Source organism: Streptomyces sp. NPDC002536, assembly GCF_053594995.1.
Genome location: NZ_JBSFWU010000032.1, coordinates 1 through 53859 on the forward strand (window position 1 = coordinate 1; position 53859 = coordinate 53859).

Annotated in this window: 56 protein-coding genes, 2 tRNA genes and 1 riboswitch (1 of these 59 only partly in view); of the genes, 39 read left to right on the plus strand and 19 right to left on the minus strand. The window is 71.2% G+C overall.

Features of this window, described 5'->3' with window-relative positions; all coding sequences use genetic code 11:
• Positions 1 to 134: 134 nt before the first annotated feature.
• The gene (locus tag ACWD4B_RS14540) at positions 135 to 515 is read right to left on the minus strand and encodes a VOC family protein (protein WP_336413224.1); all 381 of its coding nucleotides are present in this window, start codon (positions 513 to 515) and stop codon (positions 135 to 137) included.
• A gap of 84 nt (positions 516 to 599) precedes the next feature.
• Here ACWD4B_RS14540 and ACWD4B_RS14545 point away from each other — a divergent pair, with 84 nt between their 5' ends.
• The gene (locus ACWD4B_RS14545; protein WP_451421045.1) at positions 600 to 1457 is read left to right on the plus strand and encodes a maleylpyruvate isomerase N-terminal domain-containing protein; all 858 of its coding nucleotides are present in this window, start codon (positions 600 to 602) and stop codon (positions 1455 to 1457) included.
• Between the two features lie 25 nt (positions 1458 to 1482).
• Here the strand turns inward: ACWD4B_RS14545 and ACWD4B_RS14550 are convergent.
• Positions 1483 to 1557 (minus strand) — tRNA-Cys (locus tag ACWD4B_RS14550).
• 185 nt (positions 1558 to 1742) lie between these two features.
• Here ACWD4B_RS14550 and ACWD4B_RS14555 point away from each other — a divergent pair.
• From ACWD4B_RS14555 to ACWD4B_RS14585, 7 genes are all read left to right on the plus strand, one after another.
• Positions 1743 to 2648, plus strand: coding sequence for a LysR family transcriptional regulator (locus ACWD4B_RS14555; protein ID WP_336413226.1), 906 nt, complete (start codon positions 1743 to 1745; stop codon positions 2646 to 2648).
• Between the two features lie 109 nt (positions 2649 to 2757).
• Positions 2758 to 3312, plus strand: a complete 555-nt coding sequence (locus ACWD4B_RS14560; protein WP_336413227.1) for a cysteine dioxygenase family protein — start codon at positions 2758 to 2760, stop codon at positions 3310 to 3312.
• Positions 3313 to 3320: 8 nt separating this feature from the next.
• The gene (locus ACWD4B_RS14565; RefSeq protein ID WP_451421046.1) at positions 3321 to 4376 is read left to right on the plus strand and encodes a YeiH family protein; all 1056 of its coding nucleotides are present in this window, start codon (positions 3321 to 3323) and stop codon (positions 4374 to 4376) included.
• 152 nt (positions 4377 to 4528) lie between these two features.
• A complete protein-coding gene (locus ACWD4B_RS14570) occupies positions 4529 to 5953 on the plus strand; it encodes an MFS transporter (protein WP_451421047.1) in 1425 nt (474 codons plus the stop codon).
• 115 nt (positions 5954 to 6068) lie between these two features.
• The gene (locus ACWD4B_RS14575; RefSeq protein ID WP_336413232.1) at positions 6069 to 7856 is read left to right on the plus strand and encodes a DEAD/DEAH box helicase; all 1788 of its coding nucleotides are present in this window, start codon (positions 6069 to 6071) and stop codon (positions 7854 to 7856) included.
• 300 nt (positions 7857 to 8156) lie between these two features.
• On the plus strand, positions 8157 to 8798 hold the full coding sequence (locus ACWD4B_RS14580; RefSeq protein ID WP_336413233.1) for a helix-turn-helix domain-containing protein: 642 nt from the start codon (positions 8157 to 8159) through the stop codon (positions 8796 to 8798).
• 22 nt (positions 8799 to 8820) lie between these two features.
• Complete coding sequence (locus tag ACWD4B_RS14585) at positions 8821 to 9609, plus strand: YlbL family protein (protein ID WP_451421048.1); 789 nt, start codon at positions 8821 to 8823, stop codon at positions 9607 to 9609.
• Positions 9610 to 9666: 57 nt separating this feature from the next.
• On the opposite strand, the gene ACWD4B_RS14590 is transcribed toward ACWD4B_RS14585, so the two are convergent.
• The 5 genes from ACWD4B_RS14590 to ACWD4B_RS14610 form a co-directional block, all read right to left on the minus strand.
• Positions 9667 to 10638 (minus strand): glycine betaine ABC transporter substrate-binding protein, encoded by a 972-nt coding sequence (locus ACWD4B_RS14590; RefSeq protein WP_451421097.1) that lies wholly within the window; start codon positions 10636 to 10638, stop codon positions 9667 to 9669.
• A gap of 62 nt (positions 10639 to 10700) precedes the next feature.
• On the minus strand, positions 10701 to 11582 hold the full coding sequence (locus ACWD4B_RS14595; RefSeq protein WP_451421049.1) for an ABC transporter permease: 882 nt from the start codon (positions 11580 to 11582) through the stop codon (positions 10701 to 10703).
• On the minus strand, positions 11579 to 12823 hold the full coding sequence (locus ACWD4B_RS14600; RefSeq protein WP_451421050.1) for an ABC transporter ATP-binding protein: 1245 nt from the start codon (positions 12821 to 12823) through the stop codon (positions 11579 to 11581). Before ACWD4B_RS14600 ends, ACWD4B_RS14595 begins: the two co-directional genes overlap by 4 nt.
• Positions 12816 to 13463 carry an ABC transporter permease gene (locus ACWD4B_RS14605; protein ID WP_451421051.1) on the minus strand — a complete coding sequence of 216 codons (648 nt, stop codon included), beginning with the start codon at positions 13461 to 13463 and terminating at the stop codon, positions 12816 to 12818. Before ACWD4B_RS14605 ends, ACWD4B_RS14600 begins: the two co-directional genes overlap by 8 nt.
• 30 nt (positions 13464 to 13493) lie before the next feature.
• Positions 13494 to 13958, minus strand: coding sequence for an Lrp/AsnC family transcriptional regulator (locus ACWD4B_RS14610; RefSeq protein ID WP_336413238.1), 465 nt, complete (start codon positions 13956 to 13958; stop codon positions 13494 to 13496).
• 124 nt (positions 13959 to 14082) lie between these two features.
• Here ACWD4B_RS14610 and hppD point away from each other — a divergent pair, with 124 nt between their 5' ends.
• Both hppD and ACWD4B_RS14620 read left to right on the plus strand, forming a co-directional pair.
• Positions 14083 to 15225, plus strand: a complete 1143-nt coding sequence (gene hppD / locus ACWD4B_RS14615; protein WP_451421052.1) for a 4-hydroxyphenylpyruvate dioxygenase — start codon at positions 14083 to 14085, stop codon at positions 15223 to 15225.
• A gap of 84 nt (positions 15226 to 15309) precedes the next feature.
• Positions 15310 to 16683 carry an FAD-binding oxidoreductase gene (locus ACWD4B_RS14620; RefSeq protein WP_451421053.1) on the plus strand — a complete coding sequence of 458 codons (1374 nt, stop codon included), beginning with the start codon at positions 15310 to 15312 and terminating at the stop codon, positions 16681 to 16683.
• Between the two features lie 114 nt (positions 16684 to 16797).
• On the opposite strand, the gene ACWD4B_RS14625 is transcribed toward ACWD4B_RS14620, so the two are convergent.
• Positions 16798 to 17217 (minus strand): SsgA family sporulation/cell division regulator, encoded by a 420-nt coding sequence (locus ACWD4B_RS14625; RefSeq protein WP_451421054.1) that lies wholly within the window; start codon positions 17215 to 17217, stop codon positions 16798 to 16800.
• Between the two features lie 288 nt (positions 17218 to 17505).
• Between ACWD4B_RS14625 and ACWD4B_RS14630 the strand changes: the two genes are divergently transcribed.
• Positions 17506 to 18834: an RDD family protein gene (locus tag ACWD4B_RS14630; protein WP_451421055.1), complete on the plus strand. Its 1329-nt coding sequence runs from the start codon at positions 17506 to 17508 to the stop codon at positions 18832 to 18834.
• Positions 18835 to 19036: 202 nt separating this feature from the next.
• Positions 19037 to 19624 carry an RDD family protein gene (locus ACWD4B_RS14635; protein ID WP_451421056.1) on the plus strand — a complete coding sequence of 196 codons (588 nt, stop codon included), beginning with the start codon at positions 19037 to 19039 and terminating at the stop codon, positions 19622 to 19624.
• On the opposite strand, the gene ACWD4B_RS14640 is transcribed toward ACWD4B_RS14635, so the two are convergent.
• Positions 19610 to 19879: a hypothetical protein gene (locus ACWD4B_RS14640; RefSeq protein ID WP_451421057.1), complete on the minus strand. Its 270-nt coding sequence runs from the start codon at positions 19877 to 19879 to the stop codon at positions 19610 to 19612. The two genes, ACWD4B_RS14635 and ACWD4B_RS14640, sit on opposite strands and share 15 nt — an antisense overlap.
• Positions 19880 to 20226: 347 nt before the next feature.
• Between ACWD4B_RS14640 and ACWD4B_RS14645 the strand changes: the two genes are divergently transcribed.
• Both ACWD4B_RS14645 and ACWD4B_RS14650 read left to right on the plus strand, forming a co-directional pair.
• Entirely contained in the window at positions 20227 to 22638 is a 2412-nt protein-coding gene (locus ACWD4B_RS14645) for an immune inhibitor A domain-containing protein (protein ID WP_451421058.1), read from the plus strand.
• 113 nt (positions 22639 to 22751) lie between these two features.
• Positions 22752 to 23072 carry a hypothetical protein gene (locus ACWD4B_RS14650; RefSeq protein WP_336413246.1) on the plus strand — a complete coding sequence of 107 codons (321 nt, stop codon included), beginning with the start codon at positions 22752 to 22754 and terminating at the stop codon, positions 23070 to 23072.
• 87 nt (positions 23073 to 23159) lie between these two features.
• Here ACWD4B_RS14650 and ACWD4B_RS14655 read toward each other — a convergent pair whose 3' ends face one another.
• Both ACWD4B_RS14655 and ACWD4B_RS14660 read right to left on the minus strand, forming a co-directional pair.
• Positions 23160 to 23747: an isochorismatase family protein gene (locus tag ACWD4B_RS14655; RefSeq protein WP_451421059.1), complete on the minus strand. Its 588-nt coding sequence runs from the start codon at positions 23745 to 23747 to the stop codon at positions 23160 to 23162.
• 323 nt (positions 23748 to 24070) lie between these two features.
• Positions 24071 to 25402, minus strand: coding sequence for a nicotinate phosphoribosyltransferase (locus ACWD4B_RS14660; protein ID WP_451421060.1), 1332 nt, complete (start codon positions 25400 to 25402; stop codon positions 24071 to 24073).
• Positions 25403 to 25509: 107 nt separating this feature from the next.
• On the opposite strand from ACWD4B_RS14660, the gene clpS reads away from it, so the two are divergent.
• The 8 genes from clpS to ACWD4B_RS14700 all read left to right on the plus strand — a co-directional run bounded on the left by clpS (position 25510) and on the right by ACWD4B_RS14700 (position 31378).
• Positions 25510 to 25821: an ATP-dependent Clp protease adapter ClpS gene (clpS, locus tag ACWD4B_RS14665; RefSeq protein ID WP_336413249.1), complete on the plus strand. Its 312-nt coding sequence runs from the start codon at positions 25510 to 25512 to the stop codon at positions 25819 to 25821.
• On the plus strand, positions 25821 to 26414 hold the full coding sequence (locus ACWD4B_RS14670) for a DUF2017 domain-containing protein (protein ID WP_451421061.1): 594 nt from the start codon (positions 25821 to 25823) through the stop codon (positions 26412 to 26414). The genes clpS and ACWD4B_RS14670 overlap by 1 nt, the downstream gene beginning before the upstream one ends.
• A gap of 311 nt (positions 26415 to 26725) precedes the next feature.
• Positions 26726 to 28195 carry an amino acid permease gene (locus ACWD4B_RS14675; protein ID WP_451421062.1) on the plus strand — a complete coding sequence of 490 codons (1470 nt, stop codon included), beginning with the start codon at positions 26726 to 26728 and terminating at the stop codon, positions 28193 to 28195.
• Between the two features lie 66 nt (positions 28196 to 28261).
• Positions 28262 to 28702: a Mov34/MPN/PAD-1 family protein gene (locus ACWD4B_RS14680; RefSeq protein ID WP_451421063.1), complete on the plus strand. Its 441-nt coding sequence runs from the start codon at positions 28262 to 28264 to the stop codon at positions 28700 to 28702.
• 111 nt (positions 28703 to 28813) lie between these two features.
• A complete protein-coding gene (locus tag ACWD4B_RS14685; RefSeq protein ID WP_451421064.1) occupies positions 28814 to 29095 on the plus strand; it encodes a MoaD/ThiS family protein in 282 nt (93 codons plus the stop codon).
• Positions 29096 to 29105: 10 nt separating this feature from the next.
• Entirely contained in the window at positions 29106 to 30056 is a 951-nt protein-coding gene (locus tag ACWD4B_RS14690) for a PLP-dependent cysteine synthase family protein (RefSeq protein ID WP_451421065.1), read from the plus strand.
• A 107-nt stretch (positions 30057 to 30163) separates the two neighbouring features.
• Positions 30164 to 30283, plus strand: coding sequence for an eL43 family ribosomal protein (locus tag ACWD4B_RS14695; protein WP_171086123.1), 120 nt, complete (start codon positions 30164 to 30166; stop codon positions 30281 to 30283).
• Between the two features lie 342 nt (positions 30284 to 30625).
• Positions 30626 to 31378 carry an MBL fold metallo-hydrolase gene (locus ACWD4B_RS14700; RefSeq protein WP_451421066.1) on the plus strand — a complete coding sequence of 251 codons (753 nt, stop codon included), beginning with the start codon at positions 30626 to 30628 and terminating at the stop codon, positions 31376 to 31378.
• Positions 31379 to 31607: 229 nt separating this feature from the next.
• Here the strand turns inward: ACWD4B_RS14700 and ACWD4B_RS14705 are convergent, their stop codons facing one another.
• Both ACWD4B_RS14705 and ACWD4B_RS14710 read right to left on the minus strand, forming a co-directional pair.
• Positions 31608 to 33026: a PTS transporter subunit EIIC gene (locus ACWD4B_RS14705; RefSeq protein ID WP_451421067.1), complete on the minus strand. Its 1419-nt coding sequence runs from the start codon at positions 33024 to 33026 to the stop codon at positions 31608 to 31610.
• Positions 33027 to 33234: 208 nt separating this feature from the next.
• Positions 33235 to 34557: a PTS transporter subunit EIIC gene (locus ACWD4B_RS14710; RefSeq protein ID WP_451421068.1), complete on the minus strand. Its 1323-nt coding sequence runs from the start codon at positions 34555 to 34557 to the stop codon at positions 33235 to 33237.
• 201 nt (positions 34558 to 34758) lie between these two features.
• On the opposite strand from ACWD4B_RS14710, the gene ACWD4B_RS14715 reads away from it, so the two are divergent.
• From ACWD4B_RS14715 to rdgB, 3 genes are all read left to right on the plus strand, one after another.
• A complete protein-coding gene (locus tag ACWD4B_RS14715; protein WP_029381653.1) occupies positions 34759 to 34992 on the plus strand; it encodes a glucose PTS transporter subunit EIIB in 234 nt (77 codons plus the stop codon).
• Between the two features lie 81 nt (positions 34993 to 35073).
• Entirely contained in the window at positions 35074 to 35805 is a 732-nt protein-coding gene (gene rph, locus ACWD4B_RS14720; protein ID WP_336413260.1) for a ribonuclease PH, read from the plus strand.
• 21 nt (positions 35806 to 35826) lie between these two features.
• Complete coding sequence (gene rdgB, locus ACWD4B_RS14725; protein WP_451421069.1) at positions 35827 to 36429, plus strand: RdgB/HAM1 family non-canonical purine NTP pyrophosphatase; 603 nt, start codon at positions 35827 to 35829, stop codon at positions 36427 to 36429.
• A 44-nt stretch (positions 36430 to 36473) separates the two neighbouring features.
• Here the strand turns inward: rdgB and ACWD4B_RS14730 are convergent.
• The 3 genes from ACWD4B_RS14730 to ACWD4B_RS14740 form a co-directional block, all read right to left on the minus strand.
• A tRNA-Leu gene (locus ACWD4B_RS14730) sits at positions 36474 to 36548 on the minus strand.
• 22 nt (positions 36549 to 36570) lie between these two features.
• Positions 36571 to 37428, minus strand: a complete 858-nt coding sequence (locus tag ACWD4B_RS14735; protein WP_451421070.1) for an HNH endonuclease signature motif containing protein — start codon at positions 37426 to 37428, stop codon at positions 36571 to 36573.
• Complete coding sequence (locus ACWD4B_RS14740; RefSeq protein ID WP_451421071.1) at positions 37425 to 38054, minus strand: HNH endonuclease signature motif containing protein; 630 nt, start codon at positions 38052 to 38054, stop codon at positions 37425 to 37427. The genes ACWD4B_RS14735 and ACWD4B_RS14740 overlap by 4 nt, the downstream gene beginning before the upstream one ends.
• Before the next feature lie 187 nt (positions 38055 to 38241).
• Between ACWD4B_RS14740 and ACWD4B_RS14745 the strand changes: the two genes are divergently transcribed.
• Together ACWD4B_RS14745 and ACWD4B_RS14750 are read left to right on the plus strand one after the other, a co-directional pair.
• Positions 38242 to 38769, plus strand: coding sequence for a hypothetical protein (locus ACWD4B_RS14745; RefSeq protein WP_451421072.1), 528 nt, complete (start codon positions 38242 to 38244; stop codon positions 38767 to 38769).
• Positions 38769 to 40049, plus strand: coding sequence for a sensor histidine kinase (locus ACWD4B_RS14750; protein WP_451421073.1), 1281 nt, complete (start codon positions 38769 to 38771; stop codon positions 40047 to 40049). The genes ACWD4B_RS14745 and ACWD4B_RS14750 overlap by 1 nt, the downstream gene beginning before the upstream one ends.
• Positions 40050 to 40053: 4 nt before the next feature.
• Here the strand turns inward: ACWD4B_RS14750 and bcp are convergent, their stop codons facing one another.
• On the minus strand, positions 40054 to 40521 hold the full coding sequence (gene bcp, locus ACWD4B_RS14755; protein WP_451421074.1) for a thioredoxin-dependent thiol peroxidase: 468 nt from the start codon (positions 40519 to 40521) through the stop codon (positions 40054 to 40056).
• Positions 40522 to 40670: 149 nt separating this feature from the next.
• On the opposite strand from bcp, the gene ACWD4B_RS14760 reads away from it, so the two are divergent.
• The 3 genes from ACWD4B_RS14760 to ACWD4B_RS14770 all read left to right on the plus strand — a co-directional run bounded on the left by ACWD4B_RS14760 (position 40671) and on the right by ACWD4B_RS14770 (position 41835).
• Positions 40671 to 40991: a DUF3618 domain-containing protein gene (locus ACWD4B_RS14760; protein ID WP_336413265.1), complete on the plus strand. Its 321-nt coding sequence runs from the start codon at positions 40671 to 40673 to the stop codon at positions 40989 to 40991.
• Between the two features lie 120 nt (positions 40992 to 41111).
• Positions 41112 to 41414 (plus strand): GroES family chaperonin, encoded by a 303-nt coding sequence (locus tag ACWD4B_RS14765; RefSeq protein ID WP_171086153.1) that lies wholly within the window; start codon positions 41112 to 41114, stop codon positions 41412 to 41414.
• Positions 41412 to 41480, plus strand: a riboswitch (guanidine-III (ykkC-III) riboswitch). Its footprint overlaps the gene before it by 3 nt.
• Positions 41481 to 41514: 34 nt before the next feature.
• Entirely contained in the window at positions 41515 to 41835 is a 321-nt protein-coding gene (locus ACWD4B_RS14770) for a DMT family transporter (protein WP_451421075.1), read from the plus strand.
• Positions 41836 to 41904: 69 nt separating this feature from the next.
• Here the strand turns inward: ACWD4B_RS14770 and ACWD4B_RS14775 are convergent, their stop codons facing one another.
• The gene (locus ACWD4B_RS14775; RefSeq protein WP_451421076.1) at positions 41905 to 44205 is read right to left on the minus strand and encodes a transglycosylase domain-containing protein; all 2301 of its coding nucleotides are present in this window, start codon (positions 44203 to 44205) and stop codon (positions 41905 to 41907) included.
• 228 nt (positions 44206 to 44433) lie between these two features.
• Between ACWD4B_RS14775 and ACWD4B_RS14780 the strand changes: the two genes are divergently transcribed.
• Genes ACWD4B_RS14780 through ACWD4B_RS14790 form a run of 3 tightly spaced genes read left to right on the plus strand, consistent with a single transcriptional unit; the run spans position 44434 to position 47051 of the window.
• Positions 44434 to 45234 (plus strand): ABC transporter permease, encoded by an 801-nt coding sequence (locus ACWD4B_RS14780; RefSeq protein WP_451421077.1) that lies wholly within the window; start codon positions 44434 to 44436, stop codon positions 45232 to 45234.
• 52 nt (positions 45235 to 45286) lie between these two features.
• Positions 45287 to 46051, plus strand: coding sequence for an ABC transporter permease (locus tag ACWD4B_RS14785; RefSeq protein ID WP_451421098.1), 765 nt, complete (start codon positions 45287 to 45289; stop codon positions 46049 to 46051).
• Positions 46052 to 46085: 34 nt separating this feature from the next.
• On the plus strand, positions 46086 to 47051 hold the full coding sequence (locus ACWD4B_RS14790; RefSeq protein WP_451421099.1) for an ABC transporter ATP-binding protein: 966 nt from the start codon (positions 46086 to 46088) through the stop codon (positions 47049 to 47051).
• Positions 47052 to 47189: 138 nt separating this feature from the next.
• Here the strand turns inward: ACWD4B_RS14790 and ACWD4B_RS14795 are convergent, their stop codons facing one another.
• The gene (locus ACWD4B_RS14795; RefSeq protein ID WP_451421078.1) at positions 47190 to 48542 is read right to left on the minus strand and encodes an SGNH/GDSL hydrolase family protein; all 1353 of its coding nucleotides are present in this window, start codon (positions 48540 to 48542) and stop codon (positions 47190 to 47192) included.
• Between the two features lie 185 nt (positions 48543 to 48727).
• On the opposite strand from ACWD4B_RS14795, the gene ACWD4B_RS14800 reads away from it, so the two are divergent.
• The 6 genes from ACWD4B_RS14800 to ACWD4B_RS14825 all read left to right on the plus strand — a co-directional run.
• Complete coding sequence (locus tag ACWD4B_RS14800; RefSeq protein ID WP_451421100.1) at positions 48728 to 50008, plus strand: DUF445 domain-containing protein; 1281 nt, start codon at positions 48728 to 48730, stop codon at positions 50006 to 50008.
• 121 nt (positions 50009 to 50129) lie between these two features.
• Positions 50130 to 50327, plus strand: a complete 198-nt coding sequence (locus ACWD4B_RS14805) for a DUF3311 domain-containing protein (RefSeq protein ID WP_451421079.1) — start codon at positions 50130 to 50132, stop codon at positions 50325 to 50327.
• Entirely contained in the window at positions 50324 to 51823 is a 1500-nt protein-coding gene (locus ACWD4B_RS14810; RefSeq protein ID WP_451421080.1) for a sodium:solute symporter family protein, read from the plus strand. The genes ACWD4B_RS14805 and ACWD4B_RS14810 overlap by 4 nt, the downstream gene beginning before the upstream one ends.
• 34 nt (positions 51824 to 51857) lie before the next feature.
• Positions 51858 to 52160: a DUF6412 domain-containing protein gene (locus ACWD4B_RS14815; protein WP_451421081.1), complete on the plus strand. Its 303-nt coding sequence runs from the start codon at positions 51858 to 51860 to the stop codon at positions 52158 to 52160.
• 87 nt (positions 52161 to 52247) lie between these two features.
• Complete coding sequence (locus tag ACWD4B_RS14820; protein WP_451421082.1) at positions 52248 to 52997, plus strand: YidC/Oxa1 family membrane protein insertase; 750 nt, start codon at positions 52248 to 52250, stop codon at positions 52995 to 52997.
• A gap of 100 nt (positions 52998 to 53097) precedes the next feature.
• Positions 53098 to 53859, plus strand: partial view of a fumarylacetoacetate hydrolase family protein gene (locus ACWD4B_RS14825; protein WP_451421083.1) — the 5' portion only. Its footprint extends 105 nt past the window's final position; the window shows 762 of its 867 coding nt (coding positions 1-762); the start codon lies at positions 53098 to 53100; its stop codon lies beyond the right edge, outside the window.

The window sequence follows — 53859 nt, forward strand, 5'->3', positions numbered from 1 at the left end:
GCGGTGGGTGGAACAGGACGCACGACCCCAGGGTCCGGGGCGAAGCCCCGGGAGCTTCGACTGCGGGCGCGTCGTGGCTGATCGCGCAGTTCCCCGCGCCCCTTACGGGGCGCTGCAAGACCCGTCGGACAGACCTAGCGCCAGCGCTCCCGTTCGGCCGCGCTCCGTTCCACGCAGAACTCGTTGCCCTCGATGTCGGCCATGGTCGCCCACCCCGTCCCGTCCGGGCGGCGGAGGTCGTCCACCATCGTCGCCCCCAGGGCGAGCAGGCGCTCCACCTCCTCGTCACGCGTGCGGCCCTGCGGCTGCAGGTCCAGGTGCACGCGGTTCTTCACGATCTTGCGCTCGGGCACCGTGATGAACAGCAGTGACGCGCTTGCGGAGGTGACGGTCGCCTCCGGGTCGCCCGGGTGGTCGTCGGCGGCGAGCGAGCCGTCGAGGACCTCGGCCCAGAAGGAGGCCAGGCGGTGGGCGTCGGCACAGTCGATGGTGATGTGACGCACGAGGGAAGACATGCGCATCACCCTACGGCCGGGGGCGGCCGCCGAGAACGGTCGGGACCATGGCCGGTTGCGGTCGTCGGCAGTACCCTGCCGGCCGTGGATGCCCTCGCCTTCGACCCCGTCGCCGAGCACGACAAGACCCGCGCCGCGCTGCACGAGACGTGCCGACGGCTCGGCCAACTGCTCGATGGCGTCGGTGATATGACCGTGCCGTCCAGCCTCCCCGACTGGACAGTGGGCGACGTCGGCGCCCACCTCCGGGCCGTCTACCTCGCCTACTGCTCCGCCTTCACCGGCGAGTTCGCCGACTGGGACAGTGTTCTTCCGCCCGAGGACGGCTCGTTGACCGAGCGGATCACAGCCGTGAACGCCAAGGCCGTCTCGCTCTTCGGCGCGGACGAACGCGCACACCTCGGCGACTTCGTCCGCGACCACGGTGAAACGTTCCTCCGTGTCACCGAGGGGCTCGCGCCGGAGAGGCCCGTACCCACGCCCTGGTACGGACAGCAGGTGACCCTGACGCTTGCCACCGCGACCGGGCTGCTGCTCAGCGAAAGCCTGCTCCACGGGCGCGACATCGCCCGCGGCGCCCGGCTCCCCTGGACGATCGCGCCGGACGCGGCACGGCTGGTCATCGGGCAGTCGATGCCGACGATGATGCCGCTCACCCTGGACCGGGCGAAGGCGCAAGGCGTGCGCATCTCCTTCGACCTCGCCGTCCGCGGCGGGCCGCGGCTGGCGGTCGCCGTCGAGGACGGGACGATGACGGTGACCCGCGAGGGGACGCCCTCGCGCCGCTCCGACTGCCGGATCTCGGCGGATCCGGTCGCCTTCCTGCTGACCGCCTTCCGCCGCTCACCGCTCTGGAAGGAGATGACCCGGGGCCGGATGCTGGCCGGCGGCCCCCGGCCGTGGCTCGCCCTGCGCCTGCGCGGGCTCATCGCCGGTCCGTGAACAACGGACGGGCATGGGACGGGAATGGAGGCCGTGGCGGGAATCGAACCCACGTAACTCGCTTTGCAGGCGAGCCCCTCAACCACTCGGGCACACGGCCGTTTCGTGCATCTGTCCACGACCATAGGGCGCCGGGGGCGCCCGCTCAACGGGGCCTCGGGGCCTGCCACGCAGCCGACATGCCCCGTTCACGGAACGGCGGGAGGGCGGGGCGCCGTGGCGATCATCCAGAAGCAACCCGGCGGTCCTCGCCCCCGTCCCCCAAATTCCGCTTATGATTCCTGCGTGTTCGACTCGCGGCACATCAAGACGTTCCATGCGGTGGTCACGACGGGGTCGTACTCCGCAGCCGCTCGCGCGCTCGGATACACGCAGCCCGCGATCACCCAGCAGATGAAGGCGCTCGAACGGGCCGTCGGCACGCCCCTCTTCACCCGGGCCGGGCGGCGGATGCGGCTGACCGAGGCCGGGGAGGCGATGGCGCGGCACGCCGAGACGATTCTGGACAGCCTCACCGCCGCGCAGCAGCAGATGAGTTCGCTGACGCGGCTGCGGGCCGGGCGGGTGCGGGTTTGTGCGTTTCCCAGCGCCGGCGCCACCATCGTGCCCGAGGCGCTCGCCCGGCTGGCCGCCGATCATCCGGGGGTGCGGGTCGAGCTGCTGGAGGGCGAGCCGCCCGAGTCGCTGCGCCGGCTGGTGCGCGGCGAGTGCGACATCACGCTCGCCTTCACCTATCCCGGCCTGCGTGAACAGGTTCCCGAGGAGCTGGTGGAGATACCGCTCATGGAGGACCAGCTGACCGTGCTGCTGCCCGCGGGGCATCCGTTCGCCCGGCGCCGCGCGGTCAAGCTCGCCGAGCTGGCGGACGAGCGCTGGATAGCCGGGTGCCTGCGCTGCCGCGCCAACTTCCTCCACGAGTGCGCCGAAGAGGGCTTCGCGCCCGACATCGCCTTCACCACGGACGACATCCTCGTCGTGCAGTCGCTCGTCGCCGAGGGGCTCGGCGTGGCCATGATGCCGGGGCTCGTGCTGTCCTTCCTGCGCCACGACAAGATCACCGGGCGGGCCCTCGACCCCGCGTCCCGCCGGCAGGTCTCCGCCTATGTACTGCGCGAGCATCTCCGGATTCCGGCCACCATGCTCGTCCTGGACGAGCTCAAGGCCGTCGCCGCGCGGCGGGTGGGCTGCTAGCGGACCCTGTGCCCGCTCGAACAACGCACCCCGATCCATAAGCGGGCGTTGGGATACTCTCTACGAACTGTCGTTGGACTGATGGATCAAGCCGCCCGACTCTGCACGTATGACCACACCTACCGCACCCCCGACGACAGCCCGCCTGGACGAGCTCATCGGCGACGTCCGGGAGGCCGTAGGCCGCGGACTGCCGCCCGACACGACGGCGTACCTCGTCGGTGAGCGGCTCGCGGCCCACCTCGGCGCCGGCGATCTGCTGACCGAGGAGCAGTGCGAGGGCGACCCCGAGCACTACCGCCAGCACATCCTGCACGCCGAACCCGACGGCAGCTTCTCCGTCGTCGCGCTCGTCTGGATGCCCGGACAGCAGACCTGTATCCACGACCACGTCTCCTGGTGCGTCACCGGAGTCCACCAGGGCACCGAGAGCGAGCGCCGCTACCGCCTCGTCCCGGAGGGCCTGACCGCCCGGCTGGTCGCGACCGAGGACGTGGTCAACGCCCAGGGCGACGTGTGCGGCTTCGCGCCGCCCGGTGACATCCACCGGGTGCGCAACGCCGGTTCGTCCACCGCCATCTCCGTCCACATCTACGGGGCCGACGTCTCGCGGCTCGGATCGAGCGTCCGCCGCGTGTACGACCTTCCGGCCCACGAGCTCTGACCGCACACATGACACTGATCTCTTCGCGGGAGCGGGCACGCTCCTCCGCCGGCACCGGGCGCAAACCCGGCAAGCTGCCCGGCCTCGCCATGGCCGCCGCCGGCGTCGCCCTCTCCTGGGGCGTCCACCGGCTCGTGCCCGCCGTCCCGATGCTCACCGTCGCCGTCGTGCTCGGCATCGCCGCCGCGCACCTGCCCGGGGTACGGGCCCTGGTGCGCGGCGCCGGGCGGCCCGGGCTGACGCTGGCCGGCAAGCGGCTCATGCGCGTCGGCGTCGTCCTGCTCGGCCTCAAGCTCAGCCTGGACGACGTGCTCGGGCTCGGCTGGGCCACCGTGGTCATGGTGCTGGTCACCGTCGTGGCGACGTTCTTCGGGACGCTGTGGCTCGGCCGCCGGCTCGGGCTGCGCGGCGACCAGCCGCTGCTGATCGCCACCGGGTACTCGATCTGCGGGGCCTCCGCGATCGGCGCCGTCAGCGAGGTGTCCGGCAGCGACGAGGAGGACGTGGCGACGTCCGTCGCCCTGGTCACGCTGTGCGGCACGCTCGCCATCGCCGTCCTGCCGCTGCTGCACCATCCGCTCGGGCTGGACGACGCGCAGTTCGGGCGGTGGGTCGGTGCGGGCGTGCACGACGTCGGACAGGTGGTCGCCACCGCGCAGACCGCCGGGCCGGCGGCGCTCGGCGAGGCCGTGCTCGTCAAGCTGATGCGGGTGGCGCTGCTGGCGCCGCTCGTCGCGGCGGTGGCCGTCGCGGTGCGCCGGAGGCGGGCGTACGACGTCGACGCCGGCGCGGCGGAGGGCAAGCGGCCCGCGCTCGTACCGCTCTTCGTGCTCGGCTTCCTCGCCATGGTCGTCGTCCGGACGACCGGCTGGGTGCCCGCAGCCGCCCTGGACGGTGCGCAGCACGTGCAGGAACTGCTGCTCGCCGCCGCCCTGTTCGGGCTCGGCAGCGCGGTGCACCTGCCCTCGCTGGTACGGACCGGAGGGCGGGTCGCGGCGCTGGGGCTGTGCTCGTGGGTGGTGATCGCCGGGGTGTCGTACGGCGGTGTCCTGCTGACGACGTGAGGCTGCGGGACGGGATGGGATGAGGCGAGACGAGAGGGGCCCGGCCGGTGCCGGGCCCCTCTCCGCGGTCGGCCTCCCTAGGACCGAAGGCGGAGGGGAATTGGTTCCCGTGACAGGGGCGAAATCGCCTTGCGCTCCTTACTCTGAAGGGCATGACCGCTCCCGATTCCACCGACTCCCCGGCCCTGTCCGGCATACCCTCACCCGACGCGCCGGAAGGCATACTCGGGCGCCGTCACCGGGCGCTCACCCTCGGCATCATCTCCGTCGTCTCCCTGATCGCCTTCGAGGCGAGCGCGGTCAACACCGCGATGCCGGTCGCCGCGCGGGCGCTCGACGGCATCGGGATGTACGCGTTCGCCTTCACCGCCTTCTTCACGGCGAGTCTCTTCGCCATGGCGCTGTCGGGGGAGTGGTGCGACCGCGCCGGACCGCCGGCCCCCCTCTTCACCGGCATCGGGGCCTTCGGCGCCGGCCTGCTCGGGGCCGGCGCGGCGCAGCAGATGTGGATGTTCGTGGCGGCGCGCGCCGTGCAGGGCGCCGGTTCCGGGCTGGTGATCGTCGCGCTGTACGTGGTCGTGGGGCGGGCCTACCCGGAACGGCTGCGCCCGTCGGTGATGGCCTCGTTCTCGGCGGCGTGGGTGGTCCCGGTCATCGTGGGCCCGGCGGTGGCCGGCACGGTCACCGAGCAGCTCGGGTGGCGCTGGGTGTTCCTCGCCATCCCCCTGCTGGTGCTGCCCCCGCTGGTGGTGATGCTGCCGGCCCTGCGGCGCGTCCCGGCCGGGGTGCGGACGGAGCGGATGGACCGGCGGCGGATCCTGCTGGCCCTCGCCGTGGCGGCCGGCGCCGGGCTGCTGCAGTACGCGGGCCAGGAGCTGCGGCCCTGGTCCCTGCTGCCCGCGGCCGCCGGGCTGTTGCTGCTGGTGCCGTGCGTGCTGCGGCTGCTGCCGGCCGGGACGTTCCGGGCCGCGCGGGGGCTGCCGGCGGTGGTTCTGCTGCGGGGCATCGCGCAGGGCTCGTTCCTTGCCGCGGAAGGGTTCGTGCCGCTGATGCTCGTGACGGAGCGGGGCATGTCGGCCACGCTGGCCGGGATGTCGCTGACGGGCGGCGGGCTGACGTGGGCACTGGGCTCGTACACCCAGAGCCGTCCCGCGGCGGAGCCGTACCGGGCACGGCTGATGAGCCTGGGCATGGCCCTGCTGGCGGTGGCCGTCGGCGTGGTGCCCGCCGTGCTGGCCGGCGCCGTGCCGGTGTGGGGCGTGGCCGTCGCGTGGATCCTCGCCGGGTACGGGATGGGCCTGACGATGTCCAGCCTCGGCGTACTGCTGCTGCGGCTCTCGCGGGAGGGGGAGGAGGGCACCAACTCGGCCTCGATGCAGGTGTCCGATGCGCTGGGCAGCATCGTGCTGGTGGGGGTGGCGGGTGTGCTGTTCGTCTCCTTCGGGGGCGGGTCGGTGTCCGCCGGGGCGGGGGGCGCTGCCGCGCCGGGCGGGGCGTTCGTGGCCGTTTTCGCCTTGGCGGCGGCGTGTGCCCTGGCGGGTGCGTGGGTCGGTACGAGGCTGCGGCCCCGGGGGTAGGAGGCCCTGGGGGTGCCGCCCGGGGACGGTGCCGCACCGGGCGGCACCTCCGGGCCCCCCGAACGGCCCGGTAGGCTGTCGCGGTTGCCTGTCGCCGACCCAGCCGACGGAGACCGTGACTACCACCACACATCACCATCTCTCGCCCGCCTTCCCCGGCCGGGCCCCCTGGGGTACCGCCAACAAGCTGCGTGCCTGGCAGCAGGGCGCCATGGACAAGTACATCCAGACGCAGCCCCGGGACTTCCTCGCCGTCGCGACCCCGGGCGCCGGGAAGACCACCTTCGCCCTGACCCTCGCCTCGTGGCTGCTGCACCACCACGTCGTCCAGCAGGTGACGGTGGTCGCACCCACCGAGCACCTGAAGAAGCAGTGGGCGGAAGCCGCCGCCCGCGTCGGGATCAAGCTCGACCCGGAGTACAGCGCGGGCCCGCTGGGCCGCGAGTACCACGGCGTCGCCGTCACCTACGCCGGCATCGGCGTACGGCCGATGCTGCACCGCAACCGGTGCGAGCAGCGCAAGACCCTCGTCATCCTCGACGAGATCCACCACGCCGGCGACTCCCGCTCCTGGGGCGAAGCCTGCCTGGAGGCCTTCGACCCGGCCACCCGCCGGCTGTGCCTGACCGGTACGCCCTTCCGGTCCGACACCAACCCCATCCCCTTCGTCACATACGAGGAGGGCAACGACGGCATCCGCCGCTCCTCCGCCGACTACACGTACGGATACGGCAACGCCCTCTCCGACGGCGTCGTCCGGCCCGTCATCTTCCTCTCGTACAGCGGCAACATGCGCTGGCGCACCAAGGCGGGCGACGAGCTCTCCGCCCGGCTCGGCGAGCCGATGACCAAGGACGCGGTCTCGCAGGCGTGGCGCACCGCCCTGGACCCGCGCGGCGACTGGATGCCGAACGTGCTGCGCGCCGCCGACCAGCGGCTGACCGAAGTGCGGAAGTCCATCCCGGACGCGGGCGCCCTCGTCATCGCCTCCGACCAGGACTCGGCGCGCGCCTACGCCAAGCTGCTGCGCGAGATCACCGGCGAGGGTCCGACGGTCGTCCTCTCCGACGACTCCGGCGCCTCGCAGCGCATCGACGACTACGCGGGCGGCGACTCGCGCTGGATGGTCGCCGTCCGCATGGTGTCCGAGGGCGTCGACGTGCCGCGCCTCGCGGTCGGCGTCTACGCCACGACGATCTCCACGCCGCTGTTCTTCGCCCAGGCCGTCGGCCGCTTCGTGCGTTCGCGGCGCCGCGGCGAGACCGCGTCCGTCTTCCTGCCGACCATCCCCATGCTGCTCTCCTTCGCCAACGAGATGGAGGTCGAGCGCGACCACGTCCTCGACAAGCCCAAGAAGGACGGCGAGGAGGAGGACCCGTACGCCGAGTCCGAGAAGGAGATGGACGAGGCGAACAAGCAGGAGGACGAGGACACCGGCGAGCAGGACATGCTGCCCTTCGAGGCACTGGAGTCCGACGCCGTCTTCGACCGCGTCCTGTTCAACAGCGCCGAGTTCGGCATGCAGGCGCACCCGGGCAGCGAGGAGGAGATGGACTACCTCGGCATCCCCGGCCTCCTGGAGCCCGACCAGGTGCAGCTGCTGCTGCAGAAGCGGCAGGCGCGGCAGATCGCGCACAGCCGCAGGAAGCCGGACGAGCAGGCCGACCTCCTGGAGATCCCCGCCGAGCGGCGGCCGGTGGTCACGCACAAGGAACTGCTGGAGCTGCGCAAGCAGTTGAACACGCTCGTCGGCGCGTACGTCCACCAGAGCGGCAAGCCGCACGGCGTCATCCACACCGAGCTGCGCCGCGTGTGCGGCGGCCCGCCGAGCGCGGAGGCGACGGCCGGCCAGCTGACCGAGCGGATCGACAAGGTCCGGGAGTGGGCCACGCGCATGAAGTAGCCCATGCGCGGGGCGCGTCCGACGTGCGCGCCCCGCGCACGGTGTCCGCATGCTGAAACTCCGGCTCCGATACTCGTGATTCGCCTGCGGGATGACCGGATTGTGGGCAGACTCTTCCGCAGAGCGGACCGGCGGCGCTACGGTCCGGTCACGCACGCCCCGTGGCAGCGCCGCCGCGGAGCGCAGCCGGTACTCAGTGCGTCTCAGCAACCGGCGGCCTCTCCTTGCGCGCTGCCGGACGGGACCGGTGGCGCAACCCCACCGCATCGACGGCCGCCACTCATCGGAGGAGGGGGCGTCGTGACCGCGGAGACCTCGCAGACGCTCGACAGGGGACTGCGCGTCCTCAAACTGCTCGCCGACACCGACCACGGCCTGACCGTCACCGAGCTCTCCACCCGGCTCGGGGTCAACCGCACGGTCGTCTACCGCCTGCTCGCCACGCTGGAGCAGCACGCCCTCGTCCGCCGGGACCTCGGCGGCCGGGCCCGGGTCGGGCTCGGGGTGCTGCGGCTCGGACGGCAGGTGCACCCGCTGGTGCGGGAAGCGGCCCTGCCCGCCCTGCGGGCCCTCGCCGAGGATCTCGGGGCCACCGCCCACCTGACCCTCGTCGACGGGGCCGAGGCCCTGGCGGTTGCCGTCGTCGAACCGACCTGGACCGACTACCACGTGGCCTACCGGGCCGGCTTCCGCCACCCGCTCGACCGCGGCGCGGCCGGCCGGGCCATCCTCGCCGCCCGCCGCGGCGAGGCCGACTCCCCCGGCTACGCGCTCACCCACGGCGAGCTGGAGGCGGGCGCGAGCGGCGCGGCCGCGCCGCTGCTCGGGGTGACCGGGATCGAGGGCAGCGTCGGCGTGGTGATGCTCGCGGACTCGGTGCCCGAGCGGGTCGGGGCGCGGGTGATGGAGGCGGCGAAGGAGGTGGCCGACGCGCTGCGGTGAGCGGGATTGCTAGATTCGCAGTATGTCTGCTCCGTCCCGCCGCTCCCGTACCCTCGCCGTCTGCGCCGCGCCCGTGGTCGCGCTGCTGGCGGTGGCCGCGTTCGTGCCCCTGCCGTTCGCGATCGCGCAGCCCGGGACGACGGTGAACGTGCTGGGCTCCGACAAGAACAAGCCGGTGATCAGCATCAGCGGGGCGGAGAGCCGGCCGACGAGCGGGCAGCTGCGGATGACCACGATCATGGCCACCGGTCCGCAGGCCGACGTCATGCTCGGCGACGTGGTCGACGGCTGGTTCCGCACCGACCGCGCCGTCATGCCGCACGACGCCGTCTACCCGTCCGGTCAGTCGGACCGGCAGATCGAGCAGCACAACCTCGCGGAGATGGCGAAGTCGCAGGACGCGGCCGTGTCCGCGGCGCTGGGCTATCTGCAGCGGTCGCCGAAGGACGTCAAGGTCGAACTGCGCCTGGCGGACGTCGGCGGCCCGAGCGCGGGCCTGCTCTTCGCGCTGGGCGTCGTCGACAAGCTGAACGGGAACGGCAACGGGGGAGACCTCACCGGCGGCCGGACGATCGCGGGCACCGGGACGATCGATCCGGACGGCAGCGTGGGCGCGGTCGGCGGCGTCTCGCTGAAGACGCAGGCTGCCAAGCGGGACGGGGCGACCGTCTTCCTCGTCCCCAAGGCGGAGTGCACCGACGCGCAGGCGGAACTGCCCAAGGGCATGCAGCTGATTCCGGTGACGGAGCTGAAGGATGCGGTGGCGTCGCTCAAGGCCCTTGCCTCCGGCGGGACGGTGCCGAGCTGCTGAGGCCGTGCCCCGTAAGGGGCGCGGGGAACTGCGCGACCAGCCACGGACGGCCCGCACTCACCCCCTCCGCACAAACCCCTCCCGCACCAGCCACCCCAGCGCCACCTCCCGTGGGTCGTGCCCCTGCACATCCACCTCCGCGTTCAGTTCCCGCGCCACCTCGTTCGTCAGCCGTGCCGTGATCGGATCCAGCACGTCCCGGATCGCCGGATGCTCCCGCAGGGCCTTGGCGTTGAGTTCCGGCGCCGCGTTGTAGTTCGGGAAGAAGTGACGGTCGTCCTCCATGACGGCCAGGTCCATCGCCTTGATCCGGCCGTCCGTCGTGAACACCTCCCCGTACGTGCACGAACGGCCCCCGGACACCTGGGTGTAGATGATGCCGCCGTCCATCTTCTGCACCCGCGACGCCGGGACCGTCATCCCGTACGCCTTCGCCATCCCCGGCAACCCGTCGTTACGCGCGGCGAATTCGCTCTCCACGCACAGTGTCACCGCTCCCGGGTTCGTCGCCGCGAGCGCCGCGACGTCCGACAACGTCCGGGTCCCGTACCGCCGTTCGTTCTCCCGGTTCAGTGCCAGCGCATACGTGTTGTCGAGCGCCGCGGGCGGCAGCCACGCCAGGCCGTTCTTCGCGTCCGCCTCGGCGACCGCGCGCCACTGCTCGTGCGGGTCCTTGATCGGCTTGTCGTGGCCGAGGTAGGTGATCCACGCGGTGCCCGTGTACTCGTACATCGCGTCCGCACCCCCCGAGCGCACCGCCTCCCGGGCGCCGATCGAGCCCTGGATGTTGGTGCGGTCCAGTACGCTCGCGCCCGCCGCGCGGAAGGCGAGGCCCATGATCTGGCCGAGGACGATGTTCTCGCTGAAGTTCTTCGACGTCACCGTCAGGTGCGCGCCCCTCAGCGGCAGGCCCTGCCCCACCGACCCCGGCCGGACCTCCTCGACCAGCGGCGAGCCGCTGGTCAGCCCGCAGCCGCCGAGCAGTGCCGCCGGCAGGAACAGCACCCCGGCGATCAGGGTCGCCACCACCGCGCGCCGCTTGGCGCGGGCCACCTCCGCGTTGTGCGCCGCCTCCAGCACCCCGGCCACGGTCAGTCACCCCCCTCCAGGCCGCGCGGCCGCAGCAGCATCTCCGCCAGCGACGCCAGCCAGTCGACGAGCAGGGCCAGCGCCACCGTCAGCACCGAGCCCAGCACCAGCACCGGCATCCGCTGGTTGGTGATGCCGGAGGCGATCAGGTCGCCCAGGCCGCCGCCCCCGCCGAAGTAGGCGAGCGTCGCGGTGCCCACGTTGAGGACGAGCGCGGTGCGCACCCCGGCGAGGATCAGCGGTACGGCCAGCGGGAGTTCGACCCTGCCCAGCACGCCCACCGGGGACATCCCGATGCCGCGCGCGGCCTCCGTCAGCAGCGGGTCGATGGCCTGCAGCCCCGCGACGGTGTTGGCGAGGACGGGCAGCACCGCGTAGACGACGATGCCGATGAGCGCGGCCTTCGTCCCGATGCCCAGCCAGATCACCAGCAGCGCCAGCAGGCCGATCGCGGGCGTCGCCTGCCCGATGTTGGCGACGGCCATGGCCATGGGCGCGGCGCCGCGCAGCGGCCGGCGGGTGAGCAGGACGCCCAGCGGGATCGCGATGACCAGGACGAAGAAGGTGGAGACGACGGTGAGGTAGACGTGCTGCTCCAGCCGCAGCCACACGTTGCCGCCCCCGATGGCGTTGCGGGCGATGGAGTCCAGCCGGGCCCCGCGGAACCACAGCCAGGTGCCCAGCAGGATCAGCGCGACCACGGCCGGCAGGACGACGAGCTTCTGCCAGGTGATCCGGCGCGCGGGGACGGGGCGTTCGGACACGGCCCCCGCGGCCCCCGCGGCCCCCGCGACCTCCGTCTCGTCGCGGAAGACGATCCCGCGCACCTCCAGTTCGCCCGGCGGCCGTTCGTCCTTCGGCGGCGGGGAATCCGCCGGGCTCACGCGTCGCCCTCCTGCTCCCGCCGGGTCTGCTCCGCGCGCTGCTCCTCCAGCGCGTGCTGGTGCTCGACGGCCTCCAGCCGGTCCGCCTCCAGCAGTTCGTGGACGGAGTTCATGAGGGTCTGCATGTCGACGACGCCCTCGTACCGTCCGCGCTTGCCCGTCACCGCCACCCGCCCGGCGTTGTCGATGAGCACCGCCTCCAGCGCGTCGCGCAGCGTCGCGTCGCGCGTGACCGTGTCGTGCACGAGCGTGCCCGCGCGGGCCAGCGAGCCCTTGGCGCGCATCAGGTCGCCGCGGCGCAGCCACTTGTAGGGGCGGTGGTGCCGGTCCAGCAGGAGCAGTTCGTTGGCGGTGCCCGAGCGGAGGGTGTCGAAGAGGGACTGCAGGGGGTCGTCGACACCGGCCGTGGGGAAGTCCACGACGCCCACGTCCCGGACCCGGGTGAGATTGAGGCGCTTGAGGGCGGCGCCCGCGCCGACGAACCCGGAGACGAAGTCGTCGGCGGGGTTGGTGAGGATGGCCTCGGGGGTGTCGAACTGGGCGATCTGCGACCGCTCGCGGAGCACCGCGATGCGGTCGCCGAGCTTGATGGCCTCGTCGAAGTCGTGCGTGACGAAGACGATCGTCTTGTGCAACTCGTGCTGCAGCCGGATCAGTTCGTCCTGCAGGTGGTCGCGGGTGATCGGGTCGACGGCGCCGAAGGGCTCGTCCATCAGCAGCACGGGCGGGTCGGCGGCCAGCGCCCGTGCCACGCCCACCCGCTGCTGCTGGCCACCGGAGAGCTGCCGGGGGTAGCGGCCGTGGAACTCGCCGGGGTCCAGGCCCACCAGGTCGAGCATCTCCTCCACCCGGTTGCGGATACGGGACTTGGGCCAGCCGACCATGCGCGGCACGAGGGCGATGTTCTGCGCGACGGTCATGTGCGGGAACAGCCCGGAGGACTGGATGGCGTAGCCGACCTTGCGCCGCAGCTTCACCGGGTCGATGCCGGTGACGTCCTCGTCGTCGATGCGGATCCGGCCGGAGGTGGGCTCGATCAGCCGGTTGATCATCTTCAGGGTGGTGGACTTGCCGCAGCCCGACGGACCCACGAAGACGACGGTCTCCCCGGCCCCGATCTCCAGGCTGACGTTCTCGACGGCGGGGACGGGGGTGCCCGAGTAGCGCTTGGTGAGGTTCTCCAGCCGGATCGTGGCCCCTGTGGTGGCACGGGCGGGCGGCGCATCGCGCGTTTCAGGCACGGATCCCCCTCGGCACGGTCAGCCGTCCTATGAGGATGTAGGCGGCGTCGAAGAGCAGGGCCAGCACGATGATCCCCAGCGTTCCGGCGAGCACCTGGTTGAGCGCGTTGGCGCTGCCCAGCGAGGAGATGCCGCGGAAGATCTCGTTCCCCAGGCCCGGGCCCGAGGCGTAGGCGGCGATCGCGGCGATGCCCATCAGCATCTGCGTGGAGACCCGGATCCCGGTGAGGATCGGCGGCCAGGCGAGCGGCAGTTCCACCCGGAACAGCCGGGCCGTGCGCGACATCCCGATCCCCTTCGCCGCGTCCACCAGCGCCGGGTCCACCCCGCGCAGGCCCACGATCGCGTTGCGGACGATCGGCAGCAGCCCGTAGAGCACCAGCGCCGTGACCGTGGGCGCCACCCCCAGGCCCGTGACGGGGATCAGCAGGCCGAGCAGGGCGAGGGAGGGGACGGTGAGGAGCGTCGCGCAGACGGTGATGGCGAGGTTGCCGGCCCACTCGCTGCGGTACGTCGCCACGCCGATCGCGACCCCGGCGAGCGTGGCGACGACCATGCACTGGAACACCGCGCTGGCGTGCTGAAAAGTGTCCGCCAAGAGCTGGGCGTGGCGGCTGCCGACGTACTCCCAGAAGCTCACCCGCCACTCCTACCCGTGGGGGGACCGTGATCAGTCCTCGGACGCCTGCTTGACCAGCGGGATGATCCTCAGCGGAACCGGATTCTCCATGACGATCGCCGTGGAGGCCCGCACGATCCCATCAAAGCCCACAACCCGGTCGATCACCCGCTGGAGGTCGGCATTCGAGCGGGCCACCAGACGGCACAGCATGTCCCCGTGCCCGGTCGTGGTGTGCAGCTCCAGCACCTCGGGGACGGTCGCCAGGTGCTCGCGGACGTCCGCGCCCTGGCCCTGCTTGATCTCCAGGGTGGCGAACGCGGTCACCGGGTAGCCCAGCGCCGCCGGGTCCACGTCCGGCCCGAAACCCCGGATCACCCCCTGCGACTGCAGCCGGTCCAGCCGCGCCTGCACCGTGCCGCGCGCCACGCCCAGCCGCCGGGAGGCCTCCAGCACCCCTATCCGCGGCTCCTCGGCGAGCAGCTCGATCAGCCTGCCGTCCAAACGATCGATCACGGTTCTCCGCCTCTCCTGTGCAGCCTGTACAGAACGTCCGGAGCCTCTCGGACACCGGTGGGCAACATGCCCAGAGAATCCGCAAACTATTGCGCACCTTGCGGTTCGGAGGGACCCTGCGGCCATGACTCAGACCACGGATCACACCCCGCACACCGCACGGCAGGCCGACCCCTTCCCGGTCAAGGGGATGGACGCGGTGGTCTTCGCCGTCGGCAACGCCAAGCAGGCCGCGCACTACTACTCCGTCGCGTTCGGCATGAAGCTGGTCGCTTACTCCGGACCGGAGAACGGCAGCCGGGAGACGGCGAGTTACGTCCTGGAGTCGGGCAGCGCGCGGTTCGTCCTCACCACCGTCATCAAGCCCGTCAGCGAGCGCGGCCGCTTCCTCGCCGCCCACGTCGCCGAGCACGGCGACGGCGTCGTGGACCTCGCCATAGAGGTGCCGGACGCGCGGGCCGCGTACGCCTACGCCGTCGAGCACGGGGCGACGGGCCTGCAGGAGCCGCAGGAGATCAAGGACGAGCACGGCACGGTCGTCCTCGCCTCCATCGCCACCTACGGCAAGACCCGCCACACCCTGGTCGAGCGCTCCGACTACACCGGCCCGTACCTGCCCGGCTTCGTCGCCGCCGCGCCGATCGTCGAGCCCGGCCCGCGCCGGTTCCAGGCGATCGACCACTGTGTCGGCAACGTCGAGCTCGGCAAGATGGACGAGTGGGTCGGCTTCTACAACAACGTCATGGGCTTCACCAACATGAAGGAGTTCGTGGGCGACGACATCGCCACCGAGTACTCCGCACTCATGTCGAAGGTCGTCGCGGACGGCACCCGCAAGGTGAAGTTCCCGCTCAACGAGCCGGCGATCGCCAAGAAGAAGTCCCAGATCGACGAGTACCTGGAGTTCTACAACGGCCCCGGCGTGCAGCACATCGCCCTGGCCACGAACGACATCGTCGCCACCGTGCGCGCCATGCGCGCGGCCGGGGTGCAGTTCCTCGACACCCCCGACACGTACTACGACACGCTCGGCGAGTGGGCCGGCGAGACCCGCGTGCCCGTCGAGACGCTGCGCGAGCTGAAGATCCTCGTCGACCGCGACGAGGACGGCTACCTGCTGCAGATCTTCACCAAGCCGGTGCAGGACCGTCCGACGGTCTTCTTCGAGATGATCGAGCGGCACGGCTCGATGGGCTTCGGCAAGGGCAACTTCAAGGCGCTCTTCGAGGCCATTGAGAGGGAGCAGGAGAAGCGGGGCAATCTCTGACCTTCGGCTGCGGGCCGTCTGTGGCTGATCGCGCAGTTCCCCGCGCCCCTTACGGGGCGCGGTGCGTAGTGGCAGGGTGGTCCCATGGCTGATCTGATCGACCGGCTGCTGGACGGGCTCCCCGCCGACGCGCTGCTCACCGACCCCGACGTCATGCGCTCCTACGCCGCCGACATGGCGAGCTTCTGTGTCGCCGGGGTGCCCGGTGCCGTGGTGCTGCCGCGGACCGTGGAGCAGGTGCAGCACGTGATGCGCACCGCGACGGCACTGCGCGTGCCGGTCGTGCCGCAGGGCGCCCGGACAGGTCTGTCCGGCGCGGCCAATGCGCTGGACGGGTGCATCGTGCTGTCGCTGGTGAAGATGGACCGGATCGTCGAGATCGATCCGGTCGACCGGGTCGCCGTCGTGGAGCCGGGCGTGGTCAACGCCGTCCTGTCGCGCGCGGTCGCCGAACAGGGCCTCTACTACCCGCCGGACCCGTCGAGTTGGGAGCAGTGCACCATCGGCGGCAACATCGGCACGGCGTCCGGCGGGCTGTGCTGCGTCAAGTACGGCGTCACCGCCGAGTACGTACTGGGCCTGGACGTCGTCCTCGCGGACGGCCGGCTGCTGAAGACCGGCCGCAGGACGGCCAAGGGCGTTGCGGGCTACGACCTGACGCGCCTGTTCGTCGGTTCCGAGGGCAGCCTCGGCGTGGTCGTACGGGCCGTCCTGGCGCTCAAGCCCGAGCCGCCGCAGCAGTTGGCGCTGGCGGCGGAGTTCCCGTCGGTCGCGGCGGCGTGCGAGGCGGTGTGCCGCATCATGCGGCGCGGGCACGCGCCGTCGCTGCTGGAGCTGATGGACGGCACCACGGTGCGGGCGGTCAACTCCATGGCCCGGATGGGCCTTCCGGAGAGCACGGAGGCACTGCTGCTCGCCGCCTTCGACACCCCCGACCCCGGCCCGGACCTGGCCGCGGTGGCGGAACTGTGCCGCGATGCGGGGGCGACGGAGGTCGTCCCCGCCGAGGACGCGGCCGAGTCGGACCTGCTGCTGCAGGCGCGCCGCATGTCGCTGCCGGCCCTGGAGACGCTCCGCCCGGCCACGATGATCGACGACGTGTGCGTCCCGCGGTCCCGCCTGGCGGAGATGCTGGAGGGCACGGCGGCCGTCGCGGAGCGGCACGGCCTGACCATCGGCGTGTGCGCCCACGCGGGCGACGGCAACACCCACCCGGTGGTCTGCTTCGACCCGGCCGACGCGGACGAGGCACGGCGCGCACGGGAGTCTTTCGACGAAATCATGGCCCTGGGCCTGGAGTTGGGCGGCACGATCACGGGCGAGCACGGGGTGGGCCTGCTGAAGAAGGAATGGCTGGCGAAGGAACTGGGCCCGGTGGGCCTGGAGATGCAGCGCGGCATCAAGGCGGTCTTCGACCCGCTGGGGCTGCTGAACCCGGGCAAGGTGCTGGACACCTGACCCACCCGGGCTTGCCCACCGGCCCGATTGCCCCGAACGCCATGACGTTCGGGGCAATCGGGTGGGAGGGCGGGCGGAAACGGGGTCCGGGGCGGAGCCCCGGCAACGGACCCGTCACCCGGACTCGGCGGTCAGCAAAACCCGCAGCCCCTCGTCCAGCCCCAGCAACTCGGCCTCCGCCCCAGGCGGAACAACCCGCATCGTGCGCTCCAGCCACCCCGTGACAACGTTCGCCTGCGCGAGCACCACCGCCTCGCCCTCCGGCGACGTCAGCCCCAGGCACACCACCGTGCGTCCCCCGGCCCGCGCGGGCCACACCCGCACGTCCCCTTCCCCGGTCGGACGGAAGACCCCGTCCACCAGCAGGTCGCGCGCGAACGTCCATGTCACCGGCGCGAGTGAGGTGATGTGGAAGGTGATGCGCACGGCGTACGGATCGTCCGCGCAGTACGTCAGCCGGGCCGGCACGGGAATGCTGTGCTCCGGTGACAGCATCAGGTCGATGTCCAGCTCGCGTTCCACCACGGTGTGCATGAGTGCGCCCTCTCTGCTCGGCTTCCCTCGACGCGTGGCCCTTCGGCGTGGGCCCGCACCGGGGAGAGCGCATCGGCCCCACGTCATGACGCGACTTTTCACCCTGACTTCTCACCATGACGTCGCAGCATGGATCCGGGCGTCCTCCAGTCGCACGTGTGAGTGGTCCCGCTCCCGGGACGGCCACAGGAGTGGGGACTTCTGGTAGACCTGTTGGCTGCGCTGCGGGTTGCCTTTTGCGCATTGAGTTCACAGTACGGACCGAACAGATACGGGACACCGGAGACCATGAGCGCACCTCCCTCGGGATCCGCCGACAGTCACCCCGTCCGCGGGTACTACCCCGACCCCTCCATTCCCGGATATATCCGTTACTGGAGCGGTACCGCCTGGGTGCCCGGCACCAGCCGGCCCGCGCCCTCCGAGGGGGAGCCGATGCCGGCGGCGCCCGCCGGGGTGGCCGGGATGGCCGCGGCCCAGGCGCCCGCGCTCGCCGCGCCCGTCCCGCCCACGCCGCGGCAGCCGACGGCGGAGGAGACGGGTCCGGTGTTCCTGGACGAGGAGCCGGAGCCGGCGGAGGGCGCCGGGGGCATCGCCTGGCGCGCGGACGCGGCCCGGCAGGAAGGCTTCGGCGGCGATGCGGACCGCCGCGTCTCCTGGGGCGGCACGCCCGGCGCCGTCCCGGAGGTCCCCCGCGCCCGCGACCCCCGGCTGCCCGCGGAACCGGCGGAGTCCGGGGCCGGTGCCTCGCTCGGGCTGCGTCCCAAGCCGCACGGCGCCGCCCCCGGCGGCCCGCCCGCGCCGCTCCCGGGCGGGCCCGAACCGCTGCCCACGACCCCGCAGATCGCGGCGGCTCCGCAGGCCCGGCCGGACCAGCGCACGCAGGAGCCGCCCGTCGTGCCGGCCCAGGCGCCCGCCGCCGTCCCCGCCCGGCGGCAGGAGAGCCCGCCGCCCGTGCTCCGCCCCTCCTCGGCCGCGGTGCCGGTCCGGGAGCAGCAGCAGTCCGTCCCGCCCACGGCCCCGGTCGGCTGGGCGCAGCAGGTGCACCGGCTCGCCGCGGGGGAGCCGGGGCCGTGGAAGCCGCCGCCCGCGGACGACATCTTCGCCGCGATGGCCGCGCAGCAGCAGGGCCGGCCCGCCCCGCTCGGCCGCCGCCTGGGCGCACGGCTGATCGACTGGGCCGTGCTCGGCTCGGCCGTGGGCGCCGTCGCGGCGCCGCTGTGGGACAAGTCCGTCGAGCACATCGACGCCAAGGTGGAGCGCGCCCGGCAGTCCGGCCAGACGGTGACGGTCTGGCTGCTCGACGGCACGACCGGCACGTACCTCGGCATCGTGCTGGCGGTCCTGCTCGTCGGCGGCGTGCTCTACGAGGCGCTGCCGACCGCCCTGTGGGGGCGCACGCTGGGCAAGAAGCTGTGCGGGGTGCGGGTGCTGGACATCGAGTCGCACGACAAGGCCTCGTTCGGCACGGCGCTGCGGCGCTGGCTGGTCAACGCGGTCCTGGGCGTGCTCGGCATCGGCGTGCTGAACGTCCTGTGGTGCGTGTTCGACCGCCCGTGGCGCCAGTGCTGGCACGACAAGGCGGCGCACACGTTCGTGGCCTCGGCGAAGAGCTGAGCCCATACGTCATCTGCGGGCCGGTGGGGGCTGGTCGCGCAGTTCCCCGCGCCCCTTACGGGGCACGGTCGGCTCGTCGGCGCGCCCCGAAGGGGCGCGGGGAACTGCGCGATCAACCACAGACGGCCCGCAGCCGCAGGACCGCCGACCCGAACGGCGCGCGGCGGATGCGGAAGCCGGCGGCCCGGGTTCTACTCGGGCCATGAGCACCGATCAGCCGCGGGAAGACGACCCGTTCCAGAAGCGGCCGTCCGAGCCGCCGTACCCGGGGTCGGGCAGCGTGCCGCCCTACGGCGGCCCCGGCAGCCCCTACGGCAACGAGTACGGCGCAGCCGACCCGCTGGCCGGAATGCCGCCGCTGGCGAGCCGCTTCAGACGGCTGATCGCGCGCATCATCGACGGCCTGATCGTCAGCATCCCGGTCAGCGCGATCTTCTCCGCGGCGACCTGGGGCTGGGACCCCTGGCGGGACAACGCCAAGTCCACCGGGCTGGGCATCCTCATCTCCGTCGTCTACTTCGTGTACGAGGGCCTGATGCTGACCACGCGTGGGCAGACGGTCGGCAAGATGGCGATGAAGATCCGCGTCGCGGTGCTGGAGAACGGTGCCGTCCCGGCGGGCAGCGTCGGCTGGACGCGTGCGGCGGTCTACAACCTGCCGGAGGTCGTGCCCTGTTGCGGCACCGTGTTCTGGCTGGTCAACGTGCTGTGGTGTACGTGGGACAAGCCGTACCACCAGTGCATCCACGACAAGGCGGCGAAGACCGTCGTGGTGTCAACCGTGCAGTGACTGGCGGACCGTGGGGGCGGCCGCAGTACGCGTGGGCCTCCGCTGTCCGGGGATCCGGACGGCGGTCCGCGTATGCCGGCGGCGTGGCGGTGCCGCGACGGCGAAGGCGGCAAGGAGCCCGAGGGCCAGGGCCGTCAGGGCGATGACCGCGGCACCGAACCCCGAGCGCGCCTGGGACAGCAGCAGCATGACGAGGGACGAGAAGACCACGGTGGCCGAGCCGTAAGCGATCTGTGCAGGAGTCGGACGCTGCATGGCGGTATCCGTCCTCAAGACATCGACAGGGACGACGAGTCGGCAGACAGGGGACAGCAAGTCCGACTCTACGGTCCTGACTGCCCGAGGGGAACCAGCAGTAAGCGTGACCTAACCCACGGTGGCAGGGCGTAGGGGGCGTGTGGATGCATTGGGGGCATCAATGGGGCGTCGATGCGCGCCCGTTGCGCGCCGAGGGGGAGCAGGGACGGTCTTGCCCCATCCTTTATCCGAAACTTAAAGTCCGCATAACGTACTGGGGTTGACTGCCTCAGTCAAGATCTGTCTTTTCTTGCGTCACTCCGGTCAAATACCTCCACAGTTCTTACTGGGGAGGACACTCACAAGTGAACAGCAGCCAACGGAGGGGCTTCAGAGCCGCCGCCGCCGTGGCCACGGTGACCGCTGCACTCGGCGCGGCCACCCTGACCACGGGGACGGCCTGGGCCGCGAGCCCGACCGACTCGCCCTCGCCCGCAGCCGTCGAACGCCACGACCCCGCGCAGGTCCAGCGCGGTGCGGAGCACGACCTCAAGGGCCCCTACTCGAAGAAGCAGGCCGACCAGCGCAAGTCCGCGCTGGAGCAGATGATCTCCGGCGACGCCAAGGCCGAGAAGCGCGGCCCGTCCACGGTCGTCCAGCTCGGCAAGGGCAAGTACGTCGAGCTCGCCCGGCAGAAGACCGACAAGATCTTCACCATCCTCGTCGACTTCGGCGACAAGGTCGACGACACCACCACGTACGACCCGGACGGGCCCGACGGCCCCAAGCCGCCCGTCAAGAAGTACGGCGGCACGCCCGGCCCGGCCCACAACCGGATACCGAAGCCGGACCGTGCGAAGGACAACAGCACGGCCTGGCAGAAGGACTTCGACAAGCAGCACTACCAGGATCTCTACTTCTCGCACGACAAGAACAAGGAGTCCCTGGCCAAGTACTACGAGAAGCAGTCCTCCGGCCGTTACTCGGTCGACGGCGTCGTCAGCGACTGGGTGCGCGTGCCCTGGAACGAGGCCCGCTACGGCTCCAACTACTGCGGCAGCACCAACTGCGCCAACGCCTGGGACCTCGTGCGCGACGCGGTGAACCAGTGGGTGTCGGACCAGAAGGCCGCCGGCCGCAGCGACGCGGACATCAAGGCCACCCTGGCCCAGTACGACCAGTGGGACCGCAACGACTACAACCACAACGGCAACTTCAACGAGCCCGACGGCTACATCGACCACTTCCAGATCGTCCACGCCGGCGAGGACGAGTCCGCGGGCGGCGGCGCGCAGGGCAAGGACGCCATCTGGGCGCACCGTTGGTACGCCTACGGCTCCGACGCCGGCAAGACCGGCCCGTCCTTCAACAAGGCGGGCGGCACCGAGATCGGCGACACCGGCTTCTGGGTCGGCGACTACACGATGCAGCCGGAGAACGGCGGACTCGGCGTCTTCGCCCACGAGTACGGCCACGACCTGGGCCTGCCCGACGAGTACGACACCACCGGAACCGGTGAGTCCTCCGTCGCCTACTGGTCGTTGATGTCCTCGGGCTCCTGGCTCGGCAACGGCAAGGACACCATCGGCGACCTGCCCGGCGACATGAGCGCCTGGGACAAGCTCCAGCTCGGCTGGCTCAACTACGACAAGGCCAAGGCCGCGACGAAGTCGACGCACAAGCTGGGTGTGGCCGAGTACAACACCAAGGACAAGCAGGCGCTGCTGGTCGACCTGCCCGCCAAGAAGGTCACCACCGACGTGGTCGAGCCGGCCGAGGGCACCAGGCAGTGGTGGTCGGGCCAGGGCGACGGCCTGAAGAACACCCTGACCCGGACCGTGGACCTCACCGGCGCCGCCAAGGCGTCGCTGGACCTCTCCGGCTGGTGGGACATCGAGGAGAACTACGACTTCCTCTACACCGAGGTCTCCACGGACGGCGGCGCGAACTGGACGCCGCTCGACGGCACGGCCGACGGCAAGGCGATCACTCGTGACGGCGGCAACCGCCCGGCACTGACGGGCACTTCGGGCGCGTACCGGAAGCTGGCCTTCCCGCTCGACGCGTACGCGGGGAAGAAGGTCGACCTCCGGTTCCGCTACGCCACCGACGGCGGCACCTCCGGCAAGGGCTTCACGGCGGACGCGATCGCGCTCACCGCGGACGGCCGGACCGTCTTCTCGGACAACGCAGAGGGCGACGACAACGGCTGGACCGCCAAGGGCTTCTCGCGCATCGGCGCCTCCTTCACCAAGGAGTACCCGCAGTACTACATCGCCGAGAACCGCCAGTACGTCTCCTACGACCGGACCCTGAAGACCGGCCCGTACAACTTCGGCTGGAAGGACGGCAAGCCGGGCTGGGTGGAGCACTACCCGTACCAGAACGGCCTGTTGGTCTGGCTGTGGGACACCTCGCAGACGGACAACAACGTCGGCGTCCACCCCGGCTCCGGCCGCATCCTGCCGGTCGACGCCCACCCCAAGGCCGAGAAGTGGGCGGACGGTTCGCTGATGCGCAACCGCTTCCAGGCCTACGACTCCACCTTCAGCCGGCTCCCCGCCGCCGGCTACACGGTGCACTCCAACGGCGTGGCCGCCAAGGTCAAGGCCAAGCCGGGCGTTCCGGTCTTCGATGACCACAGGAACACCTACTACGACCCGGCGAACCCCACGGGCGGGGTGCGCCTGACCGACACCAACACCCGCATCCGGATCCAGGCACAGGCGCCGGGCGGCTCCTGGATGCTCCTCCAGGTGGGCCCCTCGGCGAAGTAGCCGTCGGAGCGACCGCTCGGTAACCGGCCGCCGCCTCGCCCTCTGGCGGGCGGCGGCCATCGTGCCCATGATGCTCTCGTGATGGTCTTACCGGCGGAGAGGTGAGGCGGGCGATGGCAGGCGGAGGCTTCGCAAGGCTCCCGGACAGCAGCGTGGTCGTGGCCCTGTCCCTGCCGGGCCCGCCCGGCGGCAGCGTGGCGCCGGGCGCGCGCGTGCGCGTCCTGGTCCGCGCGGCCAACCGCGCCCGCGCCCTGACGCGCCTGCGCAACCTGGGGCTGCGCGCGGTGTACCTGCGGGGCAACACGGAGCCGCCCACACCGGACGAGATAACGGCGGTGCTGCACCACCCGGAGGGCATCGTGTGGCGCGCGGCGCCGGACGACGACACGGAGTCGTGGCATCCGATCGCCACGTTGTTGCGGCGCACGGGGTGAGCGCCCCGTAAGGGGCGCGGGGAACTGCGCGACCAGCCACAGTCGGCCCGCAGCCGACGGACCAAGGGGCCTGGGGCGAAGCCCCTGTCACCCCACGATCGGTTTGCCGCTCAGCTCCACGCCCGCGTCCCGCATCTCCTCCAGCGCCCGCTGGGTCGTCTCGGGGGCGACCCCGGCCGTCAGGTCCAGCAGCACGTGCGTGGCGAAGCCGCACCGCACCGCGTCCAGCGCTGTGGCCCGTATGCAGTGGTCCGTGGCGATGCCGACCACGTCCACCTCGGTCACCCCGCGCTCGCGGAGCCACCGCTCCAGCGGCTCCCCGTTCTCGTCCGTTCCCTCGAAGCCGCTGTACGCCGCTGCGTACGCGCCCTTGTCGAAGACCGTGTCTATCGCCCCGGAGGTGATGACGGGCGCGAAGTTCGGGTGGAACCCGCTGCCTTCCGTGCCCGCCACGCAGTGCGCGGGCCAGGAGTGCTCGAAGTCGGGGTGTGCCGAGAAGTGCTCGCCGGGGTCCACGTGGTGGTCACGCGTCGCGACGACGTGTTCGTATATCCCGGCCGTCTCGGCCACGTGGTCGGTTATGGCCGCGGCCACGTCGGAGCCGCCGGTCACCGCGAGGCTGCCGCCCTCGCAGAAGTCGTTCTGCACGTCGACGATGATCAGTGCACGGTTCATGGTGCAGATCCTTTGGGGGAGGGCCGTCGGTCGAACGGTCGAACAACAGATCAGCTCGATGTGACCGAGGGTAGTGACTCGGTTTTCGGTGTGCGAGGGGGAACGGACGGCGCAGGGGAACAACGGGGGCTCACGCGCCCGCGTTGCCGCCCCTGGGGGCCCTAGGGCGTGTCCGATGGGTCAGCACAGACCCTGCGACGCCTGGTACGGCACCTCGCCGCGTTGTCGCATCACCCGAGTACGTCCAGTACGCGGGCGATGCTCCGCCTTGCGATGCACCGCACCAGACGCCGCAGGGCCCGCACTGACCCATCGGACACGCCCTAGCCGAGGTACTCGGTCGGCAGCACCGGTTCGCCGCGGGAGAGCTGCGTCGCCGACAGCGGCAGCCCGGCCCGGGCCCGGACGTGCCGTTCGCGGGCCGCGGCCAGCGGCTCCCGGGCGACGACCTCGCCCTGGCGGACCAGCTCCACCAGCAGCTGCCGGTCCGCGAGCCCGGCGGGGACCTCGCCCGTGCCGACGACCTCCGCCTCGGCCACCCCGTCCGCGTCCACCCGGCGCGCGGCCCACTTGCGGCCGCCGATGGAGGTCTTGCCGCCCATCGACTTCTTGGCCACGGGCCGCAGCGGGGCGTCCTCGCCGGAGGAGTCCGCGCGGGCGACCAGCTTGTAGACCATCGAGCACGTGGGATGCCCGCTGCCGGTGACCAGCTGGGTGCCCACGCCGTACGCGTCCACGGGCGCGGCGGCCAGCGAGGCGATGGCGTACTCGTCCAGGTCGCTGGTGACCACGATCCTGGTGTCCTTCGCGCCCAGGTCGTCGAGCTGCTGGCGCACCCGGTGGGCGAGCAGCAGCAGGTCCCCGGAGTCGATGCGCACCGCGCCCAGCTGCGGCCCGGCGACCTCGACGGCCATCTTCACGGCCTCGGTGACGTCGTAGGTGTCGACCAGCAGCGTCGTCGTGCCGCCGAGCGAGGCGACCTGGGCGGTGAAGGCGTCCCGCTCGTTGTCGTGCAGCAGGGTGAAGGCGTGGGCGCTGGTGCCGACGGTGGGGATGTTGTAGCGGAAGCCGGCCGCCAGGTCCGAGGTGGAGCTGAAGCCGCCCACGAAGGCGGCGCGCGCGGCGGCGACGGCGGCCAGCTCGTGGGTGCGCCGGGCGCCCATCTCGATCAGCGGCCGGTCCCCGGCGGCCACGGCCATCCGGGAGGCGGCCGCGGCGACCGCCGAGTCGTGGTTGAGGATCGACAGGACGACCGTCTCCAGCAGCACGGCCTCGGCGAAGGTGCCCTCGACCCGCATGATCGGCGAGCCCGGGAAGTAGATCTCGCCCTCGGGGTAGCCCCAGATGTCGCCGCGGAAGCGGTAGTCGGCCAGCCAGGCGAGCGTGGGCTCGTCGACGATCTGCTGGTCGGCGAGGAAGTCCAGCACGCCGCGGTCGAAGCGGAAGTTCTCGACGGCGTCCAGGACGCGGCCGATGCCCCCGACGACGCCGTAGCGGCGCCCGTGCGGCAGGCGGCGGGTGAAGACCTCGAAGACCGAGCGCCGGTCGGCGGTGCCGGCCCGGAGCGCCGCCTGCACCATCGTGAGCTCGTAGCGGTCGGTGAAGAGGGCCGTCGAGGGCACGTCCACCGGCAGCCTCAAGTCCGCAGCATTCATGGCTCAGATGCTACCCCCGATACTCGTCACTTTGACGATTTCAGTGATCGAAAGCACGGCCCCCGCACCGGGACCCCTTTGTGCATCGGCCGCCCGCGAGTGGCAGCATGGGAACCGTGAGTGTTGCACCGGTCGAGATCGAACGGCCCGAGACGGGCGAGTCCCCCTTCGCGGTGACCGAACCAGACGTCCCCTGGGTGACCCTGGTCCACAACGACCCCGTCAACCTCATGAGTTATGTGACGTATGTCTTCCAGGCCTACTTCGGCTACTCCAAGGACAAGGCCCGCAATCTGATGCTCGACGTCCACCACAAGGGCCGTGCCGCGGTCTCCAGCGGGAGCCGTGAGGAGATGGAGCGCGACGTGCAGGCGATGCACGGCTACGGGCTCTGGGCGACGCTGTCGCAGGACCGTTGATGGCGGGGCACTTCGAGCCGCTGCCCGGCGGCGGGGCCGCCGTGGCCCTGGACGAGGTCGAGATCTCCATCCTGCGCAGCCTGGCCGTCCAACTGCTGGAACTGATCGGACCGGGGGAGACCGAGGGCCCGGACGCCGCCGACCCGCTGGCCCGGCTCTTCGCCGAGGGCCCGAGCGAGCCGCCGTCCGACCCCGCGCTCGCCCGGCTCTTCCCCGACGCCTACGGCACGCCCGGCGCCGACCAGGATCGGCAGGAGCGCGCGTACGCGTCCGAGTTCCGCCGCTACACCGAGAACGACCTGCGCGCCCGCAAGCGCGACGACGCCCTCGCGATGGTGCGCTCCCTCGACGGGCTGACCGTGGCCGGCGACCGCGGCGCGGTGCTGCGCCTGTCGCCGGAGGACTGCACGCGGTGGCTGTGCGCGCTCAACGATCTCCGCCTGACGATCGGGACCCGGCTGGAGGTCACCGACGAGGACGACGGCGAGGCCCTGCTCGGGCTGCCGGACGAGGATCCGCGCAAGCCGATGGTGATGGCCTATCTGTGGCTCGGAGGGCTGCAGGAAACACTCGTCGAGTCGCTGACCCACTGAGCCGACCGGGCCGCAGCGGCGGTGTTCGCTCAGCGAACGCTCAAAACCGGATAACGATCGAATCACCGTCGCGACGGCTTTTGCCGGCGGCTGTGACCTTTGTCCTGCTTTTTGTGTGGCGTGCGCCATACCGGCCCCACTGATCTCCTTGTTACATCGTGATACATCTTGCCGACCTGCCTCCGTGACGCCACCCATGTCACGGCGGGAGCGCTGGCCGACCGACCGTCGGTACTCGCAGGACTCCATCCGGGGGGATCGGAACCCGATCCGGAGCAACCGGATCGGTATGGAGCGAAAGGCGCACCACCATGACCTCTGAGCAGGTCGCGTCCCCTACCGCAGTGCGGGACGAGAACGGAAGCGGAACGGAAGCTTCCGAGGGTTACCAGCGGGGGCTGGGCAACCGGCAGATCCAGATGATCGCCATTGGTGGCGCCATCGGCACGGGATTGTTCCTCGGAGCGGGCAAGGCCATATCCAAGGCCGGTCCGAGCCTGATCCTGGGTTATGCCATTGCCGGCCTCGTCATCTTCTTCATCATGCGAGCGCTCGGCGAGCTGCTCATGTACCGCCCCGTGTCGGGCTCCTTCTCGGAGTACGCCCGCGAATTCCTCGGTCCCTTCTGGGGCTATGTGACGGGCTGGACGTACTGGCTGTTCTGGGTCGTCACCGGCATGACCGAGGTCACCGCCGCGGCCACCTATGTCCAGTACTGGGACAAGTCCATTCCCCAATGGGTCTCGGCCCTCGGCTTCACCGTCGTCCTCTACTTCGCCAACCTGATCTCCGTGAAGCTCTTCGGTGAGCTGGAGTTCTGGTTCTCCATGGTCAAGGTCACCGCCATCATGGGCATGATCCTGATCGGCATCGGCGTCCTCACCCTGGGCTTCTCCAACGCCGGCAAGACGGCCTCCGTCAGCCACCTGTGGGCCGACGGCGGATTCTTCCCGCACGGCATCGGCGGCACGCTGATGACCCTGCACCTGGTGATGTTCGCGTTCATGGCCGTCGAGCTGGTCGGTGTCACCGCCGGCGAGGCCAAGGACCCGAAGAAGACCCTGCCCCAGGCCATCAACACCGTGCCCTGGCGCATCGCGCTCTTCTACCTCGGTGCGCTCCTGATCATCCTGTCCGTCGTCAGCTGGACCGTCTTCAAGCCGGGCGTCAGCCCGTTCGTCGAGGCGTTCCAGATGATCGGTCTCCCGGCGGGTGCCGGCATCGTCAACTTCGTGGTGCTCACCGCGGCGCTGTCGTCCTGCAACTCCGGCATGTACTCCACCGGCCGCATGCTGCGGGACCTCTCGCTCAACGGCCAGGGCCCGAAGTTCTTCGGCCAGTTGAGCAAGAAGGGCCTGCCGCTGCGCGGGACCACCATCTCGGCCGCGCTGATGCTGGTCGGCGTGTGGATCAACTACCAGTGGCCCGGCCAGGCGTTCGACTACGTCGTCTCCTTTGCCACCATCTCCGGCCTGTGGGCCTGGGTCATGATCCTCGCGTCCCACCTGCGCTACCGGAAGCTGGCCGACGCCGGCGTCGTGCCGCAGTCGGAGTTCAAGGCCCCGGGTGCCCCGTGGACCAGCCTCTTCGGCCTGCTCTTCATCGGCATGGTGTTCGTGCTGATGGGCATCGACAAGGACGCCCGGATCTCGCTGTACTGCGCCCCGGTCTGGGCCGCGATCATGTGGGTCTCGTACGTGGTGCTCAAGAAGCGCAACCCCGAGGCCTTCGCCCGCAAGCCGCACCCGACCCCCGTCCCGGAGGTCGAGGCGGCCGCCTGATCCGCAGCCTCTCGCTCCTGCAGGGGGCCCGCCGTACCGGCGGGCCCCCTGCCTATTCTTGGCCGCATGCTGACCATCACCCAGGACCTCCACGACCGGATCGTCGCCCACGCCCGCGCCGACCACCCCGACGAGGCGTGCGGCGTGGTCGCCGGCCCCGTCGGCAGCGGCCGGCCCGAGCGGTTCGTCCCGATGCTCAACGCGGCCCGCTCGCCCACCTTCTACGAGTTCGACTCGGGCGATCTCCTCAAGCTGTACCGGGAGATGGACGACCGCGACGAGGAGCCGGTGATCATCTACCACTCCCACACGGCCACCGAGGCCCACCCGTCCCGCACCGACATCTCCTACGCCAACGAGCCCGGCGCGCACTACGTCCTCGTCTCCACCGCGGACACCGACGGCTCCGGCCCCTTCCAGTTCCGCTCGTTCCGCATCGTGGACGGCGAAGTCACCGAGGAGGACGTCGAGATCGTCGCCGCGTACGGGAATGTGACCACGCAGTAAGACCGTTGTGTCCGGATGCCGGTACATGCTTCCGGCGGACGCACAGGGTGTCGATACGATCGCCCCACGTGCCCCATCCCGCACTGCACTGCACTCCGACAGGAGCACACCATGGCCATCGAGGTCCGTATCCCGACCATTCTCCGCACGTACACCGACGGCGCCAAGGCCGTCGAGGGCGGCGGCGCCACGCTCGACGAGCTGTTCAAGGACCTCGACAGCCGCCACGCGGGCATCCGTGAGCGCCTGGTCGACGAGAAGGGCGCACTGCGCCGCTTCGTCAACGTCTACCTCAACGACGAGGACGTCCGCTTCCTGGAGGGCCTCGCCACCCCGCTCGGCGACGGCGACAGCGTCACCATCCTCCCGGCGGTCGCCGGCGGAATGGTCTGAGCGGCGCCCCATGCGCTACGAGAGCCCCCTGGCGGCCGTCGGCAACACCCCGCTCGTCGGCCTGCCCCGGCTGTCCCCCTCGGCATCCGTGCGGATCTGGGCCAAGCTGGAGGACCGCAACCCCACCGGCTCCGTCAAGGACCGGCCCGCGCTGCACATGATCGAGCAGGCCGAGAAGGCCGGCCGGCTGACCCCCGGCTGCACCATCCTCGAGCCCACCTCCGGCAACACCGGCATCTCCCTCGCCATGGCCGCCAGGCTCAAGGGCTACCGCATGGTGTGCGTGATGCCCGAGAACACCAGCGAGGAGCGGCGCCAGCTGCTCGCCATGTGGGGCGCGGAGATCATCCCCTCGCCCGCCGCCGGGGGCTCCAACACGGCCGTGCGCGTGGCCAAGGAGCTCGCCGCGCAGCACCCGGACTGGGTGATGCTCTACCAGTACGGCAACCCCGACAACGCCGGTGCCCACTACGCCGGCACGGGCCCGGAGATCCTCGCCGACCTCCCGGAGATCACCCACTTCGTCGCCGGACTCGGCACCACCGGCACCCTCATGGGCGTCGGCCGCTACCTGCGCGAGCACGTCCCCGGCGTGCAGATCGTCGCCGCCGAACCGCGCTACGACGACCTGGTCTACGGGCTGCGCAACCTCGACGAGGGCTTCGTCCCCGAGCTCTACGACGCCTCCGTGCTCACCACGCGCTTCTCCGTCGGCTCCGAGGACGCGGTGCGCCGCACCCGCGAACTCCTCGCCGAGGAAGGCATCTTCGCGGGCGTCTCGACCGGCGCCGTGCTGCACGCGGCCCTCGGCGTCGCGCGCAAGGCGGTCCGGGCCGGGGAACGGGCGGACATCGCCTTCGTCGTGGCCGACGGCGGCTGGAAGTACCTCTCCACCGGGGTCTACACGGCCGCGACGACCGAGGAGGCGGTGGCCGCGCTGCACGGCCAGCTCTGGGCCTAGGGCCTGTCCCGGTGTCCGCTCCGGTCGGTAAAAAACAGAACTGTGCACGGGTGAACTGCTACTACCGATGTTGGCAGGCGGCTGACATCATCACGTAGGAGACGCACATGACCTGTCCCGCATGTGGATCTTCGGACACGAGGCAACTCAACAATGGAAACTGGCAGTGCGGAAACTGCGGCGCAGTCACGGCTGGACCGGGCAGCGTGGGATGCGCTCGCCCCTGAGACGCGTGAACGCCTCGCGGCCTTCATGTCGCCCGAGGTGTTCACGGTGACGGCCGGCAGCAAGGAGTCGGCCGAGCGCTTCCAGCGCTTCATGGACACGCTGGACCGCGCCGAGCAGCACAAGCCCCTGTAGCCGCAGCCTTCTCCGCTCCCGTGGCCCCGCCCGCGCTCCCCCCTGTAGCGCGGGCGGGGCCTTCGGTGCACCGGGCGCCGTGCCGGACGGCCGTCCTGGTGATTCCAGCCACACCACCCCGCCGCCGAGGAGCGGTTGCACCGCTCCCGTCCTAGGCTCGACTGCACCGCATGGCCCCCCGTCACCGGCCCACGGAGGTTCAGGCCCGCATGAAGCTCACCGTCGTCGGATGCTCGGGGTCGTTCCCGTCCACGGAATCGGCCTGTTCGAGCTATCTCGTGGAGGCCGACGGCTACCGGCTGCTGCTCGACATGGGCAACGGCGCCCTCGGGGAGCTCCAGCGCCACACCGGTCTCTACGACCTCGACGCCGTGCTTCTGTCGCACCTCCACCCCGACCACTGCATCGACATGTGCGGCTACTTCGTCGCCCGCTACTACCGCCACGACGGCGGCCGCGCCAGGCCGATCCCCGTCCACGGCCCGCAGGGCACCGAGCAGCGGCTGGTCACGGCCTACGGCGACGTGCCCGACGAGGCCTGCATGAGCGAGGTCTTCGACTTCCGCACCCTGCGCCCCGGCACCTTCGCCCTGGGCCCCCTGACGGTCCGTACGGCCCTGGTCCGCCACCCCGTCGAGGCCTACGCCTTCCGCGTCGAGCACAACGGGGCGTCCCTGGTCTACTCCGGCGACACCGGCCCCTGCGCCGCCCTGGACGAACTCTCCGCAGGCGCCGACCTGCTGCTGTGCGAGGCCTCCTTCACGCACGGCAAGGAGGACATCCCCGACCTCCACCTCAACGGCCGGGAGGCCGGCGAGTGCGCGGCCCGCGCGGGCGTCGGCCGCCTGGTCCTCACCCACATCCCGCCGTGGACCGACCCGTTGACGAACCTGCGCGACGCCAGGTCCGTCTACGACGGGCCGGCGGAACTGGCACAGGCGGGTGCGGTGTACGAGGTCTAGGACGCACCCCGTCGGGTGCGCCCCGTCAGGGGCGCGGGGAACTGCGCGATCAGCCACAGCCGGCCCGCAGCCGACGCACCGCCCCGGGGGCAACACGTCATCTGCGGGCGCATCGTGGCTGGTCGCGCAGTTCCCCGCGCCCCTTACAGGGCGCGAAGATCCGCCGGACATGGGGAAGGGCCCCGGAACCGCCAACGGTTCCGGGGCCCTTCTGAGTCGCCGACAGGGCTTACGCCTTGGTGAGGTCCTCGATCTCCTCCTCGGGCTCGCGGCCCGGGGTGGGGAGGTTGAACTTGGTGATCGCGAAGCGGAACACCACGTAGTAGATCGCCGCGAAGACCAGGCCGATCGGGATGATCATCCACGGCTTGGTGGCCAGGTTCCAGTTCAGCGCGTAGTCGATGAAGCCGGCGGAGAAGGTGAAGCCGGCGTGCACGCCCAGCGCCCAGGTGACGGCCATGGAGACGGCGGTCAGCACCGCGTGCACCGCGTACAGCAGCGGCGCGATGAACATGAACGCGAACTCGATCGGCTCGGTGATGCCGGTGACGAACGAGGTCAGCGCGAGCGAGACCATCATGCCCAGGACGGCCTTGCGGCGCTCGGGGCGGGCGGAGTGCGCGATGGCGAGCGCGGCGGCCGGCAGGCCGAACATCATGATCGGGAAGAAGCCCGACATGAACTGTCCGGCGCTCGGGTCGCCGGCGAAGAACCGGTTGATGTCACCGTGGACGACCTTGCCCGTGGCGTCGGTGAAGTCACCGAGCTGGAACCAGGAGACGGTGTTGACGAACTGGTGCATGCCGATCGGGATCAGACCGCGGTTGACCAGACCGAACAGACCGGCGCCGATGGCACCCAGGCCCGTCATCCACGTGCCGAAGTCGCTGATGGCGTTGCCGATCGGCTCCCAGACCAGGCCGAAGAAGACGCCCACGAGGGTGCCGACGAAGGCCATGATGATCGGCACCAGGCGGCGGCCGTTGAAGAAGCCGAGCCAGTCCACCAGTCGGGTGCGGTGGTATCGCTGCCACAGCACGGCGGCGAGCAGACCCATGATGATGCCGCCGAGGACACCGGGGTTGTTGTAGACGGCGGCTGTGTACTCGCCGTTCTTCACGAAGGCCTCGTGGACCGGGAACGCCTTCAGCACGTTGCTGTAGACGAGGAAGCCGACGAGGGCGGCCAGCGCGGTGGAGCCGTCGGCCTTCTTGGCGAAGCCGATCGCGACACCGATGCAGAAGAGCATCGGCAGGTTGTCGAAGATCGCGCCACCGGCGGTGGAGAAGACGTCGGCGACCTTGTCCCAGTGGAGGCCCTCCTTGCCGAAGACGTCCTTCTGGCCGAGGCGCAGCAGGATGCCGGCGGCGGGCAGCACGGCGATGGGCAGCTGCAGGCTGCGGCCGATCTTCTGCAGGCCCTGCAGCACGCCGGACCACGGCTTCTTGGCGGGAGTGGCCTTCTTCTCGGCCTTGGCGGGCTTCTCGGCGGGCTTCTCGGCAACCGCGGTCGCGGTGCTCGCCGACGCCTTCGCGGTTTCGGCCTGCTGGGCCGCCGCGGCGCCGCCGGACTTCTTCTGGGCCGGGACCGGCCGCTTCTTCTGCTGCCCGGAGGGCTTCCTGGTCGCCTTCGACCTGGGCCTGCTCATCGGATTCCTCCAAGTGAGGCGGGCGCTCGGGGGAAGGGGACGGCCCGCTTATGGTCTACACCACTCAGTGGTTTAGACCTGTTGTAGCACGTGAAGCGGGCATAAAGGAATCCATGCTTCCAGGTGGCCTGGACCACATGCGCACCACCCCCAAATCTAGTTGATCAAGAGCGGCGCAGCGTTACGACGTTCTTACGCCGCGTTGAACTTACGGCTTCACCGCCGCGTCCTCGAAGCTCTCCGCGACCTCGTCCTCCGGCTCCCGTCCCGGCGTCGGGATGTCGAACCGGGTGATGGCGAACCGGAAGAGTGCGTAGTAGACGACCGCGAAGCACAGGCCGATCGGAATGATCAGCCAAGGCCGGGTCGCCAGGCTCCAGTTGATCACGTAGTCGATCAGGCCCGCCGAGAAGCTGAAGCCGTCGTGCACGCCCAGCTCCCAGGTGACCGCCATCGAGACGCCCGTGAGCAGGGCGTGCGCCACGTACAACAGCGGGGCGATGAAGAGGAAGGAGTACTCGATGGGCTCGGTGATGCCCGTGACGAGCGAGGTCAGGCCCACCGAGAGCATCATGCCGCTCACCGCCTTGCGGTGGGCCGGCCTGGCGCAGTGCGCGATCGCCAGGGCCGCCGCCGGCAGCGCGAACATCATGATCGGGAAGAACCCCGAGGTGAACTGGCCCGCGTGCGGGTCGCCCGCCAGGAAACGGTTGATGTCGCCGTGCACCACCGTGCCGTCCGGCTTGGTGTAGTCGCCGAACTGGAACCACACGAAGACGTTCAGGAACTGGTGCAGACCGATCACCAGCAGGGCGCGGTTGGCCACGCCGAAGATGCCGGAACCGAGGGAGCTCAGATCCACCAGCCACTTGCTGAAGCTCGTCAGGCCGCGCCCCACCGGCGGCCAGATCCACAGGCACAGCGCCGCGAAGACGATCGCCACGAAGGCCATGATGATCGGCACCAGCCGGCGCCCGTTGAAGAAGCCCAGCCAGTCCACCAGCCGCACCCGGTGGTAGCGCTCCCAGAGCTTGGCCGTCATGTAGCCCATCACGATGCCGCCGAAGACACCCGGGTTCTGGTACGCGGCTGCGCCCGCCGTGCCGTCCGGGGCGATGCACACCCCGCCGAGCAGCCCCAGCCCCGTGAAGCGGTGACCGCCCGGGCAGTTCTGCGGGAACTGGTGCAGCACCGCGTAGTAGACGAGGAAGCCCGCCACCGCCGCCAGGGCCGTCGAGCCGTCCGCCTTCTTCGCCATGCCGATCGCCACACCCACCGCGAACAGCAGCGGCAGCCCCAGCGAGGAGTCCAGCAGCGCCCCGCCCGCGCCCGCCATCACCTTGGCGACGTCCGTCCAGCCCAGGCCGTCCTTGCCGAAGACGTCCGGCTGGCCGAGCCGGTTGAGGATGCCGGCGGCCGGCAGTACGGCGATGGGCAGTTGCAGGCTCCGGCCCATCTTCTGCAGGCCCTGGAAGAGGGAGTGCAGGTGCTTCCTGGCCGGCCGGGGGGCCGCCGCTGCTTCCGAGGTCATCCGCGTCCTCCCGGCTGGCATACTGGTGTAGACCACTCGGCGGGCACGTGCGCGACGGCCTCCCGGAACGCACTGCCGGGTGGTGGCCATCTTTCGTCAGATGGCGGACGAACGCCCGCATAGTTGGGCTGAACGTGGGTTACCGTGTGAAAGCCGACCGGCGATACCGTCCGGTTCCGGCCGAGACAACCAGGAGTGCACATGGCCAGCAAGGCTGAGAAGATCGTCGCCGGTCTCGGCGGGATCGACAACATCGAAGAGGTCGAGGGCTGCATCACCCGCCTCCGCACCGAGGTCGCCGACGCCTCCCTCGTCGACGAGGCCGCCCTCAAGGCCGCCGGTGCCCACGGTGTCGTCAAGATGGGCACCGCCATCCAGGTCGTCATCGGCACCGACGCGGACCCCATCGCCGCCGAGATCGAAGACATGATGTGAGCCACTGAGCTCCTCCGCGCAGGGCCCCGCACCGGAACGGACCGGAACGGGGCCCTTCGTGTTGCGGATAGGCTCGTCACCATGTCTCGCATCGACGGCCGCACCCCCGACCAGCTCCGCCCCGTGACCATCCAGCGCGGTTGGAGCAAGCACGCCGAGGGCTCCGTCCTCGTCTCCTTCGGCGACACCAAGGTGTTCTGCACCGCCTCCGTCACCGAGGGCGTCCCGCGCTGGCGCAAGGGCAGCGGCGAAGGATGGGTCACCGCCGAGTACTCGATGCTGCCCCGCTCCACCAACACCCGCGGCGACCGCGAGTCCGTCCGCGGCAAGATCGGCGGCCGCACCCACGAGATCTCCCGCCTCATCGGCCGCTCGCTGCGCGCCGTCATCGACTACAAGGCCCTCGGCGAGAACACCATCGTCCTCGACTGCGACGTCCTCCAGGCCGACGGCGGCACCCGCACCGCCGCCATCACCGGCGCCTACGTGGCCTTGGCCGACGCCGTCGCCTGGGCCCAGCAGAAGAAGCTCGTCAAGCACGGCCGGCAGCCCCTGACCGGCACCGTCTCCGCCGTCAGCGTCGGCATCGTCGACGGCGTCCCGCTCCTCGACCTCTGCTACGAGGAGGACGTGCGCGCCGAGACCGACATGAACGTCGTCTGCACCGGCGACGGCCGCTTCGTCGAGGTCCAGGGCACCGCCGAGGCCCAGCCCTTCGACCGCACGGAGCTGAACGCCCTCCTCGACCTGGCCGTCACCGGCTGCGCCGAACTGGACAAGGCCCAGCGCGAGGCCCTCGCCCGCACCCTCTGAGACCCGGGAGAAGCAAGAACCGTGCAGCGCCTGATCCTGGCCACCCGCAACGCCAACAAGGTCACCGAGCTCCGCGCGATCCTCGCCGGGGCCGGCCTCGACGTCGAACTCGTCGGCGCCGACGCCTATCCCGAGGTGCCCGACGTCAAGGAGACCGGCGTCACCTTCGCCGAGAACGCCCTCCTCAAGGCCCACGCCCTGGCCCGGGCCACCGGCCTCCCCGCGGTCGCCGACGACTCCGGCCTCTGCGTCGACGTCCTGAACGGCGCCCCCGGCATCTTCTCCGCCCGCTGGGCGGGCCGCCATGGCGACGACAAGGCCAACCTGGACCTCCTGCTGGCCCAGCTCGCCGACATCGCCGACGGCCACCGCGGCGCCCACTTCGCCTGTGCAGCCGCCCTGGCCCTCCCCGACGGCACCGAACGCGTCGTCGAGGGCCGCCTCCGCGGCACCCTCCGCCACACCCCGTCCGGCTCGGGCGGCTTCGGCTACGACCCGATCCTCCAGCCCCTCGGGGAGACGCGCACCTGCGCCGAGTTGACGCCGGACGAGAAGAACGCGATCAGCCACCGTGGCGAGGCCTTCCGGGGGCTGGTGCCGGTGGTGCGGGAGTTGTTGGGCTGAGTATGCGGATGGCGTGGCACTCGGAGAGTGCCACGCCATTGCTGTGAGCCCGGTGGGACTCGAACCCACGACACACCGGACCTAAACCGGCGCCCTCTAGCCTGCTGGGGTACGGGCCCAACGTGCTTACTGTACTGCGCATCACGGGCTCGCCGGCCAGGGCCTCTTGGCACCGGAACAGCGGGAAAAGGTCAGGGTCTGGCTATGGCAGGACGGGCACAGGTAGCGCAGGTTCCCGATCCTGTTGTCGAGCCGGTCGCCGTTGACGTGATCTATCTCCAGCACGAGCCGCCTGCCCTGCCAGCTGTCGCCGAGGCCGCATGCGCCACAGACGTGAACCATGCCGCTCTCATCCAGCGCCCTACGCAGCAGAGTTGTCTTCGTGCGGGGCGAGCCCGGTTCCAGCAGCCGGAGGATGTCGGCCGCGGACCGACGCCGGGGAGAGGGCCGTCCGCGCTGATGACCCCGGCCGGTGAAATGGGCTGTGGAGATCCCGTGCGCTGCGAGACTCCGCTGGACCGCGGTGCGGGCTGCGCCGCCGTCCGGTAGCCCCAGAGCGCGCAGTACCCCTGCCAGGCTGTGCGACCCGCCGACGGCTGCTTCCAGTTGCTCGCGCGGGATCGGCACTCCTTGCCCGGTGCCGCGTCTGGTCCCGAAGTGGGAGGTGTCGATCCCGAATGCCTCCAGCCGCTTCCACAGATGGCTGTACGCGCTGTCGTAGGGAGGAACGCCGAGGTACTCGAGCATCTGCCGGACGCTGTGACTGCGGGCTGCGGCTTGTGCCAGGGCCTCTCGGGAGTACGAGCGCCGCTCGCGTACGGGCAGGGGCTCGTCCGCGAAGTGTTCCGTGGCGATGCCGTAGTGCTCCAGGCGGCTGCAGAGGTACCTGCGCGGCCCACTGCTCAGGGGGACGCCCAGCCTGCGCATCATGTCGACGAGGCTCGTCGAGACGGTAGCCGTCCGGTGCAGGAGCTCGCGCGTGTACGGCGGCCTGGTCATGCTGCCGTCCGGCGCTTGCGGCCGCGGTATGTGTCCGTGATCGAGTGGCAGTTGGGGCAGAGCAGCCGGAGATTGGCCGGGCGGTTGTCCCACCACCTGCCGTTGACGTGGTCGACCTCCAGGCGCAAGGGCTTGCCGTTCCACACCGCACCGGTGCCGCATACGGCACACCGCTCCGGGACGCCCGCCCGCACCAGTGCCCTGCGCAGCCGCTCGCCGGGGACGCGGCCGTCGGACGGCGCCCCCAGGACGAGCCGGTTCTCGATGGGCACCTTCGCCCGTGGGGCCCGTCGTGCGGCCGGGAAGTGCGAGGTGTCGATGCCCAGGGCGGCGATCCGCCGTCCGATGTGCGCCTGATTACCGCCCACCGGACTGATGCCGAGGCGGCGGACGACCTCAGCCACGCTGCCCGACATCGCGACCGCTTCACGAAGGGTGTTCTCGGTGTGGCGAACCCGGGCCGTCGTGAAGTGCGACGTGTCGATCCCCGACGCCGTCATCCGCTTGCGGATGTAGGCCCGACTGCCCGGTGTGGGTCTGCCACCGCACCAGCGCACTGCCTCGTCGTACGACGTCGTGGCGCGTGCTGCTTCGGCGAGCAATTCGTGCGTGTACCTGACCGGCATGATCCCCCGTTCCCCTCGCACACACCAACGACCGAACTCCCGATCGGTTACGCCCTCGGATCCCCGCCGATTCACAGGAACCTGATATGTGCGAAGGGAACGCACGCCCTCATTTCTCCGTCCCTCAGAGCAGGAACGGGGACAGCCCGTGGGACGAACGCCCGCCCGTACGCGAGGAAGAGAGCCGATGACCGACCGTGCCGCGCGCCGTTGGGCCAGTACGCGCAGCGTGCTGGCGCTCGTTCTGGGCGTGGTCGTGCTCGGGGCCGGCGGGGTGTGGCTGGCGTGTGCCACCGATCGCGGGAGTGTGATGGGCGAAGCGCCCCGCACGGCCGCGGCGCAGCGGGCGTTCAGCACGCAGGAGGTGCAGGTGGAGGTCGACGAGTCGGCCGCCGGTGAGCTGCCGGGAGTGCGGGACTGCGGCGGCGGGACACCGGTGCTGGAGCCGAAGATCATCACCTTGGACTGTGCGAGCTCCGGCCAGGTCGCCAGCGGCATCACCTGGGACGAGTACGGAACGGGCGAGGCGACCGGCAACGGTGTGGTGCAGGTGTCGAGCGGGGCGGGCGGGGCTGCGCGGACGTCGTTCCCGGCGCGGCTGCGGCTGACCGGGCCCAAGCGGGTGGACGGGACGATGGCGTTCACCGCGCTCGAGGTCACGTACACGGGCGCCACCCCGACCGGCGAGGCGCACAAGGTGTTCACGATCGCGTGATGGGTATTCGTGGACGGATCGCACTGGCGATCTCCTTCGTCACCGCGCTGGCCGTCGTGGTGCTGGGTGTCGCGGTGCACCACATCTCCGGGCTGGAGCGCGACAAGCAGGCCCGGGAGTACCAGGACGGGCTGCTGAGTTCGGCGCTGCAGGTCTATCAGCGGGACGGAACGCTGGTGCTCGGCGCGCAGTTGGACGACTCGCGGGTGCCGGCGCCGCTCGCGCAGGCGGTGGCCCGGGGCAAGCCGAAGACGTACATCAGCGGCGGCGGCGACCCGCGGGTGTGGGCGGCGACGGGTGTCGGCGACGGCAAGCTGCTGTCGGTCTCGGCCTCGTACCCGGCCCGGGACCCGCTGCAGCGGTCGCTGGACCAGACCCTGATCGTGGCCGGTGCGGTGACGGTGGCGCTGATGGCCGTGGTCGCGCTGTTCGTGGCGCAGAGCCTCTCGCGCCGGCTGCGGCTGAGCGCCGCCGCGGCGCGGCGGATCGCGGCGGGCGAGTCGCAGGACGCGGACGCGCTGCTGACCGGCGGCCGGGACGAGGTCGCGGAACTGGGGCGCTCGGTGCACCACATGGCGACGTCCCTGGCGGCGCGGGTGGAGGCCGAGCGCGGGTTCACCGCGGACGTGGCGCACGAGCTGCGCACCCCGGTGGCGGGGCTGGTGGCCTCGGCCGAACTGCTGCCGCACCCGCGGGCGGTGGAGATGGTGCGCGAGCGCGCGCAGACGATGCGGGCGCTGGTGGAGGACCTGCTGGAGGTCTCCCGGCTGGACGCCGGGGCGGAGAGCGCCCAGCTGGACGCGGTGGAGCTGCCGTCGCTGGTGCGCGGGATCGTCAAGCGGGCGCAGGGTCAGCGCGGGGTGTCCGACGTGGCCGTCGATGCGGTCGGCGAGGGCCGGATCGTGGCGACGGACGCCCGCCGGGTGGAGCGGATCCTGGTCAACATCCTGGCCAACGCGGCCAAGCACGGCCGTCCGCCGATCGAGGTGACGGTGCAGGGCACCCGGATCACGGTGCGCGACCACGGCGACGGCTTTCCGCCGGGCCTGGTCGACCGGGGGCCGCGCCGCTTCCGCACGGCGGCGCCCGAGCGCGGCACGGGCCACGGCCTGGGGCTGACGATCGCGGTGGGCCAGGCGGCGGTGCTGGGGGCCCGGCTGACGTTCGGCGCGGCCGAGGGCGGGGGCGCGCTGGCCGTCCTCGACCTGCCGGAGGCCGAGGACGTGCCGGAGGAGGACCGCCCGGTCCTCCGGGGCGCGGGCAGCAGCGCGGGGGCTTGAGGGTTTACAGCCCCAGGTCCTTGATGATCTTGGCGACGTGGCCGGTGGCCTTGACGTTGTAGAGGGCGCGCTCGACCTTGCCCTCCTCGTCGACGATCACGGTCGAGCGGATGACCCCGGTGACCGTCTTGCCGTACAGCTTCTTCTCGCCGAAGGCGCCGTACGCCTCCAGGACCTTCTTCTCCGGGTCGCCGACCAGCGTGACCTTCAGCTCCTCCTTCTCGCGGAACTTCGCGAGCTTCTCCGGCTTGTCGGGCGAGACGCCGATGACGTCGTAGCCGTGGCCGGCCAGGAACTCCAGGTTGTCGGTGAAGTCGCAGGCCTGCTTGGTGCAGCCGGGGGTGAGGGCGGCGGGGTAGAAGTAGACGATGACCTTGCGGCCCTTGTGGTCGGCGAGCGAGACCTCCCGGCCGTCCGCGTCGGGCAGGGTGAAGGCCGGGGCGGTGTCGCCGGGCTGAAGTCGCTCGCTCATGGCTGGCTCTCCTGGGAGTGTGCGGGGGCTGACGGTCCCGAGACTAGCCAGCCCGCCGATCGGGGGTGCCGCGGGGCACGGGGCCGGGGAAGCTGACAGACTGGTCATCAGCATTCATCACTCTTCATGACGGAGACGGAGGCAGCCCGGTGCCGGACGCCAGGACCCCTGCGCAGATCGAGGCGGACATCGCCCGCAGGCGGGAGGAGCTCGCCGTGACGCTCGACGAGATCGGGGTGCGGGTGCACCCGAGCACGATCATCGGGGACGCCAGGGCCAAGGTCGCCTCCAAGGTGGACCAGACCGCGGGCCGCGCGTACGTGGCGGCGAACCGTCTGGTCTCCGAGGTGCGCTCGCGGTTCGTCACGGAGGAGGGCGTGCCCCGGCTGGAGCGGATCGTTCCGGCGGCGATGCTGGCCGTGGGCGTCGTGGGCCTGCTGGCGGTGTCCTCGCGGCGCCACAAGGACTGAAGCCCCGGTTCCGGGCCGGGTTCCGGGCGGGATCCCGGGCCTGAGGCCTTCGCACCCCGCGCGGACAGGTACGGTCTTGGGGTGAGGACGAATACCACCCACGACAAGCTGCCCATCCGGATGCTCCACGACCGCGTTCTGGTCAGGACGGACATCCCCGAGGGCGAGCGCCGGTCCACCGGCGGCATCGTCATTCCGGCGACGGCGGCGGTGGGCCGCCGCCTGGCCTGGGCCGAGGTCGTCGCGGTCGGCCAGAGCGTGCGCACGGTTGAGCCGGGCGACCGGGTGCTCTACGACCCGGAGGACCGCGCCGAGGTCGAGGTGCGCGGCATCGCCTACGTTCTGATGCGCGAGCGCGATCTGCACGCGGTGGCCGCGGAGCGGCTGGAGGGCTCGGAGGACTCCACGGGCCTGTACCTGTAGTCGCCTGTACCCTGGACGGCAACCCGACGAGACGCGCCGTACCGGGTCAGGACAAGACGACGCACCCCTGGAAACCGTTTTCCATCGGAGGTGCCACGTCATGGCATGGGTCCTGCTTGTCGTCGCCGGCCTGCTCGAGGTCGGCTGGTCGATCGGAATGAAGTACACCGAAGGCTTCACGCGGCTGTGGCCGAGCGTCTTCACCGTGGCCGGTATCGCGGCCAGCATGCTGTTGCTGGCGCAGGCGGCCCGATCCCTCCCCATCGGCACGGCCTACGGCGTCTGGGTCGGCATCGGCGCAGCCGGGGCCGCTGCGCTCGGCATGGCGGTATTGGGTGAGCCGGTTTCGCTCGCGCGATGCGTTTTCATTGGCCTGCTGTTGGTGGCCGTTGTCGGCTTGAAGGCGACGTCGGGGCACTGACCTTCCGGTGCGGGTGCGCTGTGGCTTGTCGCGCAGTTCCCCGCGCCCCTTCGGGCACGGGGACAGGCCTCAGTACTCGTACCCCAGCAGGTCACGTTCCCGGCCGTGGCCCTCCCCCCTGCCCTCGTTCGGGCCGCCGAAGGGCGGGAAGCCCGGTGGGGTCGGGGGGCCCGGCGGGGTGAAGGGGGGCGGGCCGGTGGGCGGGCCCGTCGGCGGGCCGGGGATCGTCGGGCGGCCCGTCGGGGCGGTCGGCGGCAGGGACGACGGCGGTGCCGACGACGGCGGCGCGGACGACGGCGACGCCGTCGGTTCCAGCGTCGGCTTCCCCGCCCCGCTCTCCAGCGTCAGGTTGAAGTCCGTGGCCGGAGTCCCCTCCAGCGCGGTGCCGGTGTACGACGCCCAGATCTGCGCGGGGTAGCCGCCGCCGTTGATGCGGTTCATCCCGGTCGCCCCGTACAGCGGCTTCTGGTCGGCGGTGTCGGGGTCCTGGCCCATGACGGCGACCACGGTCGCCAGATCCGGCGTGTAGCCCGCGAACCAGGCCGCCTTGTCGTCCTCCGCCGTACCCGTCTTGCCGGCCGCAGGCCGCCCGGCGGCCTGGGCGGCCTTGCCGGTGCCCGTCGGGCTCTCGACGACGCTCTGCAGGATGGCCGTCGTGGTGTCGGCGGCCTCGCGCGAGACGGCCCGCCGGGTGTCGCTGCGGTCCGGCAGCGTGATGTCCTCGGCGGACTTGGAGACCTTGTCGACGAGCGTGTACGGGCCGTGCTTGCCGTGGTTGGCGAGGGTCGCGTACGCCTGGGTCATGTCCAGGACGCTGGCGGTGGCGGGGCCGAGGGCGATGGAGGGGTTCGCGTTCAGGTCGGGGGTCTTGGCCGGGAGGCCGAGCGCGATGGCCGTGTCCCGTACCTTGCCCGGCCCGACGTCCTCCGCCATCTGTGCGTACACCGCGTTGACCGACCAGTCGGTGGCCTGGGTGACGGTGATCGGCCCGTAGGACTTGTCGTCCTCGTTCGAAGGGGAGTAGCCGACGGGCCCGTTGGGGCCCTGCACCGGGCGCTTGTTGGTGCCGTCGTAGACGGTGTTCGGGGTGATCGAGCGGCCCTGCTGCGTGGTGGAGCCGTTGTCGACGGCGGAGGTGAAGACGAAGGGCTTGAAGGTGGAACCCACCTGGTAGTCGCGGCGCGTGGCGTTGTTGACGTACTGCTTGGTGTAGTCGATGCCGCCGTAAAGGGCCACGACACGGCCGGTCTTGGGGTCGATGGAGGCGCCTCCGGCGCGCACGTACGTGTCGACCTTGCGGTTCTCGTCGAGCTGGTTCATCAGCTCTTCGCGCACGGCGGTGACGAACGCGTCCTGTTTCTTGCGGTCGATGGTGGTGGTGATGCGGTAGCCCCCGGCGGCCAGGGTCTGCTCGTCGACGATCTTGTTGGTGGTGAGGTAGTCCTTGACGGCCTCCACCAGATAGCCGCGCTGGCCCGACATCCCCAGCCGCGGGCGGGACTTGCCGGGCACCGGGAACTTCATGCCCGCCCGCTCGGCCGGGGTGAGCCACTTCTTCTTCACCATGCCGTCGAGTACGTAGCTCCAGCGGGCCGTGGCGCGCGGCTTGTTCTCGGGGTGGGCGCCCACGTCGTAGGCGCTGGGCGCATTGAGGAGGGTGGCCAGATAGGCGCCCTCCGCCGTGTTCAGCTTGTCCGAATCCTTGTTGTAGTAGGCCTGCGAAGCGGCCTGGATGCCATAGGCGTTGCGGCCGAAGTAGCTGGTGTTGAGGTAGCCCTCCAGGATGTCGTTCTTGGACTCCTCGCGGTCCAGCTTGATGGCGATGAAGAATTCCTTCACCTTGCGGCTGATGGTCTGTTCCTGGCCCAGGTAATAGTTCTTGACGTATTGCTGGGTGATCGTGGAACCGGACTGCTTGCCCTTGCCGGTGACGGTGTTCCAGGCGGCGCGCACCATGGCCTCGGGGTTGACGGCCGACTCCGAGTAGAAGTCCCGGTCCTCGGCGGCCAGTACGGCGTGCTGCACATTCTTGGGGATCTTGCTCAGCGGCACGCTCTCGCGGTTGACCTCGCCGTCGCGGGCGAGCTGGCTGCCGTCGGAGTAGAGGAAGACGTTGCTCTCGGCGACCGCGGCCTTGTTGGCCGGCGGGATGTCGACGAGCATGTAACCCGCGATCAGGGCGCCCGCGATGAGCAGGACGACCAGCAGGAAGCCGCCGAGGATCAGGCGCCAGGTGGGCAGCAGGCGCCGCCATCCGGTGCGCCGGGTGCGGGCGGTCGGGGCGTTGGGGGCGGCGCTGCGGGGCGCCCAGCCGTGCGGCGGCGCGCCGGTCCCACCGCCGGGACGTCGGTGTGCGTGCTCGTCGCTCATGTCTCCTGGGACTCCTCGGCCGCCGCCGGGGTTGTGCGGCCACGGCGAACACTGTCGCATCCTGCGTTCCGGCGCAGCGGCATAGCGCCCCGATGGCGGCGTGGTGAGGGCCGTTCGGTTCAGGCCGACCACTCCCCGGGGTGAAAATTGCGTGGCCCCGGGGCCGGGCGTGCGACTAGGCTCCTGCGTTTCGTCCGGTATGAGTTCAACGACGCAGGGGGTCCGGGGATGCGGCTTTATGCGGCGGTCGCGTTCAGCGGATTCCGCCGGTACGCCACCTACCGGGTCGCCACCGCCGCCGGGGTCTTCACGAACACGGTCTTCGGCTTCATCGTCGCGTACACCTATATCGCCCTGTGGAACGCCCGTCCCCACCTGGGCGGTTACGAGCTCGGGCAGGCGCTGGCGTTCGTGTGGATCAGTCAGGCGCTGCTGGCCGCCGCGGCGTTGATGGGCGGGGGTTTCGAGGACGAGCTGCAGGAGCGGATCCGCTCCGGGGACGTGGCCGTGGACCTCTACCGCCCGGCCGACCTGCAGTTGTGGTGGCTGGCCAACGACCTGGGCCGGGCGGGCTTCCAGCTGCTGGGCCGCGGGGTGGTGCCGCTGGCGGTGGGGGCGCTGGCGTTCGAACTCACCCTGCCCGCCGACCCGCTGACGTGGCTGGCCTTCCTGCTCTCGGTGCTGCTCGGCCTGCTGGTGGGCTTCGGGATGCGCTACCTGGTGGGGCTGGCCGCCTTCTGGCTGCTGGACGGGGCCGGGCTGACGGTGCTGAGCAGCCTGCTGGGGACCTTCCTGTCCGGGATGCTGCTGCCCCTGGGCGTCTTCCCGGGCGCGTTCGGCGAGGTGGCACGGCTGCTGCCGTGGTCGGCGCTGCTCCAGGTGCCGGCGGACGTACTGCTCGGCCGGCACCACGGGGCCGGGCTGATACGGGCGTTGGCGTTCCAGGCGGGGTGGGCGGTGGTGGTGCTGGGGCTGGGGCGTGTGGTGCAGGCGGTGGCCACGCGGAAGGTGGTGGTGCAGGGTGGCTGACGTACTCTCCGGTGTCGCGCAGGGGCTGCGGGCCTACGGTCTGATCGTCGCCATGTGGGTGCGCTCGACGATGGCGTACCGGGCGTCGTTCCTGATGATGGCGGCCGGGAACTTCGCGGCGACCGCGCTCGACTTCGTCGCGATCCTCATCATGTTCTCGCACGTGCGCACGCTGGGCGGCTTCTCGCTGCCCGAAGTGGCCTTCCTCTACGGCACGACGAGCACCTCGTTCGGGCTGGCGGACCTGTTTCTCGGCAACATGGACAAGGTGGGCCGCCGGGTGCGCGACGGCACGCTCGACACCCTGCTCGTCCGGCCCGCGCCGGTCCTCGCGCAGGTCGCGGCGGACCGGTTCGCCCTGCGCAGGCTGGGGCGGATCACCCAGGGGGCGCTGCTGCTCGGCTGGTCGCTGGTGCGGCTGGATGTCGACTGGACGCCCGTACGGCTGCTGCTCGTTCCGCTGATGCTGGTGAGCGGGGCGGCGATCTTCGGGGCGGTGTTCGTGGCCGGCGCGGCCTTCCAGTTCAAGGCCAACGACGCGGCCGAGGTGCAGAACGCCTTCACCTACGGCGGTACGACGCTGCTGCAGTACCCGCCCACGCTGTTCGCCACCGACCTGGTGCGGGGCGTCACGTTCGTCGTGCCGATCGCCTTCGTCAACTGGGTGCCCGCACTGCGGGTGCTGGGCCGGGAGAACCCGCTGGGCCTGCCGTCGTGGGCGGACTTCGCCTCGCCGCTGGTGGCGGCGGTGTGCTGTGCCCTGGCGGGGCTGGTGTGGCGGGCGGGACTGCGGAGCTACCGGAGTACGGGGAGTTGAGGGGGAGAGGAGAGAGGATACGGAGATGGCGGAGATGACGGAGACGGACGGATTCATCGAACTCGACCGGGTCGAGAAGGTCTTCGACGTCCGGAGACGCACGGGGCTGCTGCGCCGGGAGCGCCGCCAGGTGCGTGCGGTGGACGGCATCAGCTTCTCCGTGCCGCGCGGCGAGATGGTCGGCTACATCGGCCCGAACGGGGCGGGCAAGTCCACCACCATCAAGATGCTGACGGGCATCCTCACCCCGAGCGGGGGCCGGCTGCGCGTCGCGGGGGTCGATCCGTCCCGCGACCGGACGCGGCTGGCGCGCCGCATCGGCGTGGTCTTCGGGCAGCGCACCACGCTGTGGTGGGACCTGCCGCTGCGGGACTCCTACGGGCTTGTGCGTCGCATGTACCGCATTCCCGACGCCCGTTACCGTGCCAACCTCGAACGCTGTGTCGAGCTGCTCGACCTCGGGGAGCTGCTGGAGGTGCCCGTCCGGCAGCTCTCCCTCGGACAGCGGATGCGCGGCGACATCGCCGCGGCCCTGCTGCACGACCCCGACGTGCTCTACCTCGACGAGCCCACGATCGGCCTGGACGTGATCAGCAAGGCCAAGGTGCGCGAGTTCCTGCGCGAGGTGAATGCCACGCAGGGAACGACCGTTCTGCTCACGACACATGACCTGACCGACATCGAGCAGCTGTGCCGCCGGGTGATGGTCATCGACCACGGCCGGCTGGTCCACGACGGCGACCTGGACGGGCTGCACGCGGTGGGGGAGAGCGAACGGACGCTGGTGATCGACCTGGAGCGGGAGCTTCCGCCCGTCACCGGCATCCCCGGGGCGCGCGTCGTGAGGACCGAAGGCCCGCGCCAGTGGCTGGCGTTCGCGGCCACGCAGAGCGCGGCGCCGCTGGTGGCCGCGGTGGCGGAGCGCTATCCGCTGGTGGACCTCTCGGTTCGGGAGCCGGACATCGAGGATGTCATTGCGCGGATGTACGCGTCCCGTTAGGGGCGCGGGGCTGTTGACATATGCGGCTCCGCCGCGTGGGCACGACAAGCCGTCCACGGCCCGCAGCCGACGCACTGTCCCGGGACGGCATGTCGTCTGCGGGCCGCGTCGTGGCCGCTCGCGCAGTTCCCCGCGCCCCTAACGGGGCCGGGTCAGCGGCGACAGCCACCCCGTCAACGCCCCCGTGTCCACGGCCCCCGCCATGGCCCGGTACCCCGCGTCGTTCGGGTGCAGGTGGTCCCCGCAGTCGTACGCGGCCAGCAGCCGCTGCGGGTTCGCCGGATCCCGCAGGACGACGTCGAAGTCCACGACGCCGTCGAACACCCCGCCCGCCCGCACCGCCGCATTGACCCCCTGTCGTACCCGCTCCTGCTCGGCCCCGACGCTGCCGTGCCCCCCGAAGGGGCTCAGCGTCGAGCCGATCACCCGCAGCCCGCGCACATGTGCCCGGCGCACCAGCTCCCGCAGCCCGTCCACGATCCGTGCGGGGTCGAGCTGCTGCGGCGACCGCAGGATGTCGTTGATGCCGAGCTCGACGACGACCGCGCGCACGCCCGTCCGCGCGAGGACGTCGCGGTCGAACCGGCCGAGCGCACTGGGGTTGTCCACGGCCGAGCCGCCCATGCCGCCGAGCAGGACGCGGTTGCCGCTGATCCCCTCGTTGAGGACGCCGTAGTCGGGCAGTTGCCCGGCGAGGACGTCCGTCCAGCGGTGGTCGGCGCCGAACGTGGCGGTGACGCCGTCGGTGATGGAGTCGCCGAGGGCGACGACCGCGCCGCGCGCGCCGGTGCTCCAGACGTCGAGGGCGGTCACGTAGCGCCAGTACGGCGTCCGTTCGGCGTACGCCGCCCCGCCCGCGTCCTGCGTGTGGTCGCCGGGCGCGAGCCAGGAGGTCTGCCGGGCGTGCGGATGGAACGTCGCGGGGCCGGACGGCGTGCGGGCGTAGGTGCTGACCAGCACGTCGGCGGCGCGTGGCACGTCCAGGCGCACCGGATCGCTGACGACCGCCTGCCCGGCCGGGATCGTCACCTGCTCCCGCCCGCCGAAGGCCAGCCGCCGCAGCGTGCCGGGCGCCGCGGCGGGGGAGCCGGGGGCGGCGGCCAGGGCGAGCGAGGCGTGGCCGATCGTCAGGGGCCGTCTGCCGAAGAGGTTGGAGAGCTGGATGCGAGCGCTGGTGCCGCCGATGCTGGTGTGCACCACGTTGCGGACGGACCGGCCCGCCATGCCCCGCACGTCCGTCGCCGGCTCCGCGCCCGCGGGCGCGGCCGCCCAGCTGCCCACCCAGTGCCCGGCGACGGCCGGTACGGCCGGCACGGCGGAGTGCGAGCGGGCGACGGTGTGCGGACCCGCCTGCGCGCGCGGCACGCCGGCACCGGTGTCGGTGAAGAGGACCGCCGCCACGACGGTCGCCGCGGCCGTCAGGGCGGCGAGGGCGGCAGGGACGGCACCTCGGGGCAGCACCTGCCGGGCGGCCGGGGGCGGCCTGTTCATGAGCGGTGGTTCATGGACGGTGTCTCCTGGGGAGGGTCGCCGCTCCATGATCCCACGGCACCCGGGAACTCCTCGTCCGCTCCCGGAGTCCCCCGGGGTAGGGACAATGCACGTGAGGACAGCCGGAACGGGTGGTGCGGGTGATTCGGACACAGGGTGAGGAGTCGGATGCCGCCGAAGAGGTGATGCCCGCCCGGCCGGGCGGTTTCACCCCCAGCGCGGTGGACGAAGAGAAGAGGCGCGGTGTGCGCCGGATGAAGACCATCGCGACGGGCCTGCTGCTGGCCGTCGCCCTGGTCTACGCCCTCGCGAAGTGGGCCCAGTCCGCGGGCTGGACCGGCTGGCCGGCCTTCGTCGCGGCCGCGGCCGAGGCCGGCATGGTCGGCGCCCTCGCCGACTGGTTCGCCGTCACCGCCCTGTTCCGCCGCCCGATGGGCCTCCCCATCCCGCACACGGCGATCATCCCGACCAAGAAGGACCAGCTCGGCCAGAGCCTGGGCGAATTCGTCGGCGAGAACTTCCTCTCCGGCGACGTCGTCCGCCTCCGCCTGCGCGCCGTCGGCATCGGCTCCCGGCTCGGCGCCTGGCTCGCCGAACCGGCCCATGCGGACCGGGTGACCGACGAACTGGCCACTGCGCTGCGCGGCGCCCTCACCGTCCTGCGGGACTCCGACGTCCAGGCCGTCGTCGGCGAGGCCATCACCCGGCGCGCCGACGCGGCCGAGATCGCGCCGGGCATCGGCGCCATGCTGGAGAAGATCGTCACGGACGGGGGCCACCGGAAGGTGGTGGACCTGGTGTGCGTACGGGCCCACGACTGGCTCGTCGCGCACGGCGACTCCGTGATGGGGGCCGTCACGGGCGGCGCCCCCGGCTGGACGCCGCGCTTCGTCGACCGCAAGGTCGGCGAGCGCGTCTACAAGGAACTGCTGCGCTTCGTCACGGAGATGCGTGACATGCCGGACCACCCGGCGCGGGGCGCCGTGGACCGCTTCCTCTCGGACTTCGCGCAGGACCTCCGGTCGGACCCGGACACCCGGGCCCGCGTCGAGCGCCTGAAGTCCGAGGTGCTGGGCCGGGGCGAGGTCCAGGACATCATCGCCTCCGCGTGGTCGTCGGTCCGCGGCATGATCGTCGCCGCGGCGGAGGACGAGCGCAGCGAACTGCGCCTGCGCGCGCGGGCCGCGATCCTCTCGCTGGGCGCCCGGATGACGGAGGACGCACGGCTGCGCGCGAAGGTGGACGGCTGGCTGGAGGACGCGGCGGTCTACGTCGTGACGACATACCGGGACGAGATCACGCTGCTGATCACGGACACGATCGCGGGCTGGGACGCGGAGCACACGTCCCGCAAGATCGAGGCCCACATCGGACGGGACCTGCAGTTCATCAGGATCAACGGCACGGTGGTGGGGGCACTGGCGGGGCTGCTGATCTACACGGCGTCGCGGCTGGTGGGGGCGTAGCGGTTCCGCCGGGGGCGCCCCCGTCAGGGGAGCGGGGAGCGGGTGCGTCGTGGTTGCTCGCGCAGTTCCCCGCGCCCCTGACGGGGCGCGCCCGACAGGGTGCACCGCCTAGGGTCGACCCGTGCTGAAACGTCCCGCTCTGCTATGGCTGCTGGCCCCCTACGTCCTCTTCCTCGGCGCATTGCCTCTCGTGGACAGGGTCCGGCCGACCATCCTCGGCTTCCCCTTCCTCTTCTCCTGGATCCTCCTGTCCACCGTGTTGACACCGGTGGCCGTGTTCCTCGCCTGGCGGGGCGACCGCAAGCGAGGCCGCGCATGAGCACGAACGCGGCGGTCGCCTCGACGATCTTCGGCGTCTTCATGGTGCTGACCGTGGCCCTCGGCCTCCTCGCCGTCCGCGGGCGCGGCGGCGCCGGCGGGATCGCCGAGTGGTCCGTCGGCGGCCGCAGTCTCGGCACCGTCTTCATCTGGGTCCTGATGGCCGGCGAGAGCTACACCAGCTTCAGCTACCTCGGCGCCGCGGGCTGGGGCTACAACTACGGCGCCCCCGTCCTCTACGTCATCGCGTACATGTCCTGCGGCTACGCGGTCGGTTACCTCGCCGGCCCGACCCTCTGGTCGTACGCGCGCCGCCACGGCCTCGTCAGCATCACCGACATGGTCGCCCACCGCTACGGCCGCCCCTGGCTCGGCACCCTGGTGGCGATCCTGGCGACGGTCTGCCTGCTCCCGTACATCCAGCTGCAGATCACCGGCATGGGCGTCGTCGTCTCGACGATCTCCTACGGTGCCATCAGCCTCAACTGGGCCTATTTCATCGCCTTCGCGGTCACCACCGCCTTCGTCGTGGTCAGCGGACTGCGCGGCAGTGCGTGGGTGTCGGTGCTCAAGGACGTCCTCGTCATCGGCACCCTCGGCTTCCTGGCGATCTACGTCCCCGTGCACTACTTCGACGGCTACGGCCCCTTCCTGCACCGGCTGGTGGCGGAGAAGCCGCAGTGGCTGACCTTCACCGGGCACGGCGGGAGCGGACTGAACGGCACCTGGTTCGTGACGACCAGCTTCCTCAACTCCCTCACCGTCGTCATCTTCCCGACCACCGTGGCGGGTTACCTGGGCGCCCGCAGCGCGGACGCCCTGCGGCGCAACGCGATCCTGCTGCCCTGCTACAACGTGCTGCTGTTCGTGCCGATGCTGCTCGGCATGGCGGCCGTCTTCGTCATCCCGGGCCTCACGGGCGCGGGGTCGAACCTGGCGCTCTTCAAGCTCGTCGTGGACTCGCTGCCCGCGTGGGCGGTCGGGCTGATCGGGGTCGCGGCGGCGCTGTCGTCCATCGTGCCGATGGCGGTGTTCATGCTCGTGATCGGCACGATGTGGGGCCGGAGCGTGCTGGGCGCCGTCCCGGCACTGGCGGACAGTCCGCAACGGCAGCGCCTCGCGGGGCAGGTGGTGGTCGTCGTGTCGGGCGCACTGGCGCTGCTGCTGACGTACACCCGGCCGAACACGCTGGTCCGGCTGTCGCTGATCTCGTACGAGGGCATGGCCCAGCTCGTCCCCATGATCCTGCTGGGCCTGGTGTGGCGGAGGCTGACGCTGTGGGGAGCGCTCAGCGGTCTGGTCGCGGGCGGTGTGCTCGTGTGCTCGCTGGTGTTCACGGAGAACGATCCGGTGCACGGAGTGAATGCGGGGGCACTCGCGCTGGGTGTGAACGTCGTGGTGGCGCTGGCGGTTTCGTGGCTCGGGCCGAAGCCGGCCGACGGCCGACCCGATGAGGACGTGCTGGCCAGGGACCCAGTACCATCTGAGTCAGTCTGACGGAACGTGTGAACGTGTGGTGAGGAGGGGGATCATGGTGAACAGCGCTCTGCGTACGCACCTGAGCCTGCTCCTCCTCCTGTTCGGCGAGCTCCTGCTCGCCCACAGCGGCGGCCTCATGAGCGCCGTCGCCATGGCGGCGACGGCCACGGTCGCCGCCGCCTTCGCCCTGTGCACGCTGATCGTGCACAGCACCGGCCCGCTCACCCCGACGCGCATCCGCACTGCCATGCGCGATCGCGAACTCCGCACTGCCTTCCTGGCCCAGCGCGATCCCGATGCCCGGGGCCGCCGACGGCCCCGGGCACCCGGCCGTCCCCTCCCGACGGCCGCGTAGGTCCCCGCAACTCCGCGGGCCCGAGCGGCTCGTCACGCCGATTTCCCTGAAATCCCGGCACGACGAGACCCGTTGGAGGGCTCTCCCATGCATGTCTTCACCACCCTCGGCTCCTTCCTCTCCCATTTCTCGGACGTCCTCGTTCCGCTTTTCGGCGCCTCCGCGACGGCCGCCGCGATCGTTCTGCTGACCCTCGGCGTACGGCTCTCCCTGCACCCGCTGGCCCGCTCCGCGGCGCGCGGCGAGCGGGCCCGGACCGCGCTCGCACCGCAGGTGCAGAAGCTGCGGAAACGGCACAAGAACGACCCCGAGCGGCTGATGCGCGCGACGAACGAGCTCTATGCCAAGGCGGGCGTCTCCCCGTGGGGCGGCATCCTGCCCCTTCTCGCCCAGCTGCCCGTCTTCTTCGTGATGTACCACCTGTTCTCCACGGGTTCGAGCGGCGAGGGCCACGTCCTGCTCGGCGCACCGCTCACCGGACGCTGGGCGGACGTCCTGGGTCACGGCGGGGTCGCCGGACCTCACGGCCTCGTCTACCTCGGCCTGTTCGCCCTCGTCGGCGCCGTCGCCACCTGGACGTACACCCGCGCCCGCAAGGCGGCGGCCGCGGCGCCGCTCCCCGCGGCGGACGCCTCGGACCCGACGGCGGCCGTGATGGCCAAGGCGGCCAGGGTGGCACCGCTGCTCGCCTTCGGCACCCTCATCACCGTTGCCGTCGTACCGCTCGCCGCGGCGCTGTACGTGGTGACGAGCACGACGTGGACGGCGGCGGAGCGCGCGTTCCTCCAGCGCCTGCGCACCCCGGAGGGTACGGAAGGGGCGATACCCGCCAAGTGAGGCCGATGGAGACCGAAACGGGGCTTGCGGAGACAACCTCCGCTCCTGGACGATTCCTTGACGATCAGGCGGCCGACCTGCCAGGGAGTGAGACCACCGGATGAAGCTGCTGCGCGTCGGACCGGCAGGGGCGGAGCGCCCGGCCCTGCTGGAGGAGGACGGGACGCTGCGCGATCTGTCGGCGCTCGTCCCGGACATCGACGGCCGGCTCCTCGCCGACACGGCGTTGCAGATGCACATCCGGGCGGCCGTGGGGGCCCGGATCCTCCCCGCCGTCGACCCGCGCGGGCTGCGGACCGGGCCGCCCCTCACCAGGATCGGCAAGATCGTCTGTGTGGGCATCAACTACCGTGGCCACACGGACCACAGGGGCAACCGCGTCCCCATCCCGACCGAGCCGGTGCTCTTCCTCAAGGCCCCGGACACCGTCGTCGGCCCCGACGACACCGTCCTCGTGCCGCGCGGCGCGGAGAAGACCGACTGGGAGGCAGAGCTGGCCGTCGTCATCGGACGCACGGCCCGCTACCTGCGCACCGACGAGGAGGCACTGGCCGCGGTCGCCGGGTACGCCGTCTCCCACGACGTCTCCGAGCGCGCGTTCCAGTACGAGCGCGGCGGGCAGTGGGACAAGGGCAAGAGCTGCGAGACCTTCAACCCGCTCGGCCCGTGGCTCGTCACCGCCGACGAGATCCCCGACCCGCAGACGCTCCGCCTCCGCCTGTGGGTCAACGGCACGCCGATGCAGGACGGCAGCACCGCGGACCAGATCTTCCCGGTCGCCCAGGTGGTGCGCTACGTCAGCCAGTTCATGACCCTCCACCCCGGGGACGTGATCAACACGGGCACCCCGCCCGGCGTGGCC

Bases quoted from the DNA above. Each gene is read 5' to 3' on its own strand.
- ACWD4B_RS14640 (WP_451421057.1), bottom strand. From the start codon at position 19,879: ATGCAGCGTCCGACTCCTGCACAGATCGCTTACGGCTCGGCCACCGTG.
- ACWD4B_RS14540 (WP_336413224.1), bottom strand. From the start codon at position 515: ATGTCTTCCCTCGTGCGTCACATCACCATCGACTGTGCCGACGCCCAC.
- ACWD4B_RS14685 (WP_451421064.1), top strand. From the start codon at position 28,814: ATGGCCATCGAGGTCCGTATCCCGACCATTCTCCGCACGTACACCGAC.
- ACWD4B_RS14735 (WP_451421070.1), bottom strand. From the start codon at position 37,428: ATGACCAGGCCGCCGTACACGCGCGAGCTCCTGCACCGGACGGCTACC.
- ACWD4B_RS14820 (WP_451421082.1), top strand. From the start codon at position 52,248: ATGCATGTCTTCACCACCCTCGGCTCCTTCCTCTCCCATTTCTCGGAC.
- ACWD4B_RS14770 (WP_451421075.1), top strand. From the start codon at position 41,515: ATGGCATGGGTCCTGCTTGTCGTCGCCGGCCTGCTCGAGGTCGGCTGG.
- ACWD4B_RS14815 (WP_451421081.1), top strand. From the start codon at position 51,858: ATGGTGAACAGCGCTCTGCGTACGCACCTGAGCCTGCTCCTCCTCCTG.
- ACWD4B_RS14675 (WP_451421062.1), top strand. From the start codon at position 26,726: ATGACCTCTGAGCAGGTCGCGTCCCCTACCGCAGTGCGGGACGAGAAC.
- ACWD4B_RS14780 (WP_451421077.1), top strand. From the start codon at position 44,434: ATGCGGCTTTATGCGGCGGTCGCGTTCAGCGGATTCCGCCGGTACGCC.
- ACWD4B_RS14680 (WP_451421063.1), top strand. From the start codon at position 28,262: ATGCTGACCATCACCCAGGACCTCCACGACCGGATCGTCGCCCACGCC.
- ACWD4B_RS14690 (WP_451421065.1), top strand. From the start codon at position 29,106: ATGCGCTACGAGAGCCCCCTGGCGGCCGTCGGCAACACCCCGCTCGTC.
- ACWD4B_RS14695 (WP_171086123.1), top strand. From the start codon at position 30,164: ATGACCTGTCCCGCATGTGGATCTTCGGACACGAGGCAACTCAACAAT.
- ACWD4B_RS14785 (WP_451421098.1), top strand. From the start codon at position 45,287: ATGTGGGTGCGCTCGACGATGGCGTACCGGGCGTCGTTCCTGATGATG.
- ACWD4B_RS14700 (WP_451421066.1), top strand. From the start codon at position 30,626: ATGAAGCTCACCGTCGTCGGATGCTCGGGGTCGTTCCCGTCCACGGAA.
- ACWD4B_RS14715 (WP_029381653.1), top strand. From the start codon at position 34,759: ATGGCCAGCAAGGCTGAGAAGATCGTCGCCGGTCTCGGCGGGATCGAC.
- ACWD4B_RS14765 (WP_171086153.1), top strand. From the start codon at position 41,112: ATGCTCCACGACCGCGTTCTGGTCAGGACGGACATCCCCGAGGGCGAG.
- ACWD4B_RS14710 (WP_451421068.1), bottom strand. From the start codon at position 34,557: ATGACCTCGGAAGCAGCGGCGGCCCCCCGGCCGGCCAGGAAGCACCTG.
- ACWD4B_RS14655 (WP_451421059.1), bottom strand. From the start codon at position 23,747: ATGAACCGTGCACTGATCATCGTCGACGTGCAGAACGACTTCTGCGAG.
- ACWD4B_RS14750 (WP_451421073.1), top strand. From the start codon at position 38,769: ATGGGTATTCGTGGACGGATCGCACTGGCGATCTCCTTCGTCACCGCG.
- ACWD4B_RS14740 (WP_451421071.1), bottom strand. From the start codon at position 38,054: ATGCCGGTCAGGTACACGCACGAATTGCTCGCCGAAGCAGCACGCGCC.
- ACWD4B_RS14630 (WP_451421055.1), top strand. From the start codon at position 17,506: ATGAGCGCACCTCCCTCGGGATCCGCCGACAGTCACCCCGTCCGCGGG.
- ACWD4B_RS14810 (WP_451421080.1), top strand. From the start codon at position 50,324: ATGAGCACGAACGCGGCGGTCGCCTCGACGATCTTCGGCGTCTTCATG.
- rph (WP_336413260.1), top strand. From the start codon at position 35,074: ATGTCTCGCATCGACGGCCGCACCCCCGACCAGCTCCGCCCCGTGACC.
- ACWD4B_RS14705 (WP_451421067.1), bottom strand. From the start codon at position 33,026: ATGAGCAGGCCCAGGTCGAAGGCGACCAGGAAGCCCTCCGGGCAGCAG.
- ACWD4B_RS14585 (WP_451421048.1), top strand. From the start codon at position 8,821: ATGTCTGCTCCGTCCCGCCGCTCCCGTACCCTCGCCGTCTGCGCCGCG.
- ACWD4B_RS14625 (WP_451421054.1), bottom strand. From the start codon at position 17,217: ATGCACACCGTGGTGGAACGCGAGCTGGACATCGACCTGATGCTGTCA.
- ACWD4B_RS14560 (WP_336413227.1), top strand. From the start codon at position 2,758: ATGACCACACCTACCGCACCCCCGACGACAGCCCGCCTGGACGAGCTC.
- ACWD4B_RS14570 (WP_451421047.1), top strand. From the start codon at position 4,529: ATGACCGCTCCCGATTCCACCGACTCCCCGGCCCTGTCCGGCATACCC.
- ACWD4B_RS14620 (WP_451421053.1), top strand. From the start codon at position 15,310: ATGGCTGATCTGATCGACCGGCTGCTGGACGGGCTCCCCGCCGACGCG.
- ACWD4B_RS14745 (WP_451421072.1), top strand. From the start codon at position 38,242: ATGACCGACCGTGCCGCGCGCCGTTGGGCCAGTACGCGCAGCGTGCTG.
- ACWD4B_RS14775 (WP_451421076.1), bottom strand. From the start codon at position 44,205: ATGAGCGACGAGCACGCACACCGACGTCCCGGCGGTGGGACCGGCGCG.
- ACWD4B_RS14660 (WP_451421060.1), bottom strand. From the start codon at position 25,402: ATGAATGCTGCGGACTTGAGGCTGCCGGTGGACGTGCCCTCGACGGCC.
- ACWD4B_RS14790 (WP_451421099.1), top strand. From the start codon at position 46,086: ATGACGGAGACGGACGGATTCATCGAACTCGACCGGGTCGAGAAGGTC.
- bcp (WP_451421074.1), bottom strand. From the start codon at position 40,521: ATGAGCGAGCGACTTCAGCCCGGCGACACCGCCCCGGCCTTCACCCTG.
- clpS (WP_336413249.1), top strand. From the start codon at position 25,510: ATGGGAACCGTGAGTGTTGCACCGGTCGAGATCGAACGGCCCGAGACG.
- ACWD4B_RS14670 (WP_451421061.1), top strand. From the start codon at position 25,821: ATGGCGGGGCACTTCGAGCCGCTGCCCGGCGGCGGGGCCGCCGTGGCC.
- hppD (WP_451421052.1), top strand. From the start codon at position 14,083: ATGACTCAGACCACGGATCACACCCCGCACACCGCACGGCAGGCCGAC.
- ACWD4B_RS14795 (WP_451421078.1), bottom strand. From the start codon at position 48,542: ATGAACAGGCCGCCCCCGGCCGCCCGGCAGGTGCTGCCCCGAGGTGCC.
- ACWD4B_RS14650 (WP_336413246.1), top strand. From the start codon at position 22,752: ATGGCAGGCGGAGGCTTCGCAAGGCTCCCGGACAGCAGCGTGGTCGTG.
- ACWD4B_RS14635 (WP_451421056.1), top strand. From the start codon at position 19,037: ATGAGCACCGATCAGCCGCGGGAAGACGACCCGTTCCAGAAGCGGCCG.
- ACWD4B_RS14565 (WP_451421046.1), top strand. From the start codon at position 3,321: ATGACACTGATCTCTTCGCGGGAGCGGGCACGCTCCTCCGCCGGCACC.
- ACWD4B_RS14800 (WP_451421100.1), top strand. From the start codon at position 48,728: ATGCCCGCCCGGCCGGGCGGTTTCACCCCCAGCGCGGTGGACGAAGAG.